The organism is Dactylosporangium darangshiense (genome assembly GCF_039537565.1).
Lineage (GTDB): Bacteria > Actinomycetota > Actinomycetes > Mycobacteriales > Micromonosporaceae > Dactylosporangium > Dactylosporangium darangshiense.
Genome location: NZ_BAABAT010000026.1, coordinates 1 through 57,671 on the forward strand (window position 1 = coordinate 1; position 57,671 = coordinate 57,671).

Annotated in this window: 50 protein-coding genes (1 of these 50 running past the window's edge); 24 read left to right on the forward strand and 26 right to left on the reverse strand. The window is 71.0% G+C overall.

Going from position 1 to position 57,671, the window contains the following annotated elements; genetic code table 11:
- From ABD901_RS35900 to ABD901_RS35915, 4 genes are all read right to left on the reverse strand, one after another.
- Positions 1-769: nucleotide sugar dehydrogenase (locus tag ABD901_RS35900; protein WP_345133920.1), on the reverse strand; the 769-nt coding region annotated here is incomplete at its 3' end.
- Positions 770-835: 66 nt separating this feature from the next.
- On the reverse strand, positions 836-2,197 hold the full coding sequence (locus tag ABD901_RS35905) for a hypothetical protein (protein WP_345133922.1): 1,362 nt from the start codon (positions 2,195-2,197) through the stop codon (positions 836-838).
- Positions 2,198-2,254: 57 nt separating this feature from the next.
- Positions 2,255-3,553: a hypothetical protein gene (locus ABD901_RS35910; protein WP_345133924.1), complete on the reverse strand. Its 1,299-nt coding sequence runs from the start codon at positions 3,551-3,553 to the stop codon at positions 2,255-2,257.
- 196 nt (positions 3,554-3,749) lie between these two features.
- Positions 3,750-4,364: a class I SAM-dependent methyltransferase gene (locus ABD901_RS35915; protein WP_345133925.1), complete on the reverse strand. Its 615-nt coding sequence runs from the start codon at positions 4,362-4,364 to the stop codon at positions 3,750-3,752.
- 304 nt (positions 4,365-4,668) lie between these two features.
- Between ABD901_RS35915 and ABD901_RS35920 the strand changes: the two genes are divergently transcribed.
- From ABD901_RS35920 to ABD901_RS35970, 11 genes are all read left to right on the forward strand, one after another.
- Positions 4,669-4,854, forward strand: a complete 186-nt coding sequence (locus tag ABD901_RS35920) for a DUF2304 family protein (RefSeq protein WP_345133926.1) — start codon at positions 4,669-4,671, stop codon at positions 4,852-4,854.
- Entirely contained in the window at positions 4,841-5,542 is a 702-nt protein-coding gene (locus ABD901_RS35925; protein WP_345133927.1) for a glycosyltransferase family 2 protein, read from the forward strand. The genes ABD901_RS35920 and ABD901_RS35925 overlap by 14 nt, the downstream gene beginning before the upstream one ends.
- Positions 5,543-5,563: 21 nt before the next feature.
- On the forward strand, positions 5,564-7,570 hold the full coding sequence (locus ABD901_RS35930; protein ID WP_345133928.1) for a hypothetical protein: 2,007 nt from the start codon (positions 5,564-5,566) through the stop codon (positions 7,568-7,570).
- A 257-nt stretch (positions 7,571-7,827) separates the two neighbouring features.
- On the forward strand, positions 7,828-9,726 hold the full coding sequence (locus tag ABD901_RS35935) for a hypothetical protein (RefSeq protein ID WP_345133929.1): 1,899 nt from the start codon (positions 7,828-7,830) through the stop codon (positions 9,724-9,726).
- A 313-nt stretch (positions 9,727-10,039) separates the two neighbouring features.
- Positions 10,040-11,932 (forward strand): hypothetical protein, encoded by a 1,893-nt coding sequence (locus tag ABD901_RS35940; RefSeq protein WP_345133930.1) that lies wholly within the window; start codon positions 10,040-10,042, stop codon positions 11,930-11,932.
- Positions 11,933-12,108: 176 nt separating this feature from the next.
- Positions 12,109-13,275 (forward strand): acyltransferase family protein, encoded by a 1,167-nt coding sequence (locus tag ABD901_RS35945; RefSeq protein ID WP_345133931.1) that lies wholly within the window; start codon positions 12,109-12,111, stop codon positions 13,273-13,275.
- Positions 13,276-13,753: 478 nt separating this feature from the next.
- Positions 13,754-15,793, forward strand: a complete 2,040-nt coding sequence (locus ABD901_RS35950; protein WP_345133932.1) for a substrate-binding domain-containing protein — start codon at positions 13,754-13,756, stop codon at positions 15,791-15,793.
- A 379-nt stretch (positions 15,794-16,172) separates the two neighbouring features.
- Positions 16,173-18,905 carry a S8 family serine peptidase gene (locus ABD901_RS35955; RefSeq protein WP_345133934.1) on the forward strand — a complete coding sequence of 911 codons (2,733 nt, stop codon included), beginning with the start codon at positions 16,173-16,175 and terminating at the stop codon, positions 18,903-18,905.
- 352 nt (positions 18,906-19,257) lie between these two features.
- The gene (locus ABD901_RS35960) at positions 19,258-20,571 is read left to right on the forward strand and encodes a hypothetical protein (protein WP_345133936.1); all 1,314 of its coding nucleotides are present in this window, start codon (positions 19,258-19,260) and stop codon (positions 20,569-20,571) included.
- 234 nt (positions 20,572-20,805) lie between these two features.
- Positions 20,806-23,235 carry a choice-of-anchor D domain-containing protein gene (locus tag ABD901_RS35965; protein WP_345133938.1) on the forward strand — a complete coding sequence of 810 codons (2,430 nt, stop codon included), beginning with the start codon at positions 20,806-20,808 and terminating at the stop codon, positions 23,233-23,235.
- Positions 23,236-23,417: 182 nt separating this feature from the next.
- Positions 23,418-23,807 carry a VOC family protein gene (locus ABD901_RS35970; RefSeq protein WP_345133942.1) on the forward strand — a complete coding sequence of 130 codons (390 nt, stop codon included), beginning with the start codon at positions 23,418-23,420 and terminating at the stop codon, positions 23,805-23,807.
- 66 nt (positions 23,808-23,873) lie between these two features.
- Here ABD901_RS35970 and ABD901_RS35975 read toward each other — a convergent pair whose 3' ends face one another.
- On the reverse strand, positions 23,874-24,686 hold the full coding sequence (locus ABD901_RS35975; protein ID WP_345133944.1) for a hypothetical protein: 813 nt from the start codon (positions 24,684-24,686) through the stop codon (positions 23,874-23,876).
- A gap of 176 nt (positions 24,687-24,862) precedes the next feature.
- Between ABD901_RS35975 and ABD901_RS35980 the strand changes: the two genes are divergently transcribed.
- Positions 24,863-26,050: a CU044_5270 family protein gene (locus ABD901_RS35980; protein ID WP_345133946.1), complete on the forward strand. Its 1,188-nt coding sequence runs from the start codon at positions 24,863-24,865 to the stop codon at positions 26,048-26,050.
- Between the two features lie 4 nt (positions 26,051-26,054).
- On the opposite strand, the gene ABD901_RS35985 is transcribed toward ABD901_RS35980, so the two are convergent.
- Genes ABD901_RS35985 through ABD901_RS36000 form a run of 4 tightly spaced genes read right to left on the reverse strand, consistent with a single transcriptional unit; the run spans position 26,055 to position 29,219 of the window.
- Positions 26,055-26,996 (reverse strand): transporter, encoded by a 942-nt coding sequence (locus tag ABD901_RS35985; RefSeq protein ID WP_345133948.1) that lies wholly within the window; start codon positions 26,994-26,996, stop codon positions 26,055-26,057.
- Positions 26,993-27,946 (reverse strand): transporter, encoded by a 954-nt coding sequence (locus tag ABD901_RS35990; RefSeq protein WP_345133950.1) that lies wholly within the window; start codon positions 27,944-27,946, stop codon positions 26,993-26,995. The genes ABD901_RS35985 and ABD901_RS35990 overlap by 4 nt, the downstream gene beginning before the upstream one ends.
- On the reverse strand, positions 27,943-28,821 hold the full coding sequence (locus ABD901_RS35995; RefSeq protein ID WP_345134236.1) for an ABC transporter ATP-binding protein: 879 nt from the start codon (positions 28,819-28,821) through the stop codon (positions 27,943-27,945). Before ABD901_RS35995 ends, ABD901_RS35990 begins: the two co-directional genes overlap by 4 nt.
- 8 nt (positions 28,822-28,829) lie before the next feature.
- Complete coding sequence (locus tag ABD901_RS36000; RefSeq protein ID WP_345133952.1) at positions 28,830-29,219, reverse strand: GntR family transcriptional regulator; 390 nt, start codon at positions 29,217-29,219, stop codon at positions 28,830-28,832.
- Positions 29,220-29,383: 164 nt separating this feature from the next.
- Between ABD901_RS36000 and ABD901_RS36005 the strand changes: the two genes are divergently transcribed.
- From ABD901_RS36005 to ABD901_RS36020, 4 genes are all read left to right on the forward strand, one after another.
- Complete coding sequence (locus tag ABD901_RS36005) at positions 29,384-30,106, forward strand: SDR family oxidoreductase (protein ID WP_345133954.1); 723 nt, start codon at positions 29,384-29,386, stop codon at positions 30,104-30,106.
- A 96-nt stretch (positions 30,107-30,202) separates the two neighbouring features.
- Positions 30,203-31,432 (forward strand): MFS transporter, encoded by a 1,230-nt coding sequence (locus tag ABD901_RS36010; RefSeq protein WP_345133956.1) that lies wholly within the window; start codon positions 30,203-30,205, stop codon positions 31,430-31,432.
- 174 nt (positions 31,433-31,606) lie between these two features.
- Entirely contained in the window at positions 31,607-31,729 is a 123-nt protein-coding gene (locus tag ABD901_RS36015) for a hypothetical protein (protein WP_345133958.1), read from the forward strand.
- A gap of 79 nt (positions 31,730-31,808) precedes the next feature.
- Positions 31,809-32,384, forward strand: coding sequence for a hypothetical protein (locus ABD901_RS36020; protein ID WP_345133960.1), 576 nt, complete (start codon positions 31,809-31,811; stop codon positions 32,382-32,384).
- Between the two features lie 165 nt (positions 32,385-32,549).
- Here the strand turns inward: ABD901_RS36020 and ABD901_RS36025 are convergent, their stop codons facing one another.
- The 4 genes from ABD901_RS36025 to ABD901_RS36040 are packed head-to-tail and all read right to left on the reverse strand — an operon-like array spanning position 32,550 to position 35,942.
- Positions 32,550-33,749, reverse strand: coding sequence for an ABC transporter permease (locus tag ABD901_RS36025; protein ID WP_345133962.1), 1,200 nt, complete (start codon positions 33,747-33,749; stop codon positions 32,550-32,552).
- Complete coding sequence (locus tag ABD901_RS36030) at positions 33,746-34,411, reverse strand: ABC transporter ATP-binding protein (RefSeq protein WP_380137737.1); 666 nt, start codon at positions 34,409-34,411, stop codon at positions 33,746-33,748. The genes ABD901_RS36025 and ABD901_RS36030 overlap by 4 nt, the downstream gene beginning before the upstream one ends.
- Positions 34,412-34,416: 5 nt before the next feature.
- Positions 34,417-35,472: an efflux RND transporter periplasmic adaptor subunit gene (locus ABD901_RS36035; protein WP_345133966.1), complete on the reverse strand. Its 1,056-nt coding sequence runs from the start codon at positions 35,470-35,472 to the stop codon at positions 34,417-34,419.
- Positions 35,469-35,942, reverse strand: a complete 474-nt coding sequence (locus ABD901_RS36040) for a hypothetical protein (protein ID WP_345133968.1) — start codon at positions 35,940-35,942, stop codon at positions 35,469-35,471. The genes ABD901_RS36035 and ABD901_RS36040 overlap by 4 nt, the downstream gene beginning before the upstream one ends.
- A gap of 117 nt (positions 35,943-36,059) precedes the next feature.
- Between ABD901_RS36040 and ABD901_RS36045 the strand changes: the two genes are divergently transcribed.
- The 3 genes from ABD901_RS36045 (at position 36,060) to ABD901_RS36055 (ending at position 38,972) form a co-directional block, all read left to right on the forward strand.
- Positions 36,060-36,716 carry a response regulator transcription factor gene (locus ABD901_RS36045; protein ID WP_345133970.1) on the forward strand — a complete coding sequence of 219 codons (657 nt, stop codon included), beginning with the start codon at positions 36,060-36,062 and terminating at the stop codon, positions 36,714-36,716.
- Positions 36,713-37,873 (forward strand): sensor histidine kinase, encoded by a 1,161-nt coding sequence (locus ABD901_RS36050; protein ID WP_345133972.1) that lies wholly within the window; start codon positions 36,713-36,715, stop codon positions 37,871-37,873. The genes ABD901_RS36045 and ABD901_RS36050 overlap by 4 nt, the downstream gene beginning before the upstream one ends.
- A gap of 160 nt (positions 37,874-38,033) precedes the next feature.
- Positions 38,034-38,972, forward strand: a complete 939-nt coding sequence (locus ABD901_RS36055; protein WP_345133974.1) for an STM4015 family protein — start codon at positions 38,034-38,036, stop codon at positions 38,970-38,972.
- Between the two features lies 1 nt (position 38,973).
- Here the strand turns inward: ABD901_RS36055 and ABD901_RS36060 are convergent, their stop codons facing one another.
- On the reverse strand, positions 38,974-39,429 hold the full coding sequence (locus ABD901_RS36060) for a carboxymuconolactone decarboxylase family protein (RefSeq protein WP_345133976.1): 456 nt from the start codon (positions 39,427-39,429) through the stop codon (positions 38,974-38,976).
- 124 nt (positions 39,430-39,553) lie between these two features.
- On the opposite strand from ABD901_RS36060, the gene ABD901_RS36065 reads away from it, so the two are divergent.
- Complete coding sequence (locus ABD901_RS36065; protein ID WP_345133978.1) at positions 39,554-40,429, forward strand: sigma-70 family RNA polymerase sigma factor; 876 nt, start codon at positions 39,554-39,556, stop codon at positions 40,427-40,429.
- A 15-nt stretch (positions 40,430-40,444) separates the two neighbouring features.
- Here the strand turns inward: ABD901_RS36065 and ABD901_RS36070 are convergent, their stop codons facing one another.
- From ABD901_RS36070 to ABD901_RS36095, 6 genes are all read right to left on the reverse strand, one after another.
- Positions 40,445-41,248, reverse strand: coding sequence for a class I SAM-dependent methyltransferase (locus ABD901_RS36070; RefSeq protein WP_345133980.1), 804 nt, complete (start codon positions 41,246-41,248; stop codon positions 40,445-40,447).
- 20 nt (positions 41,249-41,268) lie between these two features.
- Positions 41,269-42,153 carry a hypothetical protein gene (locus ABD901_RS36075; RefSeq protein ID WP_345133982.1) on the reverse strand — a complete coding sequence of 295 codons (885 nt, stop codon included), beginning with the start codon at positions 42,151-42,153 and terminating at the stop codon, positions 41,269-41,271.
- Positions 42,150-42,677, reverse strand: coding sequence for a SigE family RNA polymerase sigma factor (locus ABD901_RS36080; RefSeq protein ID WP_345134238.1), 528 nt, complete (start codon positions 42,675-42,677; stop codon positions 42,150-42,152). Before ABD901_RS36080 ends, ABD901_RS36075 begins: the two co-directional genes overlap by 4 nt.
- A 73-nt stretch (positions 42,678-42,750) precedes the next feature.
- A complete protein-coding gene (locus ABD901_RS36085) occupies positions 42,751-43,611 on the reverse strand; it encodes a PhzF family phenazine biosynthesis protein (RefSeq protein WP_345133984.1) in 861 nt (286 codons plus the stop codon).
- Positions 43,612-43,647: 36 nt separating this feature from the next.
- Positions 43,648-44,538 (reverse strand): SDR family oxidoreductase, encoded by an 891-nt coding sequence (locus tag ABD901_RS36090; RefSeq protein WP_345134239.1) that lies wholly within the window; start codon positions 44,536-44,538, stop codon positions 43,648-43,650.
- 17 nt (positions 44,539-44,555) lie between these two features.
- Positions 44,556-44,714 (reverse strand): hypothetical protein, encoded by a 159-nt coding sequence (locus ABD901_RS36095; protein ID WP_345133986.1) that lies wholly within the window; start codon positions 44,712-44,714, stop codon positions 44,556-44,558.
- A 29-nt stretch (positions 44,715-44,743) separates the two neighbouring features.
- On the opposite strand from ABD901_RS36095, the gene ABD901_RS36100 reads away from it, so the two are divergent.
- Positions 44,744-45,436 carry a hypothetical protein gene (locus ABD901_RS36100; protein ID WP_345133988.1) on the forward strand — a complete coding sequence of 231 codons (693 nt, stop codon included), beginning with the start codon at positions 44,744-44,746 and terminating at the stop codon, positions 45,434-45,436.
- A gap of 85 nt (positions 45,437-45,521) precedes the next feature.
- The gene (locus ABD901_RS36105) at positions 45,522-46,592 is read left to right on the forward strand and encodes an ImmA/IrrE family metallo-endopeptidase (protein WP_345133990.1); all 1,071 of its coding nucleotides are present in this window, start codon (positions 45,522-45,524) and stop codon (positions 46,590-46,592) included.
- Positions 46,593-46,637: 45 nt separating this feature from the next.
- On the opposite strand, the gene ABD901_RS36110 is transcribed toward ABD901_RS36105, so the two are convergent.
- Complete coding sequence (locus ABD901_RS36110; RefSeq protein ID WP_345133992.1) at positions 46,638-48,113, reverse strand: arabinofuranosidase catalytic domain-containing protein; 1,476 nt, start codon at positions 48,111-48,113, stop codon at positions 46,638-46,640.
- A 250-nt stretch (positions 48,114-48,363) separates the two neighbouring features.
- Positions 48,364-50,826 (reverse strand): vWA domain-containing protein, encoded by a 2,463-nt coding sequence (locus tag ABD901_RS36115; RefSeq protein ID WP_345133994.1) that lies wholly within the window; start codon positions 50,824-50,826, stop codon positions 48,364-48,366.
- 270 nt (positions 50,827-51,096) lie between these two features.
- Here ABD901_RS36115 and ABD901_RS36120 point away from each other — a divergent pair, with 270 nt between their 5' ends.
- Positions 51,097-53,124, forward strand: coding sequence for an Hsp70 family protein (locus ABD901_RS36120; RefSeq protein WP_345133996.1), 2,028 nt, complete (start codon positions 51,097-51,099; stop codon positions 53,122-53,124).
- A gap of 23 nt (positions 53,125-53,147) precedes the next feature.
- Positions 53,148-53,783 (forward strand): hypothetical protein, encoded by a 636-nt coding sequence (locus tag ABD901_RS36125; RefSeq protein WP_345133998.1) that lies wholly within the window; start codon positions 53,148-53,150, stop codon positions 53,781-53,783.
- A 4-nt stretch (positions 53,784-53,787) separates the two neighbouring features.
- Here ABD901_RS36125 and ABD901_RS36130 read toward each other — a convergent pair whose 3' ends face one another.
- The 4 genes in view from ABD901_RS36130 to ABD901_RS36145 are tightly spaced (at most 29 nt apart) and all read right to left on the reverse strand, a layout consistent with a single transcriptional unit that may run on beyond the window.
- On the reverse strand, positions 53,788-55,350 hold the full coding sequence (locus ABD901_RS36130; protein ID WP_345134000.1) for an AAA family ATPase: 1,563 nt from the start codon (positions 55,348-55,350) through the stop codon (positions 53,788-53,790).
- A gap of 26 nt (positions 55,351-55,376) precedes the next feature.
- A complete protein-coding gene (locus ABD901_RS36135) occupies positions 55,377-55,928 on the reverse strand; it encodes a hypothetical protein (RefSeq protein WP_345134002.1) in 552 nt (183 codons plus the stop codon).
- The gene (locus tag ABD901_RS36140; protein WP_345134004.1) at positions 55,928-56,116 is read right to left on the reverse strand and encodes a hypothetical protein; all 189 of its coding nucleotides are present in this window, start codon (positions 56,114-56,116) and stop codon (positions 55,928-55,930) included. Before ABD901_RS36140 ends, ABD901_RS36135 begins: the two co-directional genes overlap by 1 nt.
- 29 nt (positions 56,117-56,145) lie before the next feature.
- On the reverse strand, positions 56,146-57,671 hold the 3' portion of the coding sequence (locus ABD901_RS36145) for a hypothetical protein (RefSeq protein WP_345134006.1). It continues 244 nt past the right edge of the window; 1,526 of the gene's 1,770 nt are visible here — the last part of the coding sequence; its start codon lies off the right edge, out of view; the stop codon is at positions 56,146-56,148.

Sequence of the window (57,671 nt, forward strand, 5' to 3'; positions counted from 1 at the left end):
GCATGTCCGTGGCCCGCGGGTACTGGAATCGGATCGCGTGCCGGATCCGCTCGAAGTCCAGACCGAAGTCGTTGGACATCATCCAGAACTGGTTCGCCGCGGCGAACTTGATGTACCGCCAGGTGTTGGTGAACAACTTCGCGAGCTCGGCCTCCTCGGGCTCGAGCCGCACGATCTGGTCGGCCAGGTTGCGGAAGAGCTTCTCCGCACGCTCGGTCGCCTCGGGCGTACGAGCGGCGACGATCTGCGGTAGCTCGAACAGCTCCGTCATGGCCTTGCCCTCAGCGATGCGCTCCGGGCAGAACGCGACGTCGGCCTTGACCCCGAGCCGCTTGATCAGCTTCTCGGTGAGCGCGGTGACGCCCGGGTGGACGGTGCTGCGCAACACGATGAGCTGCCCGTCGCGCAGGTAGTCCGCGCACCGCTCGATCGCCGCGGGGACCGCCGCGATGTTCGGGTTGAGGTGCTCGTCGACCGGGGTGCCCACGATGACGACGAGGTGCTCCGCCGACGCGACGCTCGCCGGGTCGGTGCTGGCGACGAGCCGGCCCTCGGCGACGGCGGTGGCGAGCGGTTCGGCCGCACCCTCCTCGTCGAAGGGCAGGCGTCCCTCGTTGACCACCGCGACCGCGGCCTCGTTGATGTCGTACAGGGTGACCTGCAGGCCTCGTGAAGCCAGGGCGATGCCGAGCGGCAATCCGACCCGCCCGCACCCACCGATCACCACGACGTCGGTGGTGAAGCCTGCCGATGCACTTTCGTCTGACACGCGCTGCCCCTCCTGGAAGGCCGAGATTCGATACCGGCGCTCGGCGCGGGCCGAGCCCGCGAAGGATTATCGACGGAAGTCTTTACATGGGAAGTCGACGTACCACCAGATGTAGGTCCATCGGTGAGACTTGAGGTTCGGGTCGGCGTTGCAGGCTACCTCGGCGCCCTGCATCGCGGACTGCCAGGACGGTCCGGTGGCGCGGAACGAGGGACTGCGATAGTTCACGGCGAAAACCGAGCCGAGGAGCAGCGCAAAGCTGATCACGGCGACCGTGGCGATCCGGCCGGCTGGTGCCCATGCCCGAGTGCCGGGATTGGGTCGAATCAGAGCCAGCACAGCGACGTACAGCAGCAGGGCCGGCACGGCTACGTAGCGCGGCTCGATCCAGCCCATCGAGCCCACCTGCGCGGCAAAGTTGACCACGCTCAGGACCAACGCCACTGCGGCGAGCGCCCACGCCGGACGACTCGAACCCCGTACCGCGACGAACAGCGCGGCCAGCAGGATGACGAGGGCGGCGACCACCAGCGTCCAATGCGGGCGGATGGTGTTGAAGCCGGCCCAGTATTCGCCGAAGAAGGCGCGTGGCAGTGCGACACGCACGTATTCACTGAGGAGCCAGACCGGGTTGTAGTTCGGCACCCCGGATTCACGTTGGTTGTAGCCGGTGACAACCCCGCCGAGCTGGAGCGCCATACCGGCCGTGTATGCCAGCGCGATGAGCCGGGTCGTCCAGTCCCGCACCGCCACGACACGCAGCAGCAGCAGCGGCGCGAACAACACGTTGAGGATGCTGCTGAAGACAAGATATGTGGTGATCAGCGGTGCGGCGATCTTGCCGGTGTGCGTGGTGGGCCGCCAGAAGCAGAGCCAGAACATCGCGTACAGGCCCGGGAAGTGCAGCGTCGCCAGATCCACCTGCATCTGGCTCTGTCCGACCGGGATGAGCAGTACGGGCGCCGCGATCATGAGCCGCAGCCATTTGTTTTCGAAGAACGTCCGGCTGCCGAAGTACGCCACGAACGCGAAGCAGGACAGCATGATCGCGGCGAGGATCGTCATCGCGGCCGGCATATACGCCAGCGGGAACAGATCCGCCACCTCGGTCAGCGTCCGGGGGCCGATGTGCCAGTAGCCGTTGTGCGGGCGGAAGACGGTGTGCTTCCACGATTCGTTGATCGACTGGTCGAGGAACAGCGCGGCGTCTTCGATCCACACCGTGTCGAACGGTCCGTGTCCGCCGACCCGGCCCAGCGAACCGGCCACGGCCGCGACAGCGGCGAGTGCTCCCAGCCACCAGCGGGTCGGCGTGGAGCGGGCCGGTGTTGGGAAGAGCGTCGCGAGCAGGGTAGGAATGCGGCCACCGGCGCGGGGTTGGGGAGTGTCGCCGAGTTGCTCTGCTGATTCGGTGGCGCTGACTGTCACTGTTGGTCCCTTTCTCGCGCACGACGCCGCCGGGAGCCCATCACGGGCCCGGCCGAGTCAGGCGATCCAGCCGCTGTTGAGGTAGTGGATCGTGACGGCGCCCTGCACGGTGAGCGCCAGGTAGAAGTAGGCGTGCGCGAGGTATCGCCGTTGGGCTACTCGGGCCAGCAAGATGAACGCCGGGAAGATCTCCAGCACATGCCGGGAGGCCGATGGCAGGCGGCCGGTGGGCTCGGGCCCGGTCGGGAAGCTCACGATGAACAACCACTGCATGATGCCCAGCAGCGGGAGGGCCAGCAGGTGCCTGGGGAGCTTCCATGGCCCGACGAAGGACAGCGTCAGGAGCGCTCCTGTCAGGAGCACCGCCCCCAGGTTCAGCACGTTCACCTGGTTGACGGAGATCGGCGTGGTCGCGACCCCGTGGATCGTGTCCCCGATCGACACCCACGGACCGGCGAAGTGCCGGCCCCAGTTCGCTTGGGCGTGGCTGAACAGCAGCGCGTCGCCGTAGACGTGCTGCGTGTAGGCCGCGTAGGCGACCAGCCCCATCGGCACCAGTCCGATCGCCAGCACGTCCCAGCGGAACCGTCGTAGCTTGAACTCGTGCTGGCGCAGGTATTCGTAGGCGAACGGCACGGCGAGCAGAACCCCGGAGGCGCGGGTGCCCGACGCCAGCGCGGCGAAGACACCGGCGATCCACCAGTGCCCAGTTCGCAGTGCGTAGACGCAGGTGATGGAGAAGAACAGGATCAGCCCCGAGGGGTACGGCGCGACCAGGAAGAACGCGGTCGGGAACACGACCAGCACCGCCATCGCCCGGTTCGCGGTCCGCTCGTCGAACTCCCGGCTGACCAAGCGGTGCAGCATGACCAGCATGCCCAGCAGCGCGAGGCTGGAGACGACCAGCCCGGCGAAGACCGGTGGCCCCGGCACCACCCAATCGAACCAGCGGACCAGCAGACCGTAGAGCGGGAAGAACGCCCCGATGCGAGTGTCCTGCGGGGTGTACATCCCGTCGTAGCCGTCAGTGGCGATGATGCGGTAGAAGCCCCAGTCCCACTGCCCCCAGGCGCCGACCAGCACCTTCCAGCTGGTCGGCGTGGGCTTGAGCAGATGCGCGAAGTACGTGAGCAGCATCGCGTTGCACATGCACAGCAGCCAGGTGCTGGCGCCGGCGAACAGTGACCCGCCGTACCAACCGCGGACGATGGCCAGTCGGCCCGGCGTGCCGGCCGATGGCTCCACGGGCACGACCGGGATCTCGGACGTGTCAGTCACCCGTGCGTGCCTGCCGGTCGAAACGCTGGCGCGGGGGGCCTCGCCGAGGACGGTGGTGTCGGGGGTGGGTCGTGTCACGCGCGAAGTGTATGAAACACGAGGCCGCCATGCTCTCCCGGTCGGTCGGTGAACCTGTCCGGCCGGGACGTCGGCGAAGTGGATGCCACGGACGACACCGCGCACGCGAGGTGGTCGAAGCAGTAGGGCCGCGGGGATCACCGCGCTGTGCGGGAGGTGATCTCCTGGGCGCCGGCGACCGACAGCTGACGGAACTTCACGGCTTGCGGGCCACAGTCACAAACTCGTTGTAGGTGAAGACCTTCCCGGTCGGGCGCGGGAACGGGAACGAGTATTGCCGGTCCAGGGTAAGTCCCAGATCGGTGCAGATCTTGCCGACTTCGTCGAAGCCCGAGAACCTGACATGAGTGGCATCGCTGGCGAAGCCCCGCTCCTGCGGCGTGATGAAGACGGCACGCCCGCCCGAGCGAAGGAACGGCAGGTAGGAGGCGATGATCTCCTTGGCCTGGTCTTCCTCGACGTGTTCGATCAAATGCGCGCCGAGGATCGCGTCGAAGCGCCCGGGAGTGGCGTATTCGGACTTGAAGAAGTCCTCGATGGTGAACGCGGTGAGGCCGGCCGCCCGGCAAGCCGCGATCGAGGTGGCGTTGTGGTCCACGCCCACGCCGTTACCGTCAAGGTGCGAGAGGTTGCGGCCGATGCCGCAGCCGACGTCGAGCGTGAAGCCCAGGTCGAGCCGGCGGATGTTCCACCGGTACGGGGCCTGCACGTTCAGTGCCCGTTTCCAACCGGCACCACTGAGGCGCTGCAGACGGTCGGTGTAGTCGACGCCTTCGGTCTTGCCGCCGGAGGCCTTCAAGGTCTCACTCACCGTGTCACCTTCTCAGACCACTTCACCCGGGGCAAGTAACCCGATTCACCCGGCACATCGAGCCGGATGAAGCGCTCCGCTCAGGAAGACCAGTCTGCGGTCGGCGAGTGACCGCCGGTGAGCATCGTCGATGAAGGCCGGCCTGGATATCACCGACGCGGCGGCGGTCCGCGTGGTGGCCGACAGCCACCACGGTTGGCCGCGCTCGCGGCGCTCGGCTACATGAACGAACCGTTGCGCAGGCGGCAACTCCAGGAGATGGTGCTGCCGCTCGGGTATTTTCCGACGCTCGCTCGCCGTTACAGTGGCGGCGTCCATCGGCATCGCGTCCGGCGTCAGCGTGGTGCTCCTCCTCGGCACCGTGTTCCTGTTGCTCCTGTGCGTGCACCTGAGCTGGGAAGTCAGCCCCCTCGAGGAAGAGACCAGGACTCTCGCGGAAGACATGGCGCTGATTCGCACCGAGCGGGAGTGCAGTGATGATCAACGGTAAGCGCGTCCTCATCATCATCCCGGCATGGAACGAGTCGGGCTCGATCGCGGAGGTCGTCGCGGAGGTCAAAGGCGAACTGCCCGGGGTGTCCGTGATCGTGGTCGACGACGGCTCCACTGACGACACCTCGGCGCGGGCCGCGTCCGCCGGCGCGATCGTCGCGCGACTGCCGTACAACCTGGGCGTCGGCGGCGCCATGCGGGCCGGCTACCGGTATGCCCGTGATCACGGTTTCGACGTGGCCATCCAGGTGGATGCCGACGGTCAGCACGACCCGCGGTACATTCCGAAGCTCGTGGACGCGCTCGACGACAACGATCTCGTCATTGGCGCCCGTTTTGCCGGCGAGGGTGGATATGCGGTCAAGGGGCCCCGGAAGTGGGCGATGAGGCTGCTGTCGTTGGTGATCTCCCGGCTGGCCCGCACCCGGCTCACCGACACCACGTCGGGGCACCGCGCGTGCAACCGCCGGCTCATCGAGCTGTTCGCCAACTGGTATCCGGCCGAGTATCTCGGCGACACCATCGAAGTCCTGGTGCGGACGGCCCGGATGAAGTACAAGATCACTCAGATTCCGGTAGCCATGCGGCCACGCATGGCAGGCACCCCGAGCAACTCGCCCCTCAAGGCATCGATCTACCTCGGCCGTGCCGGCATCGTCCTGCTGCTTGCGTTGATCCGCGCCTGACTCTCTCAAGGAGCCCCTCCCTTGACCGCCGTCACCTCCGGTAGCAACACCGTCACGACCAGCCCGGCACCGACCCGGCGTTCGCGGGCGCCGCTAGGCTGGCTGGCCGCGTTCGCGCTGGCCTGGCTGCTGCCGCTGGCAACCCATCTGATCCACGCCGACATCCTGCTGCTCGTCCTGGTCGTGGGGGGTCTGGCCAGCCTGCAGCGGGGCACGGCCGGATGGTTCGACCGGTTGGTGGTCAGCCTGGCCCAGCTGTTCCCGGCGGTTTGCGTGGCCGGACTGTTGTTTTCGGTCTGGCCCTGGCACCTGCACCCGGTGGCGGTCGGTGGGTTCGCCCTGACTGTCCTGGTGTTGCTGTCGCTGCTCACCGGCCGCCGACCGGCGCGGCCCGGTCGCTGGCGAGCGCGGGACTGGGTGCTGGCCGTCGGCTTCGGTGCTGCGACGGCGCTGGCCCTGGAGCCGTTCGTGCTGCGCGACCTGGGTGGCCGGCTCGGCATGCTGATCCCCGGCGAGGACATGTCCCGGCATTTCCTGCTGTTCGACATGATCGGCCGGGTCGGTGGCTACGCCTTCCTCAACCCGCAGGAGTCGCTGCGGTATGCGCCGGCCGATCTCGCTGAGGGCATCCGGAACTATCCGCAAGGTACCCACTTCACCTTCGTCGTGCTGGACCACTTCATCCGCTCGTCGGACACGGCGGCGGTCGATGGCACGGTCTCGATGAACGTGATGGTCTGGCTCTGCGTGGCCGCCTTCGTGTTCCTCATGCTGGCGGTGCTGTGGGGTGCGCGCCGGGTCGCCGGAACCGGCGCGAGCCCGGTCCGACTGCTTGCCACGGTCGGATTGATCGCCGCCTGGCTGTTCTTCGGTGACCCGGTGTCGGTGCTGGCTCGCGGATTCCCGAACGAACTGGTAGGCCTCGCCCTCGCGGCACTGCTGACCGCGCTGGTCGCCCGCCCGCTGGCCAGTTACGGTGAGCAACTCGCCACGATGGCGCTCCTACTGGTCGGCGTCTCGTTCAGCTACCACCTCTTCCTGCCGTACTCGGTGGTCATGGTCGGCATCTGGGGATGGCGGGAACGGCTCTGGCGCCGTCCGGTGGCATGGCTGGTCGCGGTGCTCATCGCGGCTCCGGTGCTGTTGACCCCTCTGCTCAACGCGAAGGCGGCCAGTGGCTACCAGCTCACCCTGCCCGGCACCGCTCAGGTCACCGACCGGCCGGCGACGCTGGTGCTCATCGCGTTGGCGCTGCTCTGCCTGGCCCGGCGAGGCGGCCTGCGGGCACCGGGAAACCGGAATGCGGCGCTGGGTGTCGTGGTCGCGGGTGCGATGGCGGCGGCTGTCGCCACATACCAACTGATCACCATCGGCCGCACCATCTACTACTTCGAGAAGACCCTGCACCTGGTCATCATCGTGGCGCTGGTCGGTCTTGGCGGGCTGGCCCGCATGCTGCCGCGCCGCACGGTGCCCGCCTTCGCCGTGGTGCTGCCACTGGTCATCGCGCTGATCGTGGCCGGTGGCCGTTGGCACGACCGGCCCTTCAGCAACGGGCTGCGGCTGGCGGCCGCGCTCGAGCGAGGCTCACCCGATGGCGCGCGTGATGCGATTCTGATGACTCGAATGTTTCCGGACGGCGGCGGCATGATGAATGTCGACCTCATGAGTTCGCCGTATCGAAACTGGTACGCGTCGACCTACGCATCCGTGATGCAACGCAACTACCGGTACGCGCAAGTCTGGTACCTGTGGCAGGACCCGCTGCGAACGCCGAAGACGCTCGAATCTCTGGAAACCCTGGTGCGGGACAGCCCGGTACCGATCCGATTTTTTGTTTTCGATCCCCAGGCCAGCTTCCTCGTGCTGGATCCGGACCACCCGGTCCGGGCGTCGGCGCAGCCTGGCGTCAGCCGATCGGCATACGGTGACCCCCGGGCCAAATCGAACATTGAGGCAGCCGAGTATTTGGCGGCCAAGTACCCGGACAAGGTGCACATCGTGCACGCCGTTCCGCCCAACCGGTGACACGGTCGTGTCGGTGTTGCCGGGCCATGGCCGCCCCCCGGCGCGGCCTGCGGCCGGATCGCCCGGGAAGCCGTCCAGAGCCGGCCCGGGCCGACATCCCGACCCGACACTTTCACGCAAACCAGGCACGAGCCTTCCACGCAAACCAGGACACGAGCCGACGAAGCCCACCAACCCAATTGTGGTAGCGTTGGCCGCTCCGAGCGGTGCAAGCCTGGCCGGTGGCGAGCCACAATCCGCGACATGTCGAGGGGACGATGGTAAGTCAGCACGCTGACGCCGCGGCGGCGAAGCCTTCGCAGCAGGACCCAGCCCAGGTGATCGTGAGCCCGTCGGACGGGCCCACATCAACGGCATTACGAACCGGGCAGGACCCGAGTTCCGATCAGCCCGCGGTCGAGTCGGATACCGCTCGCCGGAAGCTCAGCGGGCGGTGGGTCGTCATCGCCGTCATCGTTGGCTACCTCTTGCAGGTCGGCTGGCGGGTGTGGTTGTCGCGGCACCTCAACGTTCCCGCCGCCCACGCTGACGAGGACGGCTACCTGGTGGCCGCCCGCGTGCTGGCCGGTGGCGCCGGTGGTGAGACCACAGACAACGAGACGTTCCGGCGCATGGGCTATCCGATGCTCATCTCCCCGGTGTACTGGTTCACCCAGGACACCTTCACGGTGTACCGCAGCGTGCTCGTCATCAACGCCGTGCTCAACGCGCTGGTCTTCCCCCTGCTGTATCTCTACGCCCGGCGGACCCTCGCGCTGTCGGCGCGTACGGCGCTCGGCGGAGCCTTCGTCGCCGCGGCGATGCCGGCAGTCGTCTTCTACTCGCAGTTCGCGCTGACCGACTCCGTGCTCGGCACCATGGTCATCGCCTGGCTCGTGCTGGCCCACACCTGGCTGGCCGGCACCACGGCCCGCGTGCGGGTGCTCGGCGCACTGGGTTCCGGCGCGATGGCCGGCCTGCTGTTCGTCACCCACATCCGCGGCACCATGGTGGTGCTGGTCCACGTCCTGCTGATCATCACAGTGCTGCTCCTGCGGCGCAGCGGCTGGGCGACCACCCTCGCCGCGATCGCCGGTGCCGGCGTCGTGATGACCCTCGACCCGATCCTGAAAGCCGTCAGCGCCAACGCGATCGACACCGCCGGCAACAGCCCGACGAACACCACCATCAAGGCGTTCACCACGTTGAGTGGCCTGGGCCGGCTGTTGGGCACCGCCGACGGCCAGCTCTGGTATCTGTGTGTCGGCACGTTCGGCCTCGGCGCGATCGGCATCATCACGGCGGTGCTGCCGCTGACCCGCTTGCGGGCGCTGCGGGTCGAGCTCACCGACGCATCCTCCGCGGCCCGCCGGATCATCGTGACCGCGACGCTGTTCACCACGCTGCTCATCGCGCTGACCAGCTCGGCCGCGCTGCCGCCCGGCGACAACCGGATCAACTACTACGCCTACGCGCGCTACATCCACATGCTGTTCCCGCTTTGGCTGCTGATCGGCCTGACCGCGCTGCTGTCGGCCAAGACCCGCCGCCAGGCCCTGACGCTCGGCGGTTACGCCGCCGCGTTCACACTGCTCACCGGTGCGGTCGTGTCGATCCGGACCCGCGTGCACGGCTACGGCAGGTTCCTCAGCTTCGACTCGCCGGAACTGTCCTTCATGGGCTGGAAATGGGATCACATCGCGGTCACCAAGCCCACCATTGTCGCGGTGGTCCTCCTGGCCGGGATCGTCGTGCTTCTCCGGCGTCCTCGCTGGGGCTTGCCGCTGGCAATGGCCGGCATCGGGCTGGTGGTCGCCGCCAACATGGTGGTCGCGACGCAGAAGATCAGCACGGCGATGGAGGTCAACCAGTACCGTCCCGGCACGCCGCTCATCGTCCGTGACGGTTACGTCCACGAAGGTGATCGGGTCGCGTTCGCGAAACAGCAGGTCGTCTGGTTCCTCCAGTACAACCACATGCGCGAGATCTACTGGACTCCGCTGCTCATCTGGGACCAGACGGTGGACCCGACCCCACCGAGCGGTGCGAACGTTGTCATCGCGCCATATGACCCGCCGGAGAGCGCCAAGCTCGAGACTTGGGACGGCCAGCGGTACGGCTTCCGGCTCGTGGTGAGCGATCCGAACCAGCGATGGGCTCTCTGGCGCAAGGGTTAACGTTTCTTGAACGGATCGGTCTTCCGTAGCAGGTCGGCGACTCGTAAACTCTGCCGGGCTCGGTGATCGGGATGTCACTCAACTCGGTGGGCGACGGTCGATCCGGACGTTAGGTCGAAGAATCAGGAGCAATCCCTATGGACACGTCGATTGCGTTGTGTGGGGGAGCGCTCCGGTGACCGCGCCGGTATTCGAGGAGGGCAGGCGAGCGTCTTCCGAACCGTCGGACCACGATGGCCGACCCGGCGCACGTCAGGTGCCGGGCCGGGATCAGGCTGGTCGAGCGTCGGCCGGCCGCGGCCGGCTCCTGCGGGTGCGGATCGGACTGGTCGGTGTCATCGCCGCATGGGCCGTCCCGGTCGCGACCCACCTGGTCGGGTTCGACGTGGTGCTGCCGGTGCTCGTCTGGGTCGGTACGGCATCGCTGCTTCGCGCCGGCCGGACCTTGCTCGACCGGCTGATGATCGCGTTCGCCGTGCTCAGTGGCGGGGTCAGCCTCGCCGCGCTGCTGTTCTCGGTCTGGCCATGGGGTCTCGAGCCGGTGCCGGTGGCCGGGACGGCGCTCACTACGTTGGTCCTGATCGCGGTCATCACGGGGCGCCGGCCCAAGTTGCCGGCCCGGATCGACCCGTCTGATGTGGTCCTGGCCGGTGCCTCGATCCTGGCGGCGGTGCTGGTCCTGCGACCGCTCGCGCCGAGCCCGACCGCCGCGTTGAAGGTGCTCGCGCTCGGCGAGGACGCCGCTCGGCACTTCGGCATCTACGACAACATCTACCGCACCGGTGGCCTGCTTGCGTTCCACCAATCGGAGATGGCGGTGCCGCTCCAGTCGGGCTTCGCCACCTATCCGCAGGGCGCGCATTTTACGTTCGTGCTCGTCAACAACTTCGTCCACTCCGGCTCGAGCTATGGCACGCCGCTCACCCGCTTGCACAACTTCGCGTTGTTGTATGGCTTGACCCTCGCGCTGAGCATCGCCTGCGTCATGTGGGCCGCCCGGTGGGTGGGCGGGCAGCGGTTGCGTGGGTGGGCCTTTCTGCCCGTGGCCGCGATCGTCACCGGCTTCCTGTTCTTCGGCGACGGCATCCCCATCTTCACACACGGTTTTGTCAGCGAGATCGCTGCCTTCGGGCCGTTCGCCCTGCTCATCGCGGTGCTGGCACGTCCGTTGAGCGATCCGCGCGAGCAGATCGTGACGGCCGCGGCACTGCTGTGCACCGTGTCCATGACCTACTACCTGTTCCTGCTCAGCACGTCGGTGGTCGTGGTGATCTGGGCCATCGGCTACCGCCGCCACCTGCTGAGGTACTGGCGCTGGACGCTCGGCGCGATCCTCGTCGGCGGCCCGGTCGCGCTGTTCGCGCCCCTGATCAACCTGCGCCAGGCAAACTCGGTCACGCAGCTGACCCGCGATGGCGGCGTCCAGCCGATGAATGTCGTGCTGCTGACGGTACTGCTGGCCGCAGTCCTGCTTGGGCTGGTCATCCGCCGGACCGCCCGGAGCAGCCCGGCCTGGCGGATGATGCTGGTCTGGGTGGTGACCAGCGTGGCATACGCCGCGGCGCTCTTCGCGGCCACCACCGGCGGCGCCACCCGGTATTACTACGAGAAGTCACTGCACGAGCTGCTGATGGTGCTGCTGGTCGGCGCGGGCGCGACGGTGATGCTGGTGCCGGGGGCGATCCGGGCGCCGAAGCGGCGGCGCCAGCGTTGGCTGGCCGGGCTCGCGCCTTCCGCGGTTGCCGCGGCGGCCCTGCTCGTCGGCGCGATCTTCTTCGGCGGGCCGACGGGCCACGGGTTCCGGTATCCGCCCAACGGCCGGAGCTGGGGGGAGTCATACGCTCGCGACCTTAACAACTTCGTCGCACCGGCGAAGGCCATCGTCGCCACCTACGACAAGCTGCCGCACAACGACGGCTACGTGACGGTGCTGTACGTCAACGGCCGTTACGACGCGCTGACCACCTACAACGGGACGTTGTGGCTCTCCGTGCTCTACAACAACCATGGGCGAGCGTGGCGGGACACCCTCTGGGTTCTGCCGACGCCGACCAAGAGCCAGGCGGAGTTGGAGCAGTTCATTCGGGACAGCCCCGACCCGGTGCGGTTCGTCACCAACGCGCCGTTGGTGTCAGCGGCGGTCGCGCATGTCCGGCAAACCGACCCGAGCGTTCGGGTCGAGGTCGTGCCGATCACGTATCCGTAGCGGTCGGTAGAACAGCACCAGGAGCGGCCCGGAAATCCGCGACGCTGCTCCTGGTATCGAGAAATGTGCGCAGCTCCGTCCTCCGTCCGCAGGCAGCGGGGGTTTGGCGGGCGGCCGACGGCTCGCTAGATTGTCCCGGCCAGCCCCCGTCCGGTAAGGAGCCAGCGTTGGCGTCGATGACCTATGACGAGTTCCGTGCGCTCCGGCGGTTTCCGGCGCTCGACGGGCTGCGCGCCATCGCCGCACTGATGGTGGTGATGTTCCACTTCGGGGGTACCGACTGGCGTTGGCTGTCCGGCCACAGTGGGGTGCACATCTTCTTCGTGCTCTCCGGCTTCCTGATCACTACGCTCGCTCTGCGCGAGGAGGAGCGGTCGGGCCGCATCTCGTTCGCCGATTTCTACGTGCGCCGGCTGTTCCGCATCGTGCCGGTCTACCTTGTGGTGCTCATCGCCATGGCGGTCTACTTCGCACCACCCGGACAGCCGATCGGTGACCTGCACGGCGGGATGCCCTACTACCTGACATTCATGAACGAGTTCAGTGCGTCCGGAACCTTCACCATCTCCTGGACGCTGGGGATCGAGCAGAAGTTCTACCTGTTGTGGCCGCTGGCCGCATTCGCCGCAGGGGCCGTCTCGCTCGGTCGGCGGCTCGGGGTGACGTTCGGGCTCATCGCCGCCGCCGCGGTGGCCGCGGCGCTCAGTCGTGACCTGTTCATCCACTACATCCCGATCCTGCTCGGCTGTCTCCTGGCGATCCTGGCGCACCATCCGCGGGGGTTCGCGATCATTCGACCCCTCACACACCCGATTGTCGGCACCGCGCTCGCCCTCGGGTTCGTCGGGGCCCAGCTTGCGCTCGGCCCGGCCTACCGCACCTTCGGCGAGGTCAAGGTCATCCCGTGGTACGCGCTGTGCGTCGTCCTGGTGCTGCCCGGCCTGCTCGCCCGCTCGCCCGGCACCTGGCTGCTGTCGACGCGGGTGCTGGGCTTCATCGGGGAGCGGTCCTACTCGCTGTACCTGGTGCAGGTGCTGGCCGGCGCCGCGGTGCTGTGGCTGGTGAAGGTCGGCAACCAGCTACTCGGCACCGGGTTCGTGCTGGACTACGGCAACGTCAGGGCGTTCCTCGTCGCGCTCGTCGCGCTGGCGATGGCCGATGTGCTCTACCGCTTGGTCGAGCAGCCGTTCATCAGGCTCGGTCGGCGGATCATCACCTGGCGGCGAGCTCGTCTGGAGGCGAGCGCCAGGCACCGCCAGGCGCCGACGGCCACCCCGGCCGACCTCGGTATGGCGGAGCCGACCCCGACCCCGCCGCAGAGTCCGTCGCGGGGCCGCCCGTAGAGGTCGCCGACCTGCAAGTCGAGCCCCTTCGGCTGTGTCATCGTCACCGATCAACGACCGGTGCCCGCTGCCCTCCAGCGTGCGACGAGCCCCACGGCGAGGTTGACGGCCCCGGCGACGAGGAAGAACGCGCCGATGAAGCCGAACTTCGAGCGATCATCCTCCGGCTGGCCGCCAGCAGGAAACATCCGCCGGCGAGCCAGGTCAGCGCCAATATCCCGACCAAGCCGCGGATCGAACGCGGCTTCCTCCTGGCTCGCATCGCCTCACGGTAGGTCGTCTGTACAAGGCGCGGTGAGATGTTCACCCGCTGCATGTCCGTTGTAGAGCGCCGTCGGTCCTTGACGACACCCGACACGTCGAGTGTCGATCGCCGACACAGCTTGTGCGGACGGGCGCTCGGCTCGTCCGGCGACCGGAACGGGGGCCGGCAGCGGTGGATTGGTGTAAACGTTCCTGGCGGTACCGTCGATCGGCGGTGCTCGCGGCCGCCCTGCTCGGGGCCGTGGTGAGCCTTGCCGGGCCGGCGCGGCCGGCGGCGGCGGCGAGCTACGTGCCGATTTCAGGGGCCGGCTCGACCTGGTCCTATAACGCCATCCATGCCTGGATCGGCAACGTCGCGCAGTTCGGCATGCGCGTCGACTACGAGCGGTCCGGTTCCACCACCGGCCGGGCCAAGTTCAGGCAGGGCGTCGTCGACTGGGCCGCGTCGGATATCCCGTACGGCGTCCAGGACGGTGTGGAGGCCGACCCGCCGCCGCAGCGCGGCTTCGCGTACATGCCGGACACCGCCGGTGGTACGGCCTTCATGTACAACCTCAACGTCGGCGGTCACCGGGTGACCAACCTGCGGCTGTCCGGGGAGAACATCGCCAAGATATTCACCGGCGTCCTGACGCGGTGGGACGACCCGGCGATCGCCGCCGACAACCCCGGCCTGAGCCTGCCGGCCATCGCCATCGTGCCGGTGGTCCGCACCGACGGATCGGGCTCCACCGCCCAGTTCACCAAATGGATGACGGCGACCGAAGGACAGTACTGGACGGCGTACTGCGCCGCGGTCGGGCGCAGCCCGTGCACCCCGACCTCCGCGTACCCCGTGCTGAACGGCTCCGCAATGGTCGGGCAGCCCGGCGACCTGGGGGTCTCCGGCTACGTGGCCCAGGCGGGGGCGAACGGCGCGATCGGCTTCGTCGAGTACTCCAGCGCGATCCAGGCCGGCTTCCCGGTCGCCAAGATGCTCAACGCCGCGGGCTACTACACCGAACCCACCGCGGGCCATGTCGCCGTGTCGCTGCTCCAGGCGAAGATCAACATGGACCCGAGCAATCGGGCCACCTATCTCACCCAGGATCTGTCCGACGTCTACACGAACCCGGACCCGCGCACGTACGAGCTGTCCTCCTACTCGTACATGATTCTGCCGACCACCACGGAGTACGGCTTCACCAGCGCCAAGGGCTTCACTCTCGGCGATTTCGGCAAGTACGCGCTGTGCCAAGGGCAGACCCAGGTCAACGCGCTGGGCTACTCGGCGCTGCCGATCAACCTGGTGCTGGCCGGCTTCGAGCAGCTGCGCAACGTCCCCGGGGCGCAGGTGCCCACCACGACCGTGGACACCATCCGAACCTGCAACAACCCGACGTTCTCGACCGACGGCAGCAACACGCTGGCCACCAACGATCCGCAGCCGCAGGCATGCGACCGGCAGGGGCCGACCCAATGCGCCAGCGGTACCGGCGTCAGCACCTCGACCTCGATCACCGGCCCGCAGCTGGTGGTCGTGCCGGTCGGTGGCAACGTGACGCTGACTGCCGCGGTCACGCCGGCCACGGCGGCCGGCAACGTCCAGTTCGTCGACAACCGCGTGCCGCTCGCGCCGCCGGTGCCCGTGCTGAACGGCACCGCCCAGTTCTCCACGACGGGCCTCGGCGCCGGAACCCACCTCATCACCGCCACCTTCGCGCCGTACGACACCGGCGCGTTCCTGCCGTCGACCTCGAGCGCGGTCACCGTCAACGTCGACGAAACCGTTGTGGCGGACGAGACGCTCAACGTGAACGTCCCGAACTCCGAGGGCGTGTTCACGATGACGGTGAGCACCACGCCGGTGCAGATGGGCACCGCCGCGCTCAGGGCCGACCACACCTTCGAGTCGACCGGTGAGCTCAGCTCGGTGACGATCCACGACGAGCGCGACCAGAGCCGGCCCGGCTGGAGCGTCTCCGGCCAGCTCGGCGACTTCACCGACGGCGTCCACACGTTCAGCGGCGGCTACCTCGGCTGGGCACCGACGGTCACGACGCAGAACCCGGCCCACGATGTGACCGCCGGTCCGGCCCTGCCCTCCGGCACTCCCCCGGGCCTCGCGGCCGGCAGCGTCCTGGCGACCGCGCCGGCGGCGGGAGGCCTGGGCACCAGCACGCTCGGCGCCACCATCGACCTGAAGATTCCGTCGAGAACCCAGCCCGGCCTGTACTCCGCCACGCTGACCATCACCGCGATCACCACGGCCTGATCCGGAGCTCCGGCGACCGAGGACGGGAACGATCGACGCGAAACGCCGACTTCATCCACGATGACCGAACGTCCACTTGCGACACGGTGCGCGTGCTCGTACTCTCCCCCCGAGGTCGCCGCCCTATCAAGCCGGCGAATCGGGGGAACCAGCATGCGCCTGTTGCGCTCTGTCACGTCGAGTGCGCGCCCGTGATGCTGTCACCGGACGATCCGGGCAGTTCGGCGGGCGGGCCGCCCGGCCGCCGCCACCATCTGGGGACGTTCTTCGCGACGTGATGAACGCGTGTGTCTGGTCTACAGAACATCGAGGGAGGACGGGAGTGGCACTCCCAAGAACCAAAGGGCGGGCGTACCGCGCCGGTACGGTGGCAGCGACGGTGTTGCTCGTTGCCACATTGTCCGATGCCGGTGCGTTCGCCGCGCCGGTGCCGACCGGAGACATCCGGCCGGCGGGCACGGCGAGCGTGGTCGCGGACAGTTACGTGGTGGTCCTCAAGGACTCGCCGTCGGTACAGCAGCAGGGCGTCGACGCCGCCGCCCGGGCACTTACCGGCAGATACGGCGGGAAACTGGGGCACCTCTACCACAAGGCGCTGCACGGTTTCGAGATCTCGCTGAGCAAGGCCGCGGCCGAGCGGCTCGCCGCGGACGCCGCCGTTGAGTACGTGCAGCAAAACGGGGTCTATCGGGCCTCCGGAATCCAGACGAATCCGCCGTCGTGGGGGCTGGACCGAGTCGACCAGGGCGCTCTGCCGCTGGACGGCTCATACACGTACCCGAACACGGCCTCGAACGTGCATGCGTACATCATCGACTCGGGCATTCGCCTGACCCACGCGGACTTCGGTGGCCGCGCTGCCACCGGCTACGACGCGATCACTCCGGGCGGCACCGCCGACGACTGCTACGGCCACGGCACGCACGTCGCCGGCACCGTCGGCGGCTCGTCCTACGGCACGGCGAAGGGCGTCCAGCTGGTCGCGGTGCGTGTTCTCGGCTGCAACGGCAGCGGCACCACCGCGCAGGTGGCAGCGGGTATCGACTGGGTGACGGCCAACGCGGTCAAGCCGGCGGTGGCGAACATGAGCCTTGGTGGCGGCGCGGATCCCACGCTCGACAGCGCGCTGAACACCTCGATCAGCTCCGGCGTCACGTACGCCGTCGCCGCCGGCAACGGCGACGACTTCGGCAACCCGCTGAACGCTTGCAACTTCTCTCCGGCCCGGGTTGCCGCGGCGATCACGGTCGGCGCCACGGACAGCTCCGACAACCGGGCGTACTTCTCGAACTACGGCTCGTGCCTCGATATCTTCGCACCGGGCGTCGGCATCACGTCGGCCTGGAACACCAGCAACACGGCATCGAAGACCATCGACGGCACCTCGATGGCGACGCCGCACGTGACGGGCGCGGCCGCGCTCGTGGCGGCGGCCAACCCGAGCTGGACACCACAGCAGATCCGCGACTATCTCGTCAACAACGCCACCAACGGTGTCGTGGTGGACCCCGGCACCGGCTCGCCCAACAAGCTGCTCCGCGTCGTGAACACCGCGCCGTCCAACGACTTCTCAATGGCGGCCTCGCCCGCGTCCGCTTCGGTGAAGCCGGGTGGCGCGACCACCACGACGGTGAACACCGCGACCACGTCGGGCAGCGCGCAGACCATGACGCTCTCGGCAAGCGGCCTGCCCAGCGGCGCCAGCGCGTCGTTCAGTCCAGCGTCGATCACCTCGGGCGGCTCGTCGACGGTGTCGATCAGCACCAGCGCATCCACGCCGTCGGGCACATATGCCGTAACCATCGTCGGTACCGGCAGCGCGGTGACACGCACAACGAGGTTCCTGCTCAGCGTGAACTCGGCTGAAGGTTCGTATTTTCCGCTCACCCCCAGCCGTATCCTCGACACCCGCGAGGGCAACGGCGCACCCAAAGCACCTCTGGGACCGAACCAGACCCTGCACCTGCAGGTGACCGGCCGCGGCGGTGTACCTGCGACCGGAGTCTCGGCGGTCGTGCTCAACGTGACCGTCACGGGTCCGACCTCGGCGGGATACCTCACCGTCTTCCCGACCGGCGTCACCCGGCCCACGGCGTCCAACCTGAACTTCACCGCCGGCTGGACCGGCGCCAACTCGGTCACCGTTCCGGTGGGCACCGACGGCAAGGTCGACATCTACAACCCCGCCGGCAACGTGAGCGTCATCGCGGACGTGGTCGGCTACTACGCGACCGCGGCGCACCCCACGACCGGTGGGGATTTCTGGTTGAACACCCCCACGCGGGTCGTCGACACCCGCAGCGACGGTTTCGGACCGCTTGACCCGTTCTACGCCGTCTTCGTGCCGCTCGACTACGGCATCGACCTCAACTCCCACGTCAAGGCACTGGCAGTCAACGTCACCGCGGTCGACGGGTCGGCCGGCGGCTACCTGACGGCGTGGAGCGGGACAGACCCGCGCCCGACCGCTTCCACGGTCAACTTCGGGCCCCACGTCGCCGTGCCCAATTTCGCGGTCGTCCCGACCACACTGTGCACCATCAGCCCCGACTGCGCCGGGCTACCGCAGATCGCCGTCTACAACGGCTCCGGCGGCACGACACACGTCATCGTCGACGTCTTCGGCTTCTACGACGACGGCTTCACCGGGCAGGGCATGCGCTTCCACCCGATCACGCCCACCCGGATCGCCGACACCCGTACCGGCCTTGGCGCCACCCGGCTCCAACCGAACAGCAACACGGTCATCCAGGCGCCGGACACGGTGACCAATCAGCAGTCCCCCGCGATCGTCGCCAACGTGACGGGCGTGGATCCATCGAACTCGACCTTCCTGACCCTGTACGCCTACGGTGACAGCCGACCCACCGTCAGCAACCTCAACCTGTCAGCGCATGAGGTGCGGCCCAACGTGGCTTACATCGCGCTGGGCGACGGCGGCAAATACGTCGTCTACAACCCGGCATGGACGGTTGACGTGGTCATCGACGTCGCCGGCACGTTCCAGCTACAGGGGAGCTCGGCCCTGCAAGCCAGCGGATCCGCAGGCGGACCGAAGCTCGACGGGAACGGGCCGAAACCGGCCGGCTCATACCGGCTCCAGCTCGGATAACACCTTCTGACCCGTTCCAACCGGTCCGCAAGCACCGGCGCACAAACCGACGGCGCCATCGGGGATGAGACCCCGGTGGCGCCGTCGCGTCATGTCTATGCGATCTACAACGCCGCTGCAACGCAGGCGAAGGACCTTCGCGGGTGCCTCGGATCGCCACGTACCGTGCGAACTGGACGGTATTGGCAACTGAATACCTGGTGAATGTCGACCACGAAAACAAATGTGGCAATGATTCGATACGAACAGTCCCTTGTGGAGGAATGTGCATAATGGTTACCGTACAACTGTTCTGCGCATCGCTGCGCCAACAACGGGGAGTCACATGCGTCTCACGCGAACAGTAGGCTGCGTGCTCGGAGCCGTAGCGCTCACCGCGGCCATCATGCCGGCTCAGGCCAACGCGGCCCCGGCACAGGTCAAGGCCGCCGCCGTGGATCCGGCCACGCCTGAAGGCACCTATTTCCCGCTCTCTCCCAGCCGTATCCTCGACACTCGCGAGGGCAACGGCGCACCCAAGGCACCTCTGGGACCGAACCAGACCCTGCACCTGCAGGTGACCGGTCGCGGCGGTGTACCCACGACCGGCGCCTCGACGGTCGTGCTCAACGTGACGGCGACCGGCCCCAGCTCGTCGGGCTACCTCACCGTCTTCCCGACCGGGGTGGAGCGGCCGACCGCGTCCAACCTCAACTTCACTCCCGGCTGGACCGGCGCCAACGCGGTCACGGTTCCGCTGGGCACCAACGGCCAGGTCGACATCTTCAACCCGGCCGGCAACGTGAGCGTCATCGTCGACGTGGTCGGCTACTACGCCACCGCCACCGCTCCCGTAAAGGGCGGCAACTTCCGGCAGACCATCCCGGGCCGCGTGATGGACACCCGCACTGACGGCTTCGGCCCGGCCGACCCGCTCTCGCCGGTCTGGGTGGCCGTCACCTTCGGCAACGGTTCGAACGACAGCCACGTGCGTGCCTTCGCAGTGAACATCACCGCTGTCAACGGCAAGCTCGGCGGCTACCTCACGGCGTGGAACGGGGTCGGCACGCAGCCGCTCGCATCCACGCTCAACTTCGGCAAGACCGTGGCCGTGCCCAACTTCGCCGTCGTTCCCACCGCCCCGTGCGACTGGGACGGCTGCGGAGGCTCGCCGATGATCGGCATCTACAACGGCTCCGGTGGCACCACCGACATCATCGTGGACATCTTCGGCTACTACGACGACAGCACGCTCGGCGGTCTTCGGTTCCACCCGATGACGCCGACCCGGATCACCGACACCCGCGAGGCCGGTCAGCACGCGCTCGGGCCGGCGAGCACCACGGTCTTCCCGGCCGCGTCGGCCACCGATGCAAACACCTTCCTGCTCGTTTCGAACGTGACCGGCGTCGACCCGTCGAACTCGACCTACCTGACCCTGTGGTCGGGCGAGGGTGACAGGCCGCTGGTCAGCAACCTCAACCTTCTCCCGCACGAGGTGCGCGCGAACGCCGCGTACGTCGGCATCGACAACAACTTCAACTACAGCGTCTTCAATCCGGCGAACACGGTCCACATGGTGATGGACGTGACGGGCACCTTCGAGCTCCCCGTCGCCGCGCCGGCCGGCCTGGCCGCTTCGGCGGTCGGTGGACCGACGGTGTCCGGACAGACGCACCGCAACTAGTACCAGGCAACGCACTACAGCAAGGAATGTTGGACCCGCACGACCTCGGCGGCGTCACCGGAGCACCACGCTCCGGTGGCGCCGTCGCCGTCAACCCAGCCCGAGTGACAGGGCCGGACAATGCCCCGTCTTCAAGCCATCCACACGCCTTGCCTACGACGGTGGCGTGCATCATTATCTTGATTTGAAACGCCGGGCTATTGCCCGGCGTTCAGCGCGATCGACGGGGATAGCATGCGGACAATTCGCGGCGTCGTAATCGGCGCCCTCGCAGTCCTCCTTTCATCCATCGGAATAACCGACCCCGCCCATGCTGCGGCCGCCGCGGCGCCCGCAGCTCCGTACACGGCCTTCACGATGCACTTCGAGGGCTGGGGCTACATCGACGGGAGCTTCTCCTACGAGGGATCCCGCAACACGCTCGAGGTGTATCAGCAGAACGCGAACGGCTATGCGCTGGTGATGCGCGGCTTCAATGGCAGCCACTGGCACGACTTCAACGTGTCGCCGCCGACCGGCACCCGGTTCGCCGCCGGGCAGTCGTACCCGACCACGACGGGCTTCTCGCCGCTGCCGTCGACGACGCTGCTCAATGTCAGCGGCGACGGGCAGGGCTGCGGGGGAACGGGCACGCTGAACGTCTCCCAGGCGGACTACGACGACGCGACGGGGAAGTTCACCGCCTTCGCGGCGAGCTACTCGATCGCCTGCTCGGGCAACGCGGTGGCCAAGGGTGAGATCCGCTTCCAGTCCAGCACCGGCTACAAGGCCACCGACAGCTGGGAGTACCGGCTGCAGTTCGGGCAGCAGCCCGCGGGCTCAGCGGGCACGCCGCAGGACGTCACCGTCGAGGTGAATGGAACGGAGCCGACCACCTTCGGCGCGGCCTCGCTCTCCGGCGCGAACCCGACGGCGTTCCAGATCTCGGCGAACACCTGCTCGGGCAACACCCTCTCCTACGGCGAGACCTGCAAGCTGACCGTCACGCCGAAGGCGACGGCGCTCGGCGATCAAACGGCGCTGCTGACCTTGGCCGAGAACTCGTTCGCGGGCAAGGTCGTCCGGCTGCTGTCGCTGACCGGCTTCGATGCGCGCGACGCCACGGCGTCGCCGCCGTACTTCGACTTCGGCCAGGTCCCGGCGTACGACACGTCGGCGCCGAAGACGGTGACCCTGACCGGATCCGGCATCTCGCCGATCACCTTCGGCACGGCGTCGATCACCGGCACCAACGCGGCCTGGTTCAAGGTCACCAACGACGGCTGCTCCAACAAGACGCTGGCCAACGGGCAGACCTGCTCGATCACCGCGCTCGCGCGGCCGACGGCGGGCAACCCGGGCGGAGCGGTGATCTCCCTGCCCGACAACAGCACCGCCGGTTCGACGCAGATCTCTCTGGGCGTCAACGGGTTCAACAGCGACCGCGGCACCTACTATCCGATGTCGCCCTACCGCATCATGGACACCCGTTCCGGTCAGGGCGCGCCGAAGGGTGCGGTCGGCAACGGTGGCGTGGTGAGCTTGCAGGTCACCGGTGCGGGTGGGGTGCCCACGGACGCTTCGACGGTCGTGTTGAACGTGACCGTGACCGAGCCCACTGCCGGGGGGTACGTCACGGTCTACCCGACCGGTGTGGCCCGCCCGACGGCGTCTTCGCTCAACTACGCCAAGGGGTGGACCGGGGCGAACTCGGTGACGGTGAAGGTCGGCGCGAACGGCAGGGTGGATCTGTACAACGCGGGTGGCCCGACGCAGCTGATCGCGGATGTGTTCGGCTATTACACGCAGGGCCACGACTGCTGTTCGGGTTATATGGGCGGGCAGTATCACCCGTTGGCTCAGCCGGTCCGGTTGACCGATACCCGGGATTGGGGGATCGGTCGGGTCCCGGCCGGGTACTACATCAACTCTGTCGCGTCCTGGAACACCACGATCGATCCGCATGTGCGGGCGTTCGCGGTCAACGTGACGGCGACCCAGCCGACCGGTGGCGGGTATCTGACGGCCTGGAACGGTTATTCGGGGAGTTTGCCGAACACGTCGACGCTGAACTACACGCCGAACGCTACGGTGCCGAACTTTGCGGTGGTGCCGACCACGCCGTGCGGTGACTGTGGCAGTGCTACGGGGTTGCCGTCGATCGGTGTGTATACCAGCACCAACGCGCACATCATCGTCGACATCGTCGGCTACTACGACGACGGTTCGCTGCCGGGCGGGTTGCGGTTCACCCCGATCGTGCCGACCCGGATCGCGGACACCCGTAGCGGGCAGGGCTGGCCGTCGCGGCTCGGGCCGGGGGCTACGGCGTCGATCGCGGCACCGGGCTCTATCGCGAGCGTTGACACGTGGGCGTTGGCGACGAACGTGACCGCGGTGCTGCCGACCTCGGCCACGTATGTGACGGTGTGGCCGTCCGGGGCCGGGAGGCCGGGCACGTCCAACCTGAACCCGACGGCGGGCTCGATCGTGCCGAACGCGGTGCAGACCATGATCGGCGCGGACGACAAGTTCAACGTCTTCAACGCCGGCGGCTACTGCGACGTGGTCGTGGACGTCGTCGGAACCTTCTACCAGTACCCGCCCTCGACACCATCCGGCTGGAGTACCTCCGCGCCGGTGACCCCGACGGCGCAGTCACCGACACAGGCCAAACAGCTCTAACACGTCAGACGGCTCCAGCAAACACGAGGTCTCCGGTAGGCAGCTACCGGAGACCTCGCCCTTTGCACGGGCCCGCTCTCCACCTGCGAGGAGGCCGTCCACCGGGGTAGCCCGATCTGTGTGATCCGGGGTGACCGGGGTACCCAGTACGTCGAGCAGCGCATGAGTCAGGAGGCACTGCGATGTCCGTACAGCTCAATCACACGATCGTCGCGGCCCGCGACAAGGAGACGTCCGCGGCGTTTCTGGCGACGATGTTGGGGGTGCCGGTGGGTCCCCGCTTCGGCCCGTTCATCCCGGTCGAGGTGAGCAACGGCGTCACCTTGGACTTCATCGACGCCGGCGGCGAGCCCATCGCCTCTCAGCACTACGCGTTTCTGGTCTCGGAAGGCGAGTTCGACGCCATCTTCGGCCGGATTCGGGAGGTCGGGGTCGACTACTACGCCGATCCACACCACGACCGGCCGCGGCAGATCAACCACCGCGACGGCGGTCGTGGTGTGTACTTCGACGACCCGAACGGGCACAACCTGGAGATCCTCACGCGCCCGTACGGCAGCGGCGCGGCGTGATCGAACGCGGACTGAGACTCCGGCCGGCGCCCTGAGCCGAAGATGCTGGAGGCAACCGGGTGGTGGTCAGTTGGGTTCGGGGACGCGGAGCTTGATGCAGTGCCTGGGCGGGTTGACGGCCCGGATGGACCAGGTGCAGCCCTGGCCCCATGCCGTTCCGGTGACATTCGTGACCGGCAGGTTGTCGATGAGGTCGTACTGGGAACAGAAGGACAGGCTCGACGCCGGGGTGGCGTTGAGCAGGGTGCCCGAAGCGCAGGCGGGCTCGAAGACTGTCACCCAGGACTTGATCCAGCGCTGTCCCTCCGGCGAGTCGTCCCAGCCGAAGTAGTCGAAGTCGACGTCACCGATGGTGATCCAGGCGCCCCAGTCCTCGCCGCCGTCGTAGTGCTCGCTGGCGTTGTAGTAATGCCAGCGCGCACCGTTGCCCTCGGTGCGGATGAACTCGTCGGTGTAGGACGAGGGCACATCGATGACATTGCAGTTGGTCTTGTTGTTGTGGGACGTGGAGTCGCGGCACAGCACTGCCGTTACGGCGGTGGTCGAGGTCGGCAGCCCGGTGACCTGCACGGTGGTGCCGCTGCCGCAGGACCAGTGCTCGGTGGTGGCGGCCGCGGTCCATTTGACGTAGGCGCACTTGCCGTCGGCCACGGTGTCGGTGATGTTCAGGACGAATGCGCGCGTCCCAAGCGCGTCCCAGCCGTTCGCCACCAGCTTCGCGCCCGGAACGTCCAGCGTGACCTGGATGCTGGTGCCGCCGGTGTACTTCCAGGAGCCGGACCAGCCGGTGCCGGAGGGAATGGCGAACGCGGCCTGGGGTGCGATCGCCACTGCCGCCACAACGGTGGCCGCGACGACGAGGGCTCGAGTCAATCTCATAGCCGGCGAGTCTGCGCAGCGCCGAGGTTGCATGCCCGTGACTGTCGTTGTTACGACCGGATCGCGGGGTGGCGGTGGCGCGTGAAATGTTGAGACATCCGGGAACCCGGGCCACGCAGCGGACAGGTATGAGCGTGGAATTGCCAACGCGGGGACAACTTCGTGCCGGAGAGCCGGTGGCCTTCGGCCTGCTCTTCGACGCCTACGCGGGGATCGTGTACCGGCACGCGGTGCAACGGACCGGAGATTGGGCCACGGCGGAGGAAGTTGTCTCGTTGACGTTCCTCGAGGCGTGGCGGCTGCGGGAGCGGCTGCTGCCCGAGGGCGGAAGCCCGCTCCCGTGGCTGCTCGGCATCGCCACGAACGTGCTGCGCAACATGTCCCGGGCGGCGCGCCGGCATCGCGAGGCCTTGCAGCGGCTGCCGGCACCGGCGACGCCGGACCTCACGGCCGAGCGCCATCGGCGGCTGCGGGAACACTTCATGCAGGAGCTCACCCAGCCGCGCACCGCGACCCGGGCCGGCTCGCGTGCGGCAGCCGGGCGCCGGCGTTCGCGACCGATGCTCGCGCTGGCGGCCGGGATCGTGGCCGTGGGGCTGGCGGCCGCCGGGACGATGCTGGCCCTGGACTCGACGCCGGAGACCAGGCCCGCACCGATCCTCGTGGTCCAGCAGGGCGACAGTGGGGCCGTGCGGGGGCTGCTCGACCGTATCGCGCTCGCCGCCGGCGTGCGGCCGGCGGTCACTGTCGGCACCGGCCAGTTCCTGTACATCAAGAGCAACGTGTCGTTCATGGTGATCGAGGTCGGCGCCGCGACCAAGGTCCGTCTTCAGGCGGTGCACACCCGTGAGATCTGGTTGGCGCAGGACCCGAAGCGGTCCGGCCTGCTGAAGGAGAACGGGAGGACCACGACCCTCGACCCCGGCGGGCCGACGAACGAGCAGCTGGTCGGTGCGCTGCCGGCCGATCCCTCCGCGCTGCTGGCCAAGGTGTACGCGGACACGAAGGGACAGGGCAACGGGCCGGACCAGGAGGCGTTCGTGCACATCGGCGACCTCCTGTTCGAGTCCCTGCCGAGCCCGCAGGTGAGCGCCGCGCTGTACAGGGCGGCGGCGTTGGTCCCGGGCGTGGTGGAGATCGACGACGCGGTCGATGCCATCGGCCGGCACGGGGTCGCCATCGCGCGCACCGACGAGAAGACCGGCGTGCGCAGCGAATGGATCTTCGATCCCGCCACCTACGCGTACCTCGGTCAGCGCAGCTACACCGTTCGCGACGTCGACGGGATACCGGCCGGCACGGTCACCGGCATCACCGCCGTCATGGAGCGTGCAGTCGTGGACGGGGCCGGACGGACGAAGTGAGCCGTCAGGCCAGGCGGCGCAGGCGTCCGGCCGCCAGCCACAGCAGCAGCGCCGCCAGCGCGACGAAGATGCCGGCCTCCACGTACTGGAACGGCCAGAACCGGTCCGCGGGTTGATAGCTGACCCAGTTGTGCACCCCGTCCGGGCAGCCCGTCCGGGTGCCGCAGACCATCCAGCCGTTGTGCAGCAGCGTGCGGCCGTCAGCGGTGCGTGCCTGATCGGCCAGCAGCCAGTTGCCCGCGGTGACGTTGTCGTCGGCGCCGGCGGCGAGCGGCAGGTCGGCGGTGACGGGCGCGCGGTAGTTCGGGCGGGCCAGCGTCACGACCGCGGTGTGCACGGCGATGTACAACACCAGCAGCGTCGCCACCGTCGGCTGCAGCCGCCGCCAGAACGTGCCGATGGCGAGGCCCAGCGCCACGGCGAACAGCGTGTAGGCGACCGGGACGACGCCGGCGATGTCGAAGGCCGGGAACGCGAACCGCTCGCCGTATGCGCGGGCGACCGGCTCGACCCACCAGTTCAGCAGGGCGGCGTAGGCGGCGCCGACGACGAGCGTGAAGCCCAGGACCAGCGAGAGCTTCACGGCGAACCAGCGGGTGCGGCTGATGCCCTGCGTCCACGCCAGCCGGTGCGTGCCCTGGTCGACCTCCGCCGCGACCAACGGCGCGCCCCAGAACAGCCCGACGAGCAGCGGCAGCGCCATGAACAGCGCGATGATGACGACGTAGGCCTGGTACTCGGCCGCGAACGACGCCACCGCGGGGCACTGCATGCCCGGGGGCAGGAGCACGCCGGTGCCGGCCTCGCGCGCGCAGGCGGCCACGTCCCGGTCGTACGCGTGATGCATCGACAGCCCGGTCGGGATCAGGAACGCGGCCAGCGCCGCCAGCCCGAGCAGCGTGAACAGCGCGGCGCGACGGTGCTGTCGCCAGGTGAGCCAGATCATGACAGCCTCCGCAGGCGTGCGAGGGCGAGCAGCACCAAGGCGGCCGCGCCGGTCAGGTAGAGAGCCGACTCGATGTACTGGAAGGACCAGAAGCGATCCGCCGGCTGGTACCGCACCCAGTTCTGCGCGCCCGCATCGCACTCCTCGTCGGGCCGGTCCTTGTCGCAGCGCTGCTCGGCGTTCGGGTGGATGACCCGGCCGTCCGCGGTGCGCACGGCCGCGTCCAGCAGCCACCCGCCGCTGAGCTGGTTGTAGTGCTCGGGCGCGCTCGCCGCGACGGAGACCTCGCGGGCCGGGCGGTAGTCGGGCCGGGCGAAGACCGTCACCGCGATCCGGACGCCGAGGAACACGACCAGCAGGACGCCCATGGTGGGCAGGACCTTGCGCCGGTACGCCCCGGCGGCAAAGCCCAGCGCCACCGCGAACAGTGTGTAGGCGACCGCGGCCGGCCCGGCGAGGTCGAAGACGGGGAACTCGAACCGGTCGCCGAGCGCGGTGGCGAGGGGCCCCAGCCACCACGACAGCAGGGCCGTGCAGGCACCGGCGGCGAGGCCCGCGAAGCCCAGCACCAGCCCGAACTTGGTCAGCGCCCAGCGGGTCCGGCCGACGCCCTGCGTCCAGGCCAGCCGGTGGGTCTGCTGCTCGAGCTCCCGGGCGACCAGCGGCGCGCCCCAGAACAGCCCGATGACGGCCGGCGCGAAGAGCAGCAGCGTGGCGACGATGCGGTACGCCGAATAGCGATCGGCGAACACGCCGGCCTGCTGCCGGCAGGATTCGTTCGCTGGCACGAGCACGCCGGTGCCCAGCCCGTGCAGGCACGCCGCGACGTCCCGGTCGAACGCGCGGTGCATGGACAGGCCCGTCGGCACCGTGAACGCGGCCAGCGCGGCGAGCGCGAGCAGCGTGAACAACGCCTCCCGCCGGTGCTGGCGCCAGGTCAGCCAGATCATGCGGCCCGCTCCAGCTGCGCGGCCCGCCCGGCGCCGGCGTTGGCGAGGTAGGCGAGCACCAGGTCCTCCAGCGACACGTCCTGCACGGTCCACTGTGGAGGGACAACCTCCGCGCCGGAGCGGACCAGCAGCGTGCTCTGCCGGTCGGTGTGGCTCTCCCGGATCACCTCGCCCGGTGTGCCGGCGCCGCGCGGCCCGATGAGCACGCGGTGCGCCTCGAGCAGCTCGTCGACCGGGCCGGCCAGCTGGACGTGCGCGGTCTGCAGCACGATCAGGTAGTCGCAGATCCGCTCCAGGTCGGCGAGCAGGTGCGAGGAGAGCACCACCGTCGTGCCCGACTCGGCGACGCCGCCCATGAGCGCCTGCAGGAACTCGCGGCGCGACAGCGGGTCGAGGCTGGCCACCGGCTCGTCGAGCAGCAGCACCTTCGGCCGCTTGGCGATGGCGAGGGTGAGCGCGACCTGGGCGCGCTGCCCGCCGGAGAGCGTGCCGACCGCCTGGTCGAGGGGGATGCGCAGCTGGGCCAGGCGCTCGCGGGCCAGGGCGGTGTCGAAGCGGCGGTTGAGCCGGGCGCCGAAGGTGATCAGGTCGGCGCCGGTGAAGTCCTTGTACAGCGGGGTGTCCTGCGCCACGAAGCCGATATCGGCCAGCAGGGCGGTGTTGTCGCGCGGTACGGCGCCGAACACGCGGACCTCGCCCTCGTCGGGGCGCAGCAGGCCGACGGCGAGGTGCAGCAGGGTGCTCTTCCCCGCGCCGTTGGGCCCGACGAGGGCCGCGATCCGCCCGGCCGGGATCTGCAGGGTGCAGTCGCGCAGGGCCCACTTCTTGCGGTACCGCTTGCCGAGACGATCGGCCTGAATCGCGATGTCGTCCATCGGTGTCCTCACGCCCTCACTTCCGGTGTGTTGCGCATCGTTGTCTCGATCAGCGCCGTGACGTCGTCGGCGCTGAGCCCGGCCGCGCGGGCCCGCTCGAGCCAGGCGACGAGCTCCTCGCGCAGCTCAGCCTGGTTGTCCAGCGACGGGCCGGCGAGCGTGCCGACCAGGAACGTGCCGACGCCGGGCCGGCCCTCGGCCAGGCCCTCGAGCTCCAGCTCGCGGTAGGCCTTGAGCACGGTGTTGGGGTTGATCGCCAGCGCCTGCGCCACCTCGCGCACCTTCGGCAGCTGGTCGCCCGGGCGCGCCAGGCCGACCCGCAGGGCCTGCCGGACCTGCTGGACGAGCTGCATGTAGGTGGCGACCTTGGAGCGGCCGTCCAGCACGAACTCGATCACCGTTGCCGACTCTCTCTATTGTCCTACGACAGTAAGACAGGATGTCCGCAACGCTGACCGCTGTCAATCGGCGGCCGAGGATCGAGTTGTTGAAATGTCGCGTCACCCGCCGAATCGCCTCCGGGAAGGGCGCCGGGCCCCGGTGCCCTTCCTACGTTGGAACCGTGAGCGGAGATCGGCTGGCCGGGCAGCGCGTCGTCCTGCTCGGCGGCAGCGCCGGCATCGGGCTCGAGACGGCTCGCCAGGCCCGCGCCGAGGGCGCCGCGGTCGTGCTCGTCGGGCGCAACCCGGACCGCCTCGCCGACGCGGCCGCCGAGGTCGACGCCGACGGCACCGCCGCCTTCGACGCCACCGATCCCGCGGCGCTGCAGCGGTTCTTCGCCGAACAGGGCCAGGTCGACCAGGTGTTGGTCACGGCCGGCGGCAACTACTACGCGCGCCTGGCCGACCTCGACCTCGACCGGGCGCGCCGCCTGGTGGAGGAGCACCTCTGGCTGCCGCTGCACCTGGCGCGCACGGTGATCGGGCGGCTGCGGCCGCCGGGCGCGCTGCTGTTCATGGGCGGCACCGGCGGCCGGCGGCCCGGGCCCGGCATGCTGCTGCCGGGCGCGTTGACCGCGGCGACGCCTTCGCTGGTCGCCAACCTCGCGATCGAGCTCGCGCCGATCCGGGTCAACGTCATCGCCGCCGGCTTCGTCGACACCGAACTGTCGGCCCGGCTCCTCGGCGGCGACCTCGACCGGCGCCGCGCCGAGCTGCGCGCCAACCTGCCGATCGGGCGCGTCGTCGGGCCGTCCGACGTCGCCGCGCTGGCCGTGCACCTCATGATCAACACCGCGCTCACCGGCGCGACATACGACATCGACGGTGGCCAGCAGCTCGTCTAGACCAGCTCGGCAGCCGGATCGGCACAACGCACGGTTGTGGCTCGCCGCTGTCGCCGTTGTTTGATCAGTGTTCCGCGGCCCTGATTTGATCGCGGCATGTCGCGAGGGTTCCGTTTGCTATGGGCGTCGTACGCGGTCAGTGCCTACGGCTCGGGCCTCGGGTTCGGCGCGCTGCCGCTGCTCGCCGTGCTCGTGCTGCACGCACCGCCGGCGCAGGTGTCGCTGCTGTCCGCCGTGGGGCCGGCCGTCGGCGCGCTGCTCGCGGTGCCGCTCGGGCCGTGGGTGGAGTACCGCCGCAAACGCCCGGTGATGATCGCCATGGACGTCGCCAGGTTCGCGGCCATGATGACGATCCCGATCGCGTACGCCCTCGGGCGGCTCTCGTTCGCACAACTGCTGGTCGTGTCGGCGGCCGTCGCCGCGGCCAAGATCGCCTTCAACGCGGCCAGCGGCGCCTACCTGAAGTCGCTCGTGCGCCCGGACGAGCTGCTGGTGGCCAACGCGCGGTTCGAGTCCACGCTGTGGAGCTCCATCGCCGTCGGTCCGCCGCTGGGCGGCGCGGCGATCGGCGTCTTCGGGCCGGTCACCACCGTGGTCGCCGACGCGCTGAGCTACCTGCTCTCGGCGCTGGGCATCGTGGCGATCGGCAGCCGGGGGGAGGCGCCCCGGCGTACCGGAGCGGGAAGGATGCGGGCCGGAGAGCTGCTCGACGGCTGGCGGCACATCCTGACCCACCCGGGCCTGCGGGCGCTCTTCGCCAACCAGATGCTCGTCGGCGGGCTCATCATGGCCACCGAGCCGCTGCTGGCCGTGCTCCTGCTGCGCCAGCTCGGGTTCCCGCCCTGGCAGTTCGGCCTCGCCTTCGCCGTGCCGTGCCTGGGCGGGCTCGTCGGCTCGCGCCTGGCCGGGCGCGTGGTGGCCCGCTACGGGCGGAACCGGATCATCCGCATCGTCGGCGCGCTGCGCGCGGTCTGGCTGATCGGCCTCGCGTTCGTCGGCCCCGGCCTCGCCGGCCTCGCGACGGTCATGGCCGTCGAGTTCGCGATCATCATCAGCATGAGCCTGTACAACCCGGTGCTCGCCACCTACCGGCTCGAACAGACCCCACCCGAGCGGGTCGCACGCACCCTGTCGGCGTGGTCCATCAGCAGCGGCGTGTCCATCGCCGCCTGCACCGCACTCGGCGGCCTGCTCGCCGACCTCGCCGGCCCGCGCGCCGCCATCGCGGTCGCCGGCCTGCTCATCATCGCCAGCCCCCTGCTGCTGCCCCGCCGCCTCGAACGGGACGGCGCGCCCGTGACATCGATGACTACCATGGCGCGGTGAAGCCTCGCGCCCTGCGAAACGCGCTCATGGCGTTCTACCTGATCGTGATCCTGGCGATGGCGTGGCTGGCCGGCTATCCAGCACCGGGTCAACGACCTGCGCGGCATCGGCGACTCCGCCTACCTGACCGTCGACGTCCCGCGCTCGAGCGGCAGCGGCTCCGCGGCGGCCCAGGTGACGGTCCTGCGGGGCGACATCATCGCGACGGTGATGTACTCCGCATCGCCGTCCAGCGACGAGCTGGTCGCATCCGCCGCCGTCCGAGTGGCGCGGGAGCTCGTGAAGGCGGTCCGATGAAGAGCCGGGTGAGCGTCGGGGTGATGGTGGTGCTGCTCGGCGTCGTGTCGGTCCTCTTCGTCGCCGGTGCGCTCATGCCGTGGTACTACTCGCGCCCGCGCGCGATACCGGACTCGCCGGCGACTGCGGTACCGGAGCTGACCGCCGCGCCCTTCGGATCCACGGCGCCGGTCGTGCACCCCCCGCGCACCGCACGCCGTCGGGCACGCCCCTGGCCGGCGCGGTGTTCGCGCCCTCCGACGAGGTGCGCGAGATGCGCCTCGACGGCGTGCCGATCACCTTCGTCACACCGCGCTCGTGGGGCTGCCTGTCCGCGACCGTCGACATCCGGGCCACGGCCTGGCGGTGCATCGACGAGCAGGCCGGTGCCGGCCGGCCGCAGGTCGACATCATCGTGCGCCAGTGCGCGGCCGCCTGCACCGCCGCCGAGCGGGCCGAGGTCGACGGCGAGCTGACCGTCGCCCCGGCCTACACGGTGCGGGACCCGGCAACGGGGATCGCCGAGCGCACCGCCGACGGCAAGTACACGCTGACGCTCAACCGCGTCTTCTCCACCAGCTGGGTGCTTGTTGTGCAGGCGGAGGCGCAGTCGCAGCCCGGCGACAAGGCCGTGGTGCAGAAGATCGTCAACGACATGTACGTCCAGACCGCGTAGCGGCTACGCCCAGCTGGGCAGGACCCCGGGGCCGGCGACGATGAGCAGGAAGCAGAGCCCGGTCGTGATGGCTACTCGCAAGATCCCTCGCATGGTTCGGAACCTAGTTGGATCGGCGGTGATGCATCGCTCACCTTTCTGGAGGAGATGGCGGCGGGCGGCGGCTCACCTTTCGGCCAGCGCCTCCGTCGGGGACAGGCGGGAGGCGCGGATCGCCGGGTAGAGGCCGGCGAGGCCGCCGATCACCAGCGTCGCCGCGGTGCCGCCCGCGGCCGCCCACAGGGGCAGCACCGGCGTCCAGTGCTGTGCCGCGGCGTAGGCGGCCGTCGTGGCCGCCCCCAGCAGGGCGCCGCCGGCCCCGCCGAGGGCCGACAGCAGCAGCGACTCGGCCAGGAACTGCGTGCGGATCTGCGCCCGGGTGGCGCCCAGCGCCCGGCGCAGGCCGATCTCGCCGCGGCGCTCCAGCACCGAGATGACCATCGTGTTGGCCACCCCGACGCCGCCGACGAGCAGCGCCACCGCGCCCAGGGCCAGCAGGAGGCGGGTGAAGGCCTCGCCCGCGGCCTGCTTGGCGGCCAGCGCGTCAGACGGGCGCGACACCTGGACCTCGTTGGGGGACTCGGGGTTGGCGGTCGGGCCCAGCGCGTTGCGGACGGCGTCGATGCGGGACTCCTCGGCGCGGGTATAGATGGTGGTGGGGTGGCCGTCGAAGCCCAGCTCCCGCTCGGCGACCGGCCAGCCGACCAGGGCCGCGGTGTCCAGCTCCGGCGCCAGCGGGGCCGGCTCGAGGATGCCCACGACCGTGAACCAGCGATCGCCCAGCAGGACCCGGGTGTCGGGGCCGGCCCGGCCGATGCCGAGGCGTTCGGCCGCGACGGACCCCAGGACCGTTGCCGGGTAGTCGCCGGTGGCCGCGTTGAGCCAGGCGCCGTTGCGCACCCGCGCGCCGACCACGCTCGGCAGGTCGAGGCGGGCGGCGTAACCGGCAAGGCCGTTGGTCTGGGTGACCGGGATCTTGCCCGTGCGGTACACCTTCGCGTCCCCGATCCGCCCGATCGCCGATTGCGCCTGGACGGCCGGAATGCGCCCGACCATCGACTCGGCGGTGTCCGGCAGCTGCGCCTGCCCGCCGACGAGCTTGGTGCCGGGCGCGACGGTCAGCAGGTTGGTGCCCAGCGCGTCGAGCGTGCGGTCCAGCTCGGCCCGCGACGAGGAGGAGATGCCGACCACGGCGACCATCGACGCGATGCCGATGGCGATGCCGAGCGCGGACAGGAACGCCCGCATGGGCCGCGTGCGCAGTCCGACCAGGCCGACCTTGACGACGTCGCCGGGCCACAGCCGGGCCGGGCGCGGGGGCCTCACCGCCCCTCCCCGGCGCTGTCGTCGACGATCCGGCCGTCGCGCATGGCGATGCGCCGCGGCAGGCCGCCCGCGATCTCCCGGTCGTGGGTGATGATGACGACGGTGGTGCCGGCGGCGTTGAGCTCCCGCAGCAGCGTCATCACGGTCGCCCCCGAGGCCGAGTCCAGCGCGCCGGTCGGCTCGTCGGCCAGCAGCAGCGGCGGATCGCCGGCCACCGCCCGGGCGATCGCGACGCGCTGGCGCTCGCCGCCGGAGAGCTGGTGCGGCCGGTGCCCGACGCGGTGTGCGAGGCCGACCCGCTCGAGCGCGGCCGCGGCCCGGCGGCGGCGCTCACGCGGGCGCAGGCCCGTGTACAGCAGCCCGTCGGCGACGTTGTCCAGCGCGGTGACGCCGGCGGCGAGGTGGAACTGCTGGAAGACGAAGCCGATGCTGCGCGCCCGCAGCGCGGCGAGCTCGGCGTCGCGCAGCCGGGACACGTCGAAGCCGTCGATGTCCACCCGGCCGGACGTCGGGCGGTCGAGCGTGCCGGCCAGGTTCAGCATCGTGGACTTGCCCGAGCCCGACGGGCCGACGATGCCGACGAGCTCGCCGGCCTCGATGCGCATCGAGACGTCCGCGAGGGCGGGGACCGACCCGCCGTACACCTTGCCGACCCCGCTCATCGCGATCACTTCGGCATCCCGACGGCCGTGCCCGGCGCGACGCCGTCGCCGGAGATCTCGACCCAGCCCTCGGAGAACAGGCCGGTGCGCACCTGGACGTAGCGCGCCGCGCCGTCCTGCACGACCTCCACGCCGTAGCCGCCCTCGGGCAGGCTGACCAGGGCCGCGATCGGCACGGCGAGCACGTCGCGGCGCTCGGCCGCGGTGAAGGTGACGTCGACGGAGGCCAGCGCGTATGCGGCCGCCTTCTGCTGGTCGTCCAGCGAGACGGTGACCTCGACCTTGGTGGTCGCGTCCTCGCCCTGCCCGCCCGGCCTGATGACGGTCGTGACCTTGCCGATGTGGCCGGTGACGGTCGAGTCGTCCGGCAGCGTGACCACGACGGCCGCACCCGACTGGGCCATGCGCTGGTCCTCGGGGTCGAGCTCGACCGTGACGGCCTTCGCCGTGCCGGTGTAGGTGAGGACCCGCTGCCCGGGCGCGGCGGGCTCGCCGGCCGACGCCTCGAGCGCCGTGATGCGCACGGCCTCGGGCGCGAACACGACCCGGCCGAGCTCCACCACCCCGGTCTCGTCGAGCCCCAGGTCCTCCTGCCAGCGCTCGACGGCGGCGGCGGTGGCCGAGGTGTACTCGGCGTCGACGGTGAAGCCGGTGTACCCCATCGCCTTGAGGTTCTCCTCGAGCTGGCGCACGTCGACTCCCTCGGTGCCGGTGGCCAGGCGGCGCCAGGCCGGCGTCGCGCCGTACAGCAGCGTCACCGGCTGGTCGTTCACCCGGTACAGCGCGGCGCCCCGCTCCACCCGCGCGCCGCTGTCGGGCAGGTAGGTGATCGTGCCGGGCAGCCGCCCGGTGACGGTGGTCGAGGCGCCGAAGCCCAGCTGCCCGTCCTCGGTGCGGGTGTCCTTGAGCGTGCGGCGGCTCACCTGCGCGGTGTTGGGCGGCAGCGCCGCCTTGGCCGTCTCGCCCGGCGCGCCGCGCTCGCCGAGGCCGAACCAGGCGCCCGCGCCCGCGCCGGCCGCGAGGATCGTCAGCACCGCCGCGAGGTTCGCGCGGCGGCTCATCCGCGGCCCCCGGCGAGCGTCGACTGGCACTGCTGCTGGGCCTTGTCGAAGTCGGGGTCCTCGGCGACCGAGCGGTCGATGCGCACGCCGACCTGGCCGGGCTCCGGGTCCGGGAACGCCTCGACACCGTTGTCCCGCATGCACTTGGCGAAGGCGCGGTTGCGCTCGTCGCTCTGCGCGTCGCCGCGGCCGTTCTCGGGCATCGGGTTGTACTGCCGGCAAGCCTCCATCGCCTTGTTCATCTTCTCCTCGCCGCCGGGCCCGCCGGTCATCCGGATCATCGGGCCCTTCCCCGGCTCCGGGTCGGGCATGTCGATGCCGTGCTCGCGCATGCATTGCGCGAACTTCACGCCCATCTCGTTGCGCCCCAGGCTCGCCGACGCGGCCGGCGCGGCCGTCTCGCCCTTGGGAGAGCCGCAGCCGGCGGCACTCAGCGCCAGCACCACGAGCACCACGGCCAGTCTTCTCATCGCATTTGCTCCCTCTCGAGGTCGGGTGGACGGAAGGGAGCCTTCGCGACGGCGCGTTTCGCGGTCGTCTGCCGGCGCAAACGCCCGGGAAACACGCGGGTCGGGGATGATGGCAGGGTGCGGCTGCTGGTGGTGGAGGACGAGCCGATGCTGGCCGGCGCGATCGCGGAGTGGCTGCGCGAGGAGGCGCACGCCGTCGACGTCGCCGGCGACGGCGAAGCGGCGCTGGAGCGCATCGCCGTGCACGACTACGACGTGGTGGTGCTCGACCGGTCGCTGCCGCTCGTGCACGGCGACGACGTGTGCCGGCGGATCGTGGAGTCCGGCTCGGGCGCGCGGGTGCTCATGCTGACCGCCGCCGCGGAGGTGACCGACCGGGTCGCGGGGCTCTCGCTCGGCGCCGACGACTACCTCACCAAGCCGTTCGCGTTCCCTGAGCTGGCCGCGCGGGTGCAGTCCCTCGGCCGTCGCGCCCGTCCAGCGGTACCGCCCGTGCTGCGCCGCGCCGGCATCACCCTCGACCCGGCGCTGCACCGCGTGTTCCGCGACGGCGCCTACGTGCCCCTGTCGAAGAAGGAGTTCGGTGTGCTGGCGGAGCTGCTGCGGGCCGACGGCGCGCCCGTCTCGGCGGAGTTCCTGCTGGAGAAGGTGTGGGACGAGCACGCCGACCCGTTCACGCCGGCGGTACGCCTGACGATCCTCAAGCTGCGGCGCAAGCTCGGCGACCCGCCGGTCATCGAGACGGTCACGGCGGTCGGGTATCGCATCCCATGAGCCTGCGCATCCGCCTGACGCTGCTGTACACCGGCCTGTTCCTGGTCGCCGGCACGGTGCTGCTCGGCACCACCTACGTGCTCTTCGACCAGCAGCTGGCGGGCATGCGCTCGAGCGTGATGCTCAGCAGCGGCCCCGAGCCGAGCGCCTCCGCCGCGCCCCGGCTGCCCAACGCCGAGCAGGCGCTGCACGAGGCGGAAGCCCAGCGCCGGCAGCTGCGCGATGCGGCCGGCAGCTCGCTGCTCATGCAGGGCGCCATCGCCCTCGGCGTGGTCGGCGCGGCCGCCGCGGGCTTCGGCTGGCTGGTCGCCGGCCGGGTCCTCGCCCCGCTGCAGCAGGTCACCGCGACGGCCCGGCGCATCGCCGCGGCACCGGCGGCCGGGCGCGGGCTGCACGAGCGCATCGAGCTCGAGGGCCCGGCCGACGAGGTCCGGGAGCTCGCGAACGCGTTCGACACCATGCTGGAGCGGCTGGACCGTTCCTTCGACGGCCAGCGCCGCTTCATCGCCAACGCCTCGCACGAGCTGCGCACGCCGCTCACCGTCGGCCGCGCGCTGGTGGAGCTGGCCGTGAACCGGCGCACCGCGTCGGCCGACACGCGCAGGCTCGGCGAGGACCTGCTGCAGATCAACGAGCGGCACGAGCGGCTCATCACCGGCCTGCTGCTGCTGGCCACCTCCGAGAACGCGCTGACCGAGCCCCGCCCGGCCGACCTGGCCGACGTCGCCGCATACGTGCTCGCCCAGTGCGCCGACGCGGCCGAGGCGGCCGGCGTGCGGCTGGAGGAGGAGCTGGCGGAGGCCTCGACGAGCGGCGACGCGCTGCTGCTGGAGCGCCTCGTGCACAACCTCGTGGAGAACGGGATCCGGTACAACACCGGCCCGGACGGCTGGGTCCGGGTGTGCACCCGCGCGGGCGCGGACGGGCGGGTCGAGCTGGAGGTGAGCAACACCGGGCCGGCGGTGGCGCCCTACGAGGTGCCGGCGCTGTTCGAGCCATTCCACCGGCGGACCGGGGAGCGGCGGGTGACGGGCGGCGGCGCGGGCCTCGGGCTGTCCATCGTGCGCTCGGTGGCCGCCACCCACGGCGGGACCGCTGTCGCGCGGCCACGCGCGGGCGGCGGCCTGGTCGTCACCGTCGAGCTGCCGGCCGCTTAAACGACCGGCTGCTTGAACGACCGGCTGCTTGAACGACCGGCTGCTTGAACGACCGGCTGCTTAACGGCCGGCCGCGTAACAGAAAGCCGCATCGCGTCGTAGTCGAACGTGACCGCGAACGGCCTGAGGTACTCCCGGGCGGTGCTGTTAGGTTCGGTCGGTGAGCTTCTCCTCGCACGCGACCACGTTCGCCGGACTGCCCGTCGTGGAGCTGGAGGCCGGCGAGCCGCTGCCCGACGTCGACGGACCGGTCGCCTGGCGCTACTCGTTCTGGGACTACGACGATGACGACGAGGAGGGGCTCAGCGAGGCGTTCGCCGCGGAGTTCGAGCGGCTGCTCGGGGGCATCGACGCCGCGGCCGTGCGCGCGCTCGTGATCGGCTCGTGGGGCTACGCGGCCTTCGCCGACGCGCCGATCGCACAGCTGTGCGCCGCCGCCGACCGGCTCACCTCGCTGGAGGCGCTGTTCCTCGGCGACATCACCAGCGAGGAGTGCGAGGCGTCCTGGATCCGCCAGGGCGACATCACGCCGCTGCTGGAGGCGTATCCGCGGCTGCGGACGCTGCGCGTGCGCGGCAGCGCGGGGCTTGGCCTCTCTCCGGTGCGCCACGAGCACCTGCGCTCGCTCGCGTTCGAGTCCGGCGGGCTGCCGGCCGAGGTGGTGCGCGCGGTCCTCGACAGCGAGCTGCCACAGCTCGAGCACCTCGAGCTGTGGCTGGGCGTGCGCAACTACGGCGGCGACATCACCGTCGCCGACCTCGAGGCGCTGCTGGCCGGCGGCCGGTTCCCGGCGCTGCGCCGCCTGGGGCTGCGCAACGCCGAGATCGCCGGCCGGATCGCCGCGGCGCTGGCCGGTGCGCCGGTCGTCGGCCGCCTCGAGGAGCTGGACCTGTCCCTCGGCGTGCTCGACGACGGCGGCGCCGAGGCGCTGCTGGCCGGGCAGCCGCTGACCCACCTGCGCCGCCTCGACCTGCACCACAACTTCCTGTCGCCGCAGTTCGCGGCCCGGGTCGTCGAGGAACTGCCCGGCGTCGACGTCGACGTCTCGCAGCAGCAGGCCGAGGAGCGGTGGGGGCGGTACACCGCCGTCGCCGAGTAGCTCAGCCCCAGTTCTGCGGTGCCTGCTGGCGGGTCGTGGCGTTGATCCGGTTGAAGAAGTTGGTCGTGGCGATCCACAGCACGATCGCGGACAGCTCCGCCTCGCTGAAGTGCTTCGCCGCCGCGTCCCAGATGTCGTCCGGCACCGCGTCGGCCTTGTCGGCCAGCCGGGTCGCGGCCTCGGCCAGGGCCAGGGCGGAGCGCTCGGCGTCGGTGAAGTACGGCGTCTCGCGCCACGCGGCGACGGCGAAGAGCCGGTCGTCGGTCTCGCCGGCCTTGCGCATGGCGCGGGCGCCGGCGTCCACGCACGGGCTGCAGCCGTTGATCTGGCTGGCGCGCAGGTGCACCAGCTCCAGCGTGGCGTTCGGCACGCCGGCCGAGTGCGCCGACTTGTACAGCAGGTTGACCGCCTGCTGGAGTTCCGGCGAGACCGCGGTGTTGGTGATCCGAGCCTGCATGGTTGTCTCCCTCGTTTGCGCTGTCACATCGCAGCGGTTTGCTTCGTCGCTGGTATGACGACCCCTCACGGGGACATGTGACTAATGTGGTGTAGGCCACAATTCGGACGAAAGGTAGGAGCTCATGCGCGAGGGCGAGGACCGGCTGGCGGAGCGGTTCGAGGCGCTGCGGCCGCGGCTGCGCTCGGTAGCGCAACGGATGCTGGGCTCGGCCACCGAGGCCGACGACGCCGTGCAGGAGGCGTGGCTGCGGCTCAACCGCACGGACGCGGACGAGCTGGACAACCTCGGCGCGTGGCTCACCACCGTCGTCGGGCGGATCTGCCTGGACATGCTGCGCTCGCGCACCAACCGCCGCGAGGAGCCGCTGGAGCTGCGCGCCGAGCAGGAGGTGGGCGGCGAGCGCGACCCGGAGCAGGAGGCGCTGCTGGCCGACTCGATGGGCGTGGCGCTGCTGGTCGTACTGGAGACGCTGACCCCGACCGAGCGGCTGGCGTTCGTCCTGCACGACATGTTCGCGGTGTCGTTCGACGACATCGCGGTCGTCGTGGGGCGCAGCCCGGCCGCGGCCCGCCAGCTGGCCAGCCGCGCACGCCGGCGGGTGCAGGCCGGGGGCGCCGACGTCGACGGAGCCGACGGCGGCATGCAGCGACGGCGGGAGATCGTCGAGGCGTTCCTCGCCGCCTCCCGCGGCGGCGATCTGGCCACGCTGCTGAAGCTGCTCGACCCCGACGTGGTCGTGCGCGCCGACGCGACCGCGGCCCGGATGGGCTCGGCGGGCGAGTCCCGCGGCGCCGAGGTGGTGGCCGCGTTCTTCAACGGCCGCGCGCAGGGCGCACGCCCGGCCGACATCGACGGCGCGAACGGCGCGGTCGTCATCGTGGACGGCCGGCAGCTGCTCACGCTGACGTTCACCATCAGCGACGGCCGCATCGTCGCCATCGACGTGGTCGCCGACCCCGACGAGATCGGGCGCATGGAGATCGTCCGCCATGACTGACCCGCGAGCGCTGACCTAGCCGGGGCGTTGGCCCCACGCGGAGATCATCGGCGAGGTCGCGACGTCCAGGCGGCCCGCGTCGAGGTTGGCCAGGTGTGCGTCGATCTCCTCGTCGGTGGCCAGCCCCGCGGCGGTGAGCCGGGCGCGGATCTGCTCCACCGTCGCCCGCTCCAGTCGGGCGCAGGCCGGCCCGGTGACCGGGAAGTACGCGTCGGCGGCGACGCCGGTCAGGCCGGCCGCGCGCAGCCGGCGCGGCAGCGTGCGGCCGTAGGCGAGGTCCACGCCCCGCTCGGCCATGAGCGCCCGGAAGTCGTGCTTGAGCTTGTTGGCCAGCCGCTGCGCCGGGCCCGACTCGTCCGGGCAGGCCAGCGGCTGCAGCGCCGGGTCGGCCTCCTCCAGCAGCAGCCACCCGCCGGGGCGCAGCGCCGACACCATCGCCGCCAGCGCCTCGTCGCGGCGCGGGACGTGCACGAGCACCAGCCGGGCGTGGATCAGGTCGAAGCCCTCACCCGGCGGCCGCTCCTCGCCGACGTCGTGGCGGAGCACCTCGAAGCCGGCCCCGGCGGGCAGCCAGGACACGTCGAGGTCGGTGGCCAGCACGCGCCCGGCCGGCCCGACTCGCTGCGCGAGCCGGGCCGGGACGCTCGGGCCGCCGGCGCCGACCTCCCAGCAGTGCCAGCCGGGGGCCACGCCGAGCGCGTCGAAGTGGCGGAACGTCGAGGGGTCGAACAGCTCGGACAGGGCGCCGAAGCGTGCGCCGGCCTCGGCCTGGGCGTTGGAGAGCAGGTATCCGCCCTCGCTCGCCGTGTCCCGCTCCATGGCGCCCAACGTATCGGACGTCAGTTCGCGGGCACCACGTCGGCGGGGCGCTGCGCGGTGACGGCGAGGCCGTAGTCGGACAGCTCCAGCGTGGTGGTGAACTCGCCCTTGTCGAGCCGGCCCTTCGCGGTGCTCTCCCAGGTGCCGGCGATCGCGATCCGGGCGATGCGCCCGTTGGCGTCGAGCGTCACGTCGCCGTCCTGCACGATCTTGTCGGTCGCCGACTGCTGCACGATCCGGAAGTGCAGCGTGCCGTCGGGGTTCTGCGAGATCGTCGCGTTCGCGGCCTGCAGCGCCCGGAACAGGCTCGCCGGGTCCGCCGTGGTCGAGCCGAGCACGGCCTGCTCGGACAGGTCGTAGGACAGGCGGTCGTACCGGCCCGGGTACTGCGCGTAGCGGCCGTACCGCTCGTGCTCGCCCTCCGGCTCGTGGCCCGGGATGCGCTCGGTGCCGATGTACCGCGTGCCGTCGATCAGCAGCTCGGTGAGCACGCCGGCCTCCTGGGTGCTGCGGAGGTACCCGGTGTCGGTCCGCGGGTCGAAGGCGCCCTCGTAGACGAGCGGCTGGGCGCCCTTGGCCCCGCTGGAGAGCCGGATCCGGTAGCTGATGTCGTCGCTGGCCGCGGCCGCGGCGGCGAGCCGGAGCGACGGGGTCTGCGCCTGCGCGACGGACGGCGGCGCGGCCTTCGGCGCCGGGTCGTTCGCGCCGCCGCCCCCGCCGAGCGTCAGGCCCGCGGCCAGGACGCCGGCGAGCCCGGCGACGCCCAACGCGTATCCGGCCCGGACCGTCGCCGCGCGCCGCCGGTGGTTGCGGGTGGCCCGCCCGAGCACGTCGCCGCTCAGGGCGAGCCCGGCCGTGTGCTCGCGCATGCCGGCGCTGAGCTGCTCCTCGAGGTCGGTGGTCATCGATCGGCTCCGTTCGTGACGGTTGCGGTGGAAGGCATGAGGTCCCAGGCGGCGGTGAGCTCGCGAAGGCGGGACAACCCCCGCGAGGCGGTGGACTTGACCGTGCCGACACTGCAGCCGAGCACGTCGGCGGCCTCGGCCTCGGTGAGCTGCTCCCAGTACCGCAGCACGAGCACAGCGCGCTGCCGGGGCGGGAGCTGGGCCAGCGCGGCGACCAGCGCCTGGCGCAGCGCGAGCGCGTCGGCGGCGTCGGGCTGCCCGGCCGGCTCGACGGTCGCGAACACCTCCGGCCGCCGCCGGCGCCGCCGCCAGTCGTCGACCGCCAGGTTGTACATCGTGCGGCGCAGGTACCCCTCGCGGTCCTCGCGCACCCGCCCCCACGAGCGCATCAGCTTCTCCAGGGCGGCCTGCAGCAGGTCCTCGCCCGCCGCGCGGCTGCCGGTCAGCAGCACGGCGGTGGCGAGCAAGGCATGGCCGCGCTCGGCGACCAGTGCACTCAGACCGTCAAAGTCGCGTCTCCACAGCACGGGCTCTCCTTTCGTCCTCGGCCTCGGTTTCGTCTTTGCCAAGGACGACGGCCCGCTGTGAAAGGTTGAGTCAAACGTAAAGGCGCCCGTCCGCTACCAGTACGGCGCTGCCGGAGATCTCGACGCGCTCGACCTCCCCGCCGGCCATCGTGGCGCGGGCGCGGATCGTCGACGGCCGGCCCATCTCGACGCCCTGCCGGACGGTGATCGTCGCGCCGAGCGGCACCCGCCCGTGCCGCCCCAGGTGCAGGGCGAGCGGTCCGGCCGCGGAGCCCGTGCCGGCGTCCTCCGTCACCCCGTACGCCGGCGAGAACATGCGGGCGCGCCACACGAGCGGGTCGCCGGTCGGCGCGAAGCAGTTCGCGGCCAGGTCGTCGTGCTCGGCCAGGGCGCGCAGGTCCACCCGCAGCGCGGACAGCTCATCCACCGAGCCGAGGCCGACGAACGCATGGCGGGGCCCGTTGCGGTATACCTCGATCGGCAGCACCGACGCGGACACCCCGAGGGCGTCCAGCAGCTCGCCGGCCCGCTCGTAGTCCCGCCACACCGGGATCGGCTGGAGCATCCGCGCGGTGCGCACCCGTCCGCCGCCGCTCTCGCCGGTGAACGAGAACGGCACCACACCCATGCCGGTCTCCATGCGCAGCTCGCCCCCACGCACGCCCGGATGCCCGGTCGCGGCCAGCACGGCCGCGGTGCCGAAGGTCGGATGCCCCGCGAACGGCAGCTCCCCGACCGGCGTGAAGATGCGCACCCGCACGTCGCCGCCGGCGGTCGGCGGAAAGACGAAGGTGGTTTCGGACAGGTTCATCTCGCGCGCGATGCGCTGCATCCGTCCGGCGGACAGCCCATCCGCCTCCGGCACGACCGCGAGGGGGTTGCCTTCCAGCGCGGTGTCGGTGAACACGTCGGCGATCACATACCCGTACACGGCGCCAGGCTAGGCCCCCGGGCGAGAGCCCCTCGACTACTCGAGCGAGTAGGCACCCGCCGCGATGTCCTCGAGCAGCGCCGGTCCGGACGGCGACCAGCCGAGCAGGGCGCGGGTGCGCTCGCTCGACGCGGTGATGCTCATCCCGAAGCGTCGGCCGACGAAGCCGAAGTGCGCCTCGGCGTCCTCGGGCGCCACCGGCGCCGCCGGCACGCCGAGCGCGCGCCCGATGGCTTCGGCAATGGCCCGGGCGGGGACGGCCTCCTCGGCGACGGCGTGCAGCCGGGACCCCGCGGGCGCGGACTCGAGCCCGAGCCGCACGAGCCGGGCCGCGTCGCTGCGGTGCACGGCCGACCACGCGGTGGCGCCGTCGCCGACGTAGGCGGAGACGCCGTGACGGCGGGCGGCGGACACAAGCTGGGCGACGAAGCCGTGGTCGGCGGCCCCGTGCACGGTCGGGGCGAACCGGACGACCACGACCCGCACGCCGCGGCCGGCGTACTCCAGCGCGAGGTTCTCGCTGCCACCGCGCAGCGAGTCCGGGCCGACCGCCGGCGACGCGTCGGTCTCCACGGCCGGGCGGCCCGACACCACCCCGGTGAGCCCGGAGGCGAGCAGGAACGCGCGGCCGCGGCCGGCGAGGGCGCTCCCGATGGCCTCGACCGCCGCGCGTTCGGCCCGGTTCGTCTCGGCGGGATTGCCGAAGTCGTGCTTGTTGGCCAGGTGTAGCACCGCGTCGGCCGCGGCCGACCCGCGCCGCAGGGCGTCGAGGTCGTCGATGTCCCCGTCCAGCGCGGTGGCGCCCTTCGCTTCGAGCGACCGCGCGGACGCCTCCGAGCGCGCCAGCCCGACGACCTCGTGGCCGACCGCCAGCAACTCGTCCACGGCGGTGGATCCGATCCAGCCGGTGGCCCCCGTAACAAACACCCTCAAGTCTCTGCTCCTCAGAACGCGGCGGCCGCGGCGGCGGACTCGGCCGCGGCGGCGCTGCCCCGGTCCCGTGCCAGGTCGGCGGCGAACGTCCGGCCCTCGCCGGCCGGCACCCGCCGCACAAGATCGTCGCACAGTCTGCCACCCGCCTCGCCGCTTGACTTCCGCGACATCTTGTGTGGCCGCTGCTAAGTTCGCAGGCGTGGATCTTCTGACCGACGCCGTCGCGACGCTGGACGCCCGCGGCGTCCTCGAGCCCCTGGCCGAGCTGATCCGGCAGGTCTATCGGCGTGCGGCGGAGCGGCACGAGCCGGACCTCGGCGACGACGCGATGAGCTTCGGTACCACCGTCTGGCGCAACCTCACCAACCTCGGCGCCGCGCGGTTCACCGGCCGGTCGGGCCTCGACGCCCGCATCGAGGACAACTCGCTGGAGATCCTGGCCGGCGGCTACATCCTGCGGTTGTACTCGCTGCACGGCGGCGTCGACACCAGCGTCGAGTCGATCCGGTGGGAGGGCAGCGACGCACGGCTCGGCGGCGCCGTCGAGAACAGCGCCGACCGGCAGCTCGCCCTCGACGACGAGGAGCAGTTCCCGGAGGTTTTTTCCGGTTTGGTACCGCGGAAGCGCCACCTGCGCATCGCGCACGCCGGCGACATCGACACCGGCGAGGCGGTCGCCTACCTCGGCCTGCCCCGCGACAACCGCACCGGCGGCTCGCCCTGGTTCGAGGTGCGGCTGTGGTTCGGCGAGCCGGCCCGCGCCCTCGCCGGCGCACGGCGCACGGGGGCGTCGGCCGACGGTGCGCCCCGCCACGACGAGCTGCCGATCCCGGAGCTGGACCTGCAGCTGCTCGGCCGCCCGGCCGGCCCGCGCGCAATCAACCCTGCATGAGCGGTACGGAGCGAAGCAGACTGGTCGCTCATCATGGACACAGGTTCAGCTCATGCCGCTGCCGGAGCGAAGCGGACGTGACGGCATGAGCGGGCACCGGGCCGGGACGCCGGCCCTGGCCGTCGCGGCGTTCCAGCCCAACGCCCTGACGCTGGCCCGGCGGTGGCGGCGGCTGTCCAAGCGGCAGCTGGCCGCGGCGACCGAGGTGACGGCGGCGGCCATCACGCAGTACGAGCTCGGCCAGGCCCGCCCCTCCGCGGGCGTGCTCGGCCGGATGGCCCTCGCGCTGAGCCTGCCGCCGCAGTTCTTCGCCGCCGGCATTCCGGCGCCGGCCACGCCCGGCCACGCCCACTTCCGCAGCCTGCGCGCGACCACGCAGGCCGAGCGGGACCAGGCGCTCGCGTTCGGCGAGATCGCCTGGCGGGTGGTCGACGCCGTCGAGCGCTACGTGCGCCTGCCCGAGCTGCGCCTGCCCCAGCTCGACCTGCCGGAGCCCGCAACGGGCGGCGACATCGAGGCGGCCGCGTCGGCCGCGCGGGCGGCGTTCGGGCTGGGCGCGGAGCCGATACCGCACGTGACCCGGCTGCTGGAGGCGCACGGGGTCATCGTGCTCACGCTGCCCGACGTGTCCGACCGGGTCGACGCGTTCTCGCACTGGTACGGTCACCGCCCTTTCGTCTTCGCCAGCACCATGAAGAACGACAAGGCGCGCTCGCGGATGGACGCCGCGCACGAGCTGGCACACCTGCTGCTGCACCACGACGCGGAGCCCGGCAGCCAGGTGCTCGAGCGGCAGGCGACCGCGTTCGCGTCGTGCTTCCTGGCGCCGGCCGAGGCGCTGTGCGAGGAGCTGCCCGCCCGGCTCGACTTCGACCGGCTGCACGAGCTCAAGCGGCGGTGGGGGATGTCGCTCAAGGCGCTGGTGTACCGCGGACACGCCATGGGTGTCTACCGGGACCACACCTACCGGCGCGGCATGAGCCTGCTCGCCGAGTGGGGCTACCCCGAGCCGGGCGACCTCGGCCCGCCCGAGTCGCCGTCGGCCGTCGGCCAGGCCTTCGGGCTGATGGCCGCGCGGGGCATCGGCCTGGACGAGCTTGCCGCGCGCGTCTGCATGCCGGTCCCGCTGCTGCAGACGGTCATCAACGCGGGCTGAGGCGCGGCCGGGACCCGGCCGCGCCTCAGTGTCCGGTGTTGCCGGCTACGCCGCGATCGACCAGAGCTGGCAGGTGTTGTTGAGCCACATCCAGAGCTGGACCCGGGTGCCGTTGGCGGTGCCGCAGTTCTGGTCGTCGAGGACCATGCCGCTGTTCTCGACGACGAGCTCGTAGCGGCCGTTGCCGGCCGGGATGACCGCCCACTGCTGGCAGGTGTTGCCCAGCGACTGCCACAGGTCGGTCTCCGTGCCCAGGGCCAGGCCGCAGTTGACCGCGTCCAGGACCTTGCCGGCGTTGACGTTGGTGACCGTCCACTTGTTCGCGCCGACGCTGTTGAAGCGCCACTGCTGGCAGGTGTTGCCCAGCGACTGCCACACGTCGAGGCGGGTGCCGTTGGCCGTGCCGCAGTTGATCGCGTCGAGGACCTTGCCGCTGGCGAGGTTGGTGAGGCGGTACGTCGCGCCGTTCACCGGGAACGTGACGCTCTTGCTGTAGCCGACCGAGACGATGTTCGACTGCACGGAGTTCTCCGTGGCGTCGCTCGGGTAGCCGCTGGTCATGACGCCCTCGAAGAAGGAGCCGACCGAGCCGTTGCTGTTGTCGCCGCCGATGCCGAGGATGATCGCGCCCTGCTTCGTCATCGGCTTGTACCCGGACTGGGTGGGCAGTCCACCGTTGTACCGGGTCGCGAGGCCGCCGGACTGCGCGTCGCCGTCCTTGATCGCGTACGTCGAGGTGCCGTTGTTCTTGGTCATGGCCGTCACGAAGGCGCTGGCGCGGCCGGTGTTCGCCGTGTTGGAGCCGTTGCCGCCGGCGAACAGGCCGTTCTCCAGGTCGGCCATGACCTTCGGGTTGGAACCGCTGCACGGCGAGAACCAGCACAGCGTGCCGAAGTAGATCGCGTCCATGTCGCCGTTGCCGGTGTCGTTGTTGTTCGTCTCGGCGTTGCCGTAGTCGAAGCAGCACCGGTTGTTGACGTGCGTGCCCTCGGTGACCATGTACATGCCCTCGGGCTGGCTGCCGGTGGCCACGCCGTTCGTGGCGTTGTTGCGGTAGCCGTTGCCGGCCGAGATGTACACGCCGTAGACCTTGTGCCCGCCCGCCGACACCGGCAGCGCGGCGGCGTTCGCACCCTGGTCGGCGGTCGGGTTGGCGCCGCCGCCGGGCGCGATCGTCAGGTCGTTGTGGCGCGAGGTCTGGTCGTAGATGCGCACGATCGTGCAGTACGTGCCGGAGCAGAACGAGTCCTGCGCGGCGGCGTTGGCGTAGCCGCCGGCGCTGAGCACGCCGATGTTCGACGTCGCGCCGTCGGACCAGCGCCGGACCTGGTACAGCGAGCCGTTGTACGACCCGAACAGCGCGCGGGTGGTGCTGTGCGCGGCGACGCAGGGCGTGCCGCCGTTGGCGTAGATGTCGCAGGACAGCGTGCCGGCGGCCTGCGCCGTGCCGGGCAGGGCGATCAGCGCGGCGGCGGTGAGCACCGCGGCGGCGGCGCCCGCAAGGGAGGACCGAAAACCCATGGTTGTGCCTTTCCGGGGGTGTACACCGAGAAGGACGTTGGCGGTGCCCTGCTCGGCGACTGTTAACGCTCACAATTTGCGGCGGACAAGGCTTGCGAGCTCGAAGCGGCGGCGCGACGTCGTGGGGTGGGACGTCGCGTGACACGAGTGTTATCGCTCACATCGATGATGTCAAGCATGTCGCTGCGCCCGGACGGCCCATTGCGGGCCGGCCGGGCGGGGTGGGCAAGGCGGGTCGGGCGGGGCGGGCTCAGCCCGCGCGGCGGTGCAGGCCGCGGTGCCGGCGGCGAAGGTTCGCCAGGGTCACCAGCAGGGCGCCGGCCAGGATGACGAACAGGCCGGAGAAGGCGTAGGTGCCGGCCATCGGGCCGGTCACCGGCATCGGGCCGCCCGAGCCGCCGGAGGCGCCGGGGGTCGGGGTGCCGGCGCCGGGAGTTGCCGAGACCGACGGGGACGGGCCGGTCGGGTGGCCGACGATGACGAAGGCCTGGCACTCGGCGGCGTTGCCGGCGGTGTCGCGGCCGCGGTACGTCAGGGTGTACCGGCGGCCGGAGCCCGTGTCGGTGGCGCGCAGTTGGCCGGTGGTGTCGGCGGTGCCGGTGGCGAAGCCGGCGATGTCGTCGGCGGCCGTGTCCGACTGGTTGCTCGTCACGGAGGTCAGCGTGAAGCCGGCCGTGCCCGACAGCGCGTCCTCGACCTTCACGGTGGCCGTGATCGTGACCAGGCGGCCGTCGGCCGGGTCGAGGGTGGCGGGGCTCGCCGAGCAGGTGACCTTGGGCGGGGTGGCGTCGAGGTTGAAGCCGATGACGCCGGAGGAGTCCTCGCCGACGCCGCGGTTGGGCAACGGGGCCTTGTCCGTGGCCACGCAGTCCACGATGTGCTCGCCGTCGCCGGTGACCTTCAGGGTGCGGCTCGCGGTGTTGCCGCTGATGGTCAGCGGGCCCTGCGTCAGCGTGCCGGACGAGTCGCGGCAGTCGAGCGCGGACACGCCGGACGGGTCGGTGGCGGTGACCGTGCCGCTGACCGGGCCGGTGAAGAAGCCCTCGGGGCCGCCCGGCGGGGCCGGGAACGTCGTCTTGACCACCGGCGCGTCCTGGTCGCCCGGCTCCGGGGACAGGACGATCTCGTCGACGGCGGCGAGCAGCGCGGCGGGGACGCCGCCGCTGCGGGAGTCGAAGGTCTTGCCGCCGGTGCCGTCGGCGAGGGCGGTGAAGAACGTGGTGGCGCTGGAGCTGCCGCCGACGAGGATCGGGTAGACGACTGCGGGGTCGACCTCGAGGGCGTGCTGTACCACCTTGGCGAGCGTCAGCGACGAGTGCGCCTCCGGGTCGTGTCCGGGCGCGTCGCCCATCACGACGACGACCTTCTTGACGCCGGGGCGCCACGGGAAGCCGATCGCCCGGTCGACGCCGGAGTACACGTCCTCGGGGATGTCGCAGCCGCCGGAGACCTTGGCCGGCAGCTTGCCCAGCGCGTTGATGATCGTATTTCCGTCGTTGCTGAACTCGAGGTCGGTCTGCGCGTCGTAGCTGCCGGCGCAGCCCGAGGAGTCGACGTCCTTGTAGTCGACGAGCCCGACGCGGAAGTCGGTCGGGCGGCTCGATGTGCCGGCGCCGGCGAGCAGGTCGACGAGTTGGCCGGCGGCGCCGACGGTGGCGTTGATGTACGGCGACATGCTGCTCGTCGTGTCGATGGCGAAGACCAGGTCGATGGAGGTCACGTCCTGCGTCATCGCCATGATGATGCGGTTGGCCTTGTCGTTGCCGTAGGTCGTGCGCAGCAGCGCCCGGAAGTCGCGCCACTGCCGGACCGTCTCGGCGATCGCGGCCGACACCGCCTTCTGCTCGTTCTTCAGCACCTGGCCGCGGACCGTGCCCGGATTCGTCGCGAAGCCGCTGTTGTCGATGACCGCCTTGTCCTTGTTCAGGCAGGCGTGGCGGATCCGGCTGTTGAACGGCGTGCAGTAGTCGGTGCCGAGCGAGTAGTAGCCGGTGGTGAACTTGGCCGGCAGCGAGCTCAGGTCGATCGGCCCGTAGACCGTGAGGTTCAGGAACGGCGCCTGGTCGGTCCGGTTGAGCCCCGGCGGGTTCGTCTCCGAGATCGGCTCGTCCGGGTCGCTCTCGTCCGCCCAGTTGCTGTGCGAGTAGAAGTCCTGCGCGCCGTGCAGCGCCCGCCCGAACCCCTCCAGCGCGCTGCACTTGGCGATGTCGGTGTACGTGTGGTCGAACGAGCAGCCGCCGTGCAGCTGCGCCTGCTTCGGCACCAGGTTGCCGCCGGCGTCGAGCATCTTGCCGGCGGCGTCGATGCCCTTGCCGAACTCCAGGCGCAGGTGCTCGATGCAGGCGGCGAGCGCGGCCGTTGCCTGCTGCCGGGTCTGCGGGTAGCCGGGCTTGTCGAGGTAGTCGGCGTCGTCGCAGTGCGCGGAGGAGTCGAGGACCTGGTCCCGGTCGGGCGCGCCGACCGCGCCGAACGTGCCGAGGTGCCCGGCGAGCTGGCTCAGCGAGCGGGGCTCGAAGCAGTCGCCGGTGGAGCGCTGCTTGGGCGCGCAGCCCAGCGCCAGGCGCGTGATGCGCTCGTGCTCCCAGTTCTGCCCGAGCGTCCCGATCGTTCCGAATGCGCTCGCGGGCTGCGGCCCGGCCACCACCGTCATCGTCGCCGCCACCAGCGCCAGCACCACCGCAGCGGCACGCGCCCGAACCTGGCCTGCCCTCATCGACGCGCCCCTCCGGCCGGTGACGGGAGGTCGCACGCCCGTCCACAGTGGACCACTACGGAATCCGAGCCGAAGTATTCACGGGCGGTGACGTCGGCGAATCCGCCGACCGGATGGAGCGCACCATCGAGGCGCCGACCCGTTCCGGTGAAGCCAGGTGGCCGAGCGCCTCATTTCTCCGCCGTTCGGGCCACATCGCGGCCGGGCGTCCAGGTGAACCCGGCCGTAGCGTCGATGCGATCCGCGTTCGGGCGTGCGTATGCTCCGCTGGTGCAGCCAGCGGATCTTCCCGGGTACCGCCTGGGCGTCGACTTCGGCACGTCCAACACGGTGGCGGTCGTACAGGCGGCCGGCGTGCGCGCGCGGCCCGTGCTCTTCGACGGGTTCCCGCTGCTGCCCTCCTCGGTCTGCGTTGCGGCCGACGGCGGCGGTAACCCGGGCGGGCTGCTCGTCGGGCGCGAGGCGGTGCACGCCGCGCGGGTGCACCCCGAGCTGTTCGAGCCGCACCCGAAGCGGCGCATCGACGACGGGGAGATCCTGCTCGGCGACCGCGCGTACCCGGTCGCGCACACCATCGCGGCCGTGCTCGCCCGCGTGCGCGCGGAGGCGGTGCGCACGATGGGTGCCGCGCCGGCCGCCACCGTGCTGACCTGCCCGGCGGCGTGGGGGACGGTCCGGCGCCAGGTGCTGCTCGACGCGGCCGCGGCGGCCGGCCTGGGCACGCCGACGCTCGTGCCGGAGCCCGTCGCCGCCGCCACGTACTTCGTCAACGCCCTCGACCTGCGCCTGCCGGCAGGCGCGAACGTCGTCGTGTACGACTTCGGCGGCGGCACGTTCGACGCCTCGGTGGTGCGGCGCACCCCGAACGGCTGGGAGGTCGTTGCCAGCGAAGGGCTGCCGGACGCCGGCGGCCTGGACGTCGACGCGGCGCTGGTCGGCTACATTTCCGCGGCGTACAGCCGCAGCCACCCGGCCGAGGTCCAGCGCCTCGAGCAGCCCGCGAACGCGGGCGACCGGCGGGCCAACCGGCTGCTCTGGGACGACGTGCGCAACGCCAAGGAGGTGCTGTCGCGCGCCACGACGACGTACGTGCACCTGCCGCTCATCGAGGACGACACCCCGATCGGGCGCGAGCAGCTCGAGCGCCTGGCCCGGCCGATCCTCGACCGCACCGTGACCCTGACCCGCACCGTGACCGCCGGCGCACCGCCGGCCGCGGTGTTCCTGGTCGGCGGTTCCAGCCGCGTGCCGCTCGTGGCCACGCTGCTGCACCGCGCGCTGGGCGTCGCGCCGACGGCGATCGAGCAGCCGGAGATCGTGGTCGCGCAGGGCAGCGTCGAGGCCCTGCACCCACCGGTGGCCGCTGCGGTACCCGTACAGCCGGCCCCGGTCCAGGTCTTCCCGGCCGCGCCGATCTCGGCTCAGCCGGCCATGCCGGTCTCCGCACAGCCCGCGATGCCGGTCTCGGCGTTCCCCGTGGCGCCGGTGTCCCCCTACGCGGCACCGCCGATGTCGGCACCGCCCGTCGCCCCGTTCTCCCCGGCCGGGCCGTTCCCGCCGCCGTTCGCACCGCAGATGGGCCCGCAGATGGGCCCGCCGTACGCGCCGCCCGTTGCGATCGCGCCGCCGATGCCGCCCGGCGCGCCGCCGTCGCGCGCACCGGGCATCGTCACCGCGGTGATCGCCGTCGTCGTGGCGGCCGCCTTCCTCTACGTGCCGCAGCTGCACTTCGCCAACCTGTTCCTGGGCTCGTGGCTGGCGCACCAGTGGAGCACGGTGTTCCTCGCGCCGGCCGGCATCGCGTGGTACGCCTCCGTCTTCGGGCCGCCGTCGGCCGCCCGGTTCACCTTCGGCCGGATCGCCGCCAACGCGGGCGTGTTCACCGGGTTCATGCTCGTCGAGCTGTTCCTGGTCAGCCTGCTGCCGTTCGGCGCAGCCTTCGTGTGGCTGCAGATCGTCGTGCTGGTGCTGGCGGCCGGCTTCTGCACGTACCGGCTGATCGGCAAACCGCCGAAGGACAGCCCATCGGTGCTCAGCGGCTCCGCCGTGCTCGGGGCGCTCGCCGCGGCCACCATCGGGTCCTTCGGCCAGGTGGCGATCTTCGGCGGTTTTGCCCGGCCGGACTTCTACCTGCTGCCGATCCTGTTCGGCGCGCTGTTCATCGTCGGCTTCGGTACCGTCGTCGGGCTGCTCGCCCGCGCTCCCCGCGGGGCCCGCAGGACGGCGGGCTGGCTGTTGATGATCGGGGCTCTGGCCGCGGTGTACGACGGGCTGCATTTCTACTTCGCGTGGTTCTGAGGCCCCGTCCGTCAGAAGCTGACGTGAAGATGCCGCCGCGCGTGCCGCCACCGCCGCTCAAGCCGAGCGAAGCCCGGTCCCTCGAGGAGACCGGCGTCATCACGAAGGTCACGACCGGGACCGACCGGCACGCGCTGCTCGGTTTGCGGGTGCTGCTGCTCACGGCGGTGCCCGCCGGAATCGTGACCATGGTCCGGGTCGTGCTGCACGGCGACCGTGGCGTCACCGCGGTCGTCGGGCCGCTGCTGGTGCTCGCGGCGGGAGCCGGGGCGCACCGGATGTACCGCAACTGGCGGGCGAACCGCGGCAAGCGCGACCAGCAGCTCATGCCGGCCGCCGGTGACGTGGAGGTCCGGCGCCTGCGGGTGCGGACGCTCGAGGGGTCCGACTCGGACTGGATGCTCTTCGGCCGGCCGCGCGGCGGCGACCTCGCCACCGGCGACATCGCGCAGCTGCGCGGTCGCCGGCGGCGCGACGGCCGGGCGGTGACCCGCCGGGTGACCCTGCTGGCCACCCCGAGCGGGCCGCCGGTGAGGGTGGTCACGGGCCGCAAGCCGCTGCGGTTTCTGCTGGCCCGGTTCGTGAGCCAGGCCGGCTACACGCTCGCCGGCCTGCTCGTCGTCTGGACGTTGCTGGTACTGCTGGGCGTGTTCGACTGACGGCTCAGTCCGAGAGCACGACCACGCGGCGCCCGGCGTGCTGCGGACCGCTCATCGTCGACGTGGGCGGGCGCCCGGCCGGCACCGCCCGCTCGCGGCCCCAGGTGCGAATCTCGTCGATCTGCTCCGGGTTGGTCCGGCTGAGCGGCATCGTGTTGGCGAACGCCTCGACGACGAACTCCGGTCGCAGCTCGGCGCCGGCGTTGAGGTGCAGCTCGGCGCCGACGTCGTGCAGCGCCGACTCGATGTCGGAGCCGGCGAACCCGTCGGACAGCCCGACGAGCTTGTCGAGCAGCTCGGCGGTGGGCTCGCGTTGCACGTACCGCTGGTAGTACAGCTGGATGATCTCCTGCCGGTCGTCGGAGTCGGGCAGATCCACGAAGAACAGCTCGTCGAAGCGGCCCTTGCGCAGCAGCTCGGGCGGCAGTGAGCGCACGTCGTTGGACGTGGCCACGACGAAGACCCGCGAACGGGACTCCTGCAGCCAGTAGAGGAACTGCCCGACGAGCCGCCGCCCGACGCCGGTGCTGTCGTTCTGCCCCGCGAGGCCCTTCTCGATCTCGTCGATCCACAGCACGCACGGCGCGATCCGGTCGGCGGCGTCGAGGGCCTCGCGCAGGCGGCCCTCGGACTGGCCGACGTACTGGCCCAGCATCGCGGCCAGATCCAGCCGGTACAGCGGCAGCCGCCACTGCCCCGCGATCGCCTTCGCCGACAGGGACTTGCCGCAGCCGGGCACGCCGACGAGGAGCACACCGCGCGGCGGGCGGAGCTTGGTGCCGCGCAGGTCGGACTTCATGAGCTGGTGCTTGCGGTCCAGCCAGGCGCGCAGGCTCGTCATGCCGCCCACCTGCTGGCTGTCCGGCGCGACCTCGACCCGCTCCAGGCCGGCGAGGTCGCCGAAGTGCTTGTCCTTGAAGCGCGCGAGATGCTCGACGTCGTCACGCTGCACCGAACCCTTGGTCACGATCGTGGCGAGCACGTTGATCGCCGTGCCCTCCGGCACGCCCACGAGGAACTCGGCGGCGCGGCGGGCGTCCTGCTCGTTCCACTCGATCGGCACGACGCCGCGGTGGTCGGTCAGGAAGGCGTGGATGACGTCGTACATCTCCGACGCATCCGGCAGGCTCAGGGTGATGCTCATCCCGAGGCGCTGCAGCCCGCTCCACAGCGGGTTGTCGGTGATGAGGATGATGCTGCCGGCGTTGGCGTCGGCGAGCCGGGCGAGCTCGGCCACGTGCCGGCTGGCCGAGTTGTCGTCGGAGAGGTCGTCGGGGTCGACGAAGACGACGGTGCTCTGCGGCCGGTTGGCGAACTGGGTCGCGGCGAAGTCCATCGCGCCGGGCCACGACCGGTCGTCGGAGGTCGGCGCGTTGGTGCGCAGGTCCCGCGTGCCGGTCGCCCGGGTGTAGATCCACAACGGCAGGTTGCCGCGCCGCGGGTTCGCCGCCATCTCTCGGACCAGGCGCAGCGCCCGGTCCTGCTCGATGCTGCGGATGCTGATGAGCGGGACCCGGGCGGAGATGTAGCTTTCCAGGTCGGCGCGCGACTCGGCGAAGTTGGACACGGTCGGTGGCTCCTTCGTGAGGGTGGTCAGGGCCGGATGACCCGCCGCCGCGTGGCGGACGCGCCGAGCCAGGCGTCGGGCTGGGGCTGCGCCGTCGCCGCGGGTGCGGCGGTGACGGCGGTCAGGGAGTTTTCGCGGATGGTGCGCAGCCGCGCGTCGACCTGCGACTGCGGCACCCTGGCGCGCCGCATCCCGTCGACCTGCCGCTCGAGCTGCTCCTGCGCGGACTTGATCGAGCTGTCGACGATCGCGACGAGCTGGTCGCGAAGGTCGGCCGGCAGCGCCGGGTGCGCGGCCAGCCGGCGCACGGTGTCCAGGCCGGCCCGCGCCTGCATGAGGGTCCGCGCGACGGTGAACTCGTCGCGGGCGACGCCGAGGCCGGCCGTGAGCGCGCGCGCCCAGTCCTTGAGCCGCAGCGAGATGGCCTCGGTGAGCCGGTTGCCGAGGCGCTCCCAGCCGTCGGGTGGAAGGTCGGCCTGGGCGAGCGCGGGCAGCCCGGCCGGGTCGACCGGCGCGCCGGTCGACCACTGTTCGAGGAAGGCGGCCCATCGCGCGTACGGGCCGCCGTCGCCCCACATCAGGACTGCCGGTGGTGTCGGCGGACGAGGATCTCGCCGGGCGGCAGCGGCTCCCACGGCGGCAAGCCGCTCACCAGCCGGCGGGCCCGCTCCGTGGCCCGCGACTGCGGCTCCGCGGGCTGCTGGGCCCACGGCGCGGCGGGCGGTTCGGCCGGCGCGGCCTGCGCCTGCTGGGGCGTGGGCTGCATCGGTACCGGAATGATGCGTCTCGGTGTGGTCACTGGATGCCTCCGGTCACGTCGCGTCGCGTGTACGGGGTCGCCGCGTTGGCGGCCTGGCCGAGGTCGGCGATGAGCGCCATGACCTCCGGTTCGAGCCGGTCGGCGGCCTGGTATCGGCTCATCCAGTCGGTCAGCTCCGCGCTCGCGCCGCGCAGCTGCAGGATCGAGTCGTGCTTGGCGCGTTCGATGTACGTGATGAGCTCCCGCCGCCGCTGCTCGATCTGCTGCGACTGCATGTACAGCGCGGCGAACCAGGCGCCGCCCACGAGCAGCGCGATGAGCGCGCCCGGCCAGCCGATGCAGGCGGTGAGCACGACCAGCAGCACGACGGTGACGGCGATCGGCGCGATGCACTTGCGGCCCCAGCCGAACGTGAGGCCGTCGATGACCGGGCGGGTCGCCTTGTCCCAGTGCGCGGCGAGAGAAGCCTCGAGCTCGGCCAGCGGTCGCATGAACGAGCCGCTCCACGGGGGCAGGGTGAACGCGGTGGCGCCGGCGTTGTGGTTGCCGGCGAAGACCGCGGTGACGTCGGGCGGCAGCGCGGCGCGATAGTCGCGGCAGAACTGCCCGTGCGCCCGGGAGATCCAGTCCGCGCAGGAGGCGACGGCGAGCCGCTGGGTCGAGCGGGACACGCCGATCGCCGCCGGGTTGAGCGCCGACTGGGTCTGGATCGTGAGGAAGTCCAGCTTGGTCTCGAGCGCGGCGGCGTCGACGTTGACGGCCCGCTTGGACAGGTCGAGGTCGCCGTTGTTGCTGATGACGGCGAGGTTGAAGGCCAGCTCCCGGCGCAGCGGCAGCTCGTCGTTGTCGTACTCGGCGACGAGCCGGTCGAGGATGTCGTCGACGGCGTCCTCGATCCGGTCGGGCGGCACGATCTCCTCGGCCAGCAGCGCCCGGTAGTGGTCGATGAAGGCCTGGTGCGACTCGGCCGCGGCCAGGATGCGCTCCATCGGCACCCACTGCGGGCTGACCTGCGCCAGGCGGGGGAACCGCGGCTGCGGCGCCGGCGGCGCGACGTGCGCGTCGACCTCGTGCCGCCAGCGGGTCACCTGCGCTTCCTGCTTGCCCTCGTCGACGAGCAGCTGCTCGCGCCAGCGGGACAGGAACTCACCGACGATCGCGATGCCGGACGCGCCGAACGCGCCCTGCGCGATCGCCTCGAGGATGACGGCGAAGTTGCGCCCGAGGGCGTTGGGGTCCTGTGCGGCGAGGTAGTGCCGCAGCCAGCGGCTCGCGCTGTCGAGGCGGTTCTGCCTGCGCAGCACCAGCGCCATGAACAGCGACGTGTGGCCGGGCGAGCGGCGGAACGCCTCCTCGACCGCCCGGTCGCACAGCGACTGGTCGTCGGCCGACCAGGCGGCCAGCGCGACGAGGACCGGCGCCAGCCAGTACCGCGGCGTCTGCACCATCAGCTGCTCGCCGACGCTGCGGATGGTCTCCTCGGAGATCAGGCCGACGTCGAAGGCCTGCAGCATGCCGACGGCCGTGCGCCGCACCACCTTGTGGTGGCCGAACTCGTGCT

Bases quoted from the DNA above. Each gene is read 5' to 3' on its own strand.
- ABD901_RS36010 (WP_345133956.1), top strand. From the start codon at position 30,203: ATGTCGCGAGGGTTCCGTTTGCTATGGGCGTCGTACGCGGTCAGTGCC.
- ABD901_RS36140 (WP_345134004.1), bottom strand. From the start codon at position 56,116: ATGCAGCCCACGCCCCAGCAGGCGCAGGCCGCGCCGGCCGAACCGCCC.
- ABD901_RS36105 (WP_345133990.1), top strand. From the start codon at position 45,522: ATGAGCGGGCACCGGGCCGGGACGCCGGCCCTGGCCGTCGCGGCGTTC.
- ABD901_RS35990 (WP_345133950.1), bottom strand. From the start codon at position 27,946: ATGATCTGGCTGACCTGGCGCCAGCACCGGCGGGAGGCGTTGTTCACG.
- ABD901_RS35935 (WP_345133929.1), top strand. From the start codon at position 7,828: ATGGTAAGTCAGCACGCTGACGCCGCGGCGGCGAAGCCTTCGCAGCAG.
- ABD901_RS36050 (WP_345133972.1), top strand. From the start codon at position 36,713: ATGAGCCTGCGCATCCGCCTGACGCTGCTGTACACCGGCCTGTTCCTG.
- ABD901_RS36070 (WP_345133980.1), bottom strand. From the start codon at position 41,248: ATGGAGCGGGACACGGCGAGCGAGGGCGGATACCTGCTCTCCAACGCC.
- ABD901_RS36060 (WP_345133976.1), bottom strand. From the start codon at position 39,429: ATGCAGGCTCGGATCACCAACACCGCGGTCTCGCCGGAACTCCAGCAG.
- ABD901_RS35975 (WP_345133944.1), bottom strand. From the start codon at position 24,686: ATGAGATTGACTCGAGCCCTCGTCGTCGCGGCCACCGTTGTGGCGGCA.
- ABD901_RS36135 (WP_345134002.1), bottom strand. From the start codon at position 55,928: ATGTGGGGCGACGGCGGCCCGTACGCGCGATGGGCCGCCTTCCTCGAA.
- ABD901_RS36115 (WP_345133994.1), bottom strand. From the start codon at position 50,826: ATGAGGGCAGGCCAGGTTCGGGCGCGTGCCGCTGCGGTGGTGCTGGCG.
- ABD901_RS36030 (WP_380137737.1), bottom strand. From the start codon at position 34,411: ATGAGCGGGGTCGGCAAGGTGTACGGCGGGTCGGTCCCCGCCCTCGCG.
- ABD901_RS36065 (WP_345133978.1), top strand. From the start codon at position 39,554: ATGCGCGAGGGCGAGGACCGGCTGGCGGAGCGGTTCGAGGCGCTGCGG.
- ABD901_RS36095 (WP_345133986.1), bottom strand. From the start codon at position 44,714: ATGTCGCGGAAGTCAAGCGGCGAGGCGGGTGGCAGACTGTGCGACGAT.
- ABD901_RS36075 (WP_345133982.1), bottom strand. From the start codon at position 42,153: ATGACCACCGACCTCGAGGAGCAGCTCAGCGCCGGCATGCGCGAGCAC.
- ABD901_RS35925 (WP_345133927.1), top strand. From the start codon at position 4,841: ATGATCAACGGTAAGCGCGTCCTCATCATCATCCCGGCATGGAACGAG.
- ABD901_RS35970 (WP_345133942.1), top strand. From the start codon at position 23,418: ATGTCCGTACAGCTCAATCACACGATCGTCGCGGCCCGCGACAAGGAG.
- ABD901_RS36035 (WP_345133966.1), bottom strand. From the start codon at position 35,472: ATGAGCCGCCGCGCGAACCTCGCGGCGGTGCTGACGATCCTCGCGGCC.
- ABD901_RS35995 (WP_345134236.1), bottom strand. From the start codon at position 28,821: ATGGACGACATCGCGATTCAGGCCGATCGTCTCGGCAAGCGGTACCGC.
- ABD901_RS35985 (WP_345133948.1), bottom strand. From the start codon at position 26,996: ATGATCTGGCTCACCTGGCGACAGCACCGTCGCGCCGCGCTGTTCACG.
- ABD901_RS36110 (WP_345133992.1), bottom strand. From the start codon at position 48,113: ATGGGTTTTCGGTCCTCCCTTGCGGGCGCCGCCGCCGCGGTGCTCACC.
- ABD901_RS35965 (WP_345133938.1), top strand. From the start codon at position 20,806: ATGCGGACAATTCGCGGCGTCGTAATCGGCGCCCTCGCAGTCCTCCTT.
- ABD901_RS36040 (WP_345133968.1), bottom strand. From the start codon at position 35,942: ATGAGAAGACTGGCCGTGGTGCTCGTGGTGCTGGCGCTGAGTGCCGCC.
- ABD901_RS35945 (WP_345133931.1), top strand. From the start codon at position 12,109: ATGACCTATGACGAGTTCCGTGCGCTCCGGCGGTTTCCGGCGCTCGAC.